General features: G+C 66.3%; 50 protein-coding genes, 1 tRNA gene and 2 pseudogenes (1 of these 53 running past the window's edge). 18 read left to right on the top strand and 35 right to left on the bottom strand.

Translation table 11 applies throughout. The features are described 5' to 3' along the window. Positions 1–217: pseudogene (locus G7B71_RS06110) on the bottom strand (EF-hand domain-containing protein); the annotation flags it as partial. A 125-nt stretch (positions 218–342) separates the two neighbouring features. Beyond that, positions 343–2,484 carry a TonB-dependent receptor gene (locus G7B71_RS06115; protein WP_166038965.1) on the bottom strand — a complete coding sequence of 714 codons (2,142 nt, stop codon included), beginning with the start codon at positions 2,482–2,484 and terminating at the stop codon, positions 343–345. Positions 2,485–2,692: 208 nt separating this feature from the next. Here G7B71_RS06115 and bla point away from each other — a divergent pair, with 208 nt between their 5' ends. Further along, entirely contained in the window at positions 2,693–3,889 is a 1,197-nt protein-coding gene (gene bla, locus G7B71_RS06120; RefSeq protein ID WP_243406126.1) for a class A beta-lactamase, read from the top strand. 145 nt (positions 3,890–4,034) lie between these two features. On the opposite strand, the gene G7B71_RS06125 is transcribed toward bla, so the two are convergent. From G7B71_RS06125 to pcaF, 6 genes are all read right to left on the bottom strand, one after another. Then, positions 4,035–5,111, bottom strand: a complete 1,077-nt coding sequence (locus tag G7B71_RS06125) for a ferredoxin--NADP reductase (protein ID WP_166038967.1) — start codon at positions 5,109–5,111, stop codon at positions 4,035–4,037. 7 nt (positions 5,112–5,118) lie between these two features. Then, a complete protein-coding gene (gene paaD, locus G7B71_RS06130) occupies positions 5,119–5,589 on the bottom strand; it encodes a 1,2-phenylacetyl-CoA epoxidase subunit PaaD (protein ID WP_166038970.1) in 471 nt (156 codons plus the stop codon). Further along, complete coding sequence (paaC, locus tag G7B71_RS06135; protein ID WP_166038972.1) at positions 5,589–6,434, bottom strand: 1,2-phenylacetyl-CoA epoxidase subunit PaaC; 846 nt, start codon at positions 6,432–6,434, stop codon at positions 5,589–5,591. Before paaC ends, paaD begins: the two co-directional genes overlap by 1 nt. Beyond that, positions 6,434–6,718 carry a 1,2-phenylacetyl-CoA epoxidase subunit PaaB gene (paaB, locus tag G7B71_RS06140; protein WP_166038973.1) on the bottom strand — a complete coding sequence of 95 codons (285 nt, stop codon included), beginning with the start codon at positions 6,716–6,718 and terminating at the stop codon, positions 6,434–6,436. Before paaB ends, paaC begins: the two co-directional genes overlap by 1 nt. After that, complete coding sequence (gene paaA / locus G7B71_RS06145) at positions 6,718–7,698, bottom strand: 1,2-phenylacetyl-CoA epoxidase subunit PaaA (RefSeq protein WP_166038975.1); 981 nt, start codon at positions 7,696–7,698, stop codon at positions 6,718–6,720. The genes paaB and paaA overlap by 1 nt, the downstream gene beginning before the upstream one ends. Before the next feature lie 253 nt (positions 7,699–7,951). Further along, positions 7,952–9,154 (bottom strand): 3-oxoadipyl-CoA thiolase, encoded by a 1,203-nt coding sequence (gene pcaF, locus G7B71_RS06150; protein WP_166038977.1) that lies wholly within the window; start codon positions 9,152–9,154, stop codon positions 7,952–7,954. Positions 9,155–9,293: 139 nt separating this feature from the next. Here pcaF and G7B71_RS06155 point away from each other — a divergent pair. Further along, positions 9,294–9,368 (top strand) — tRNA-Val (locus G7B71_RS06155). Positions 9,369–9,579: 211 nt separating this feature from the next. Here the strand turns inward: G7B71_RS06155 and G7B71_RS06160 are convergent. The 8 genes from G7B71_RS06160 to G7B71_RS06200 form a co-directional block, all read right to left on the bottom strand. Then, positions 9,580–10,734, bottom strand: coding sequence for an SAVED domain-containing protein (locus G7B71_RS06160; protein WP_166038979.1), 1,155 nt, complete (start codon positions 10,732–10,734; stop codon positions 9,580–9,582). Positions 10,735–10,747: 13 nt separating this feature from the next. After that, positions 10,748–11,227 carry a Mov34/MPN/PAD-1 family protein gene (locus G7B71_RS06165; protein ID WP_166038981.1) on the bottom strand — a complete coding sequence of 160 codons (480 nt, stop codon included), beginning with the start codon at positions 11,225–11,227 and terminating at the stop codon, positions 10,748–10,750. Then, a complete protein-coding gene (locus tag G7B71_RS06170) occupies positions 11,224–12,639 on the bottom strand; it encodes a ThiF family adenylyltransferase (protein ID WP_243406127.1) in 1,416 nt (471 codons plus the stop codon). Before G7B71_RS06170 ends, G7B71_RS06165 begins: the two co-directional genes overlap by 4 nt. A 314-nt stretch (positions 12,640–12,953) precedes the next feature. Continuing rightward, a complete protein-coding gene (locus G7B71_RS06175; RefSeq protein ID WP_207774725.1) occupies positions 12,954–13,460 on the bottom strand; it encodes a hypothetical protein in 507 nt (168 codons plus the stop codon). A 97-nt stretch (positions 13,461–13,557) separates the two neighbouring features. Then, on the bottom strand, positions 13,558–14,529 hold the full coding sequence (locus G7B71_RS06180; protein WP_243406128.1) for a site-specific integrase: 972 nt from the start codon (positions 14,527–14,529) through the stop codon (positions 13,558–13,560). 232 nt (positions 14,530–14,761) lie between these two features. Then, positions 14,762–15,124, bottom strand: a complete 363-nt coding sequence (locus tag G7B71_RS06190; protein WP_166038990.1) for a hypothetical protein — start codon at positions 15,122–15,124, stop codon at positions 14,762–14,764. 510 nt (positions 15,125–15,634) lie between these two features. Beyond that, complete coding sequence (locus G7B71_RS06195; protein WP_166038992.1) at positions 15,635–18,067, bottom strand: phage/plasmid primase, P4 family; 2,433 nt, start codon at positions 18,065–18,067, stop codon at positions 15,635–15,637. 596 nt (positions 18,068–18,663) lie between these two features. Beyond that, positions 18,664–19,386: a cytochrome b/b6 domain-containing protein gene (locus tag G7B71_RS06200; protein ID WP_166038994.1), complete on the bottom strand. Its 723-nt coding sequence runs from the start codon at positions 19,384–19,386 to the stop codon at positions 18,664–18,666. 107 nt (positions 19,387–19,493) lie between these two features. Between G7B71_RS06200 and G7B71_RS15640 the strand changes: the two are divergent. Beyond that, positions 19,494–20,140, top strand: a pseudogene (locus G7B71_RS15640) (DUF6448 family protein). 19 nt (positions 20,141–20,159) lie between these two features. Here G7B71_RS15640 and G7B71_RS06210 read toward each other — a convergent pair. Continuing rightward, positions 20,160–20,336, bottom strand: a complete 177-nt coding sequence (locus G7B71_RS06210; protein ID WP_166038998.1) for a hypothetical protein — start codon at positions 20,334–20,336, stop codon at positions 20,160–20,162. A 113-nt stretch (positions 20,337–20,449) separates the two neighbouring features. On the opposite strand from G7B71_RS06210, the gene G7B71_RS06215 reads away from it, so the two are divergent. The 5 genes from G7B71_RS06215 to G7B71_RS06235 are packed head-to-tail and all read left to right on the top strand — an operon-like array spanning position 20,450 to position 23,364. Continuing rightward, on the top strand, positions 20,450–20,695 hold the full coding sequence (locus G7B71_RS06215; protein ID WP_166039001.1) for a MoaD/ThiS family protein: 246 nt from the start codon (positions 20,450–20,452) through the stop codon (positions 20,693–20,695). Between the two features lie 5 nt (positions 20,696–20,700). Further along, the gene (locus G7B71_RS06220; RefSeq protein WP_243406129.1) at positions 20,701–21,159 is read left to right on the top strand and encodes a molybdenum cofactor biosynthesis protein MoaE; all 459 of its coding nucleotides are present in this window, start codon (positions 20,701–20,703) and stop codon (positions 21,157–21,159) included. Next, positions 21,159–21,695: a molybdenum cofactor biosynthesis protein B gene (gene moaB, locus G7B71_RS06225; protein WP_166039005.1), complete on the top strand. Its 537-nt coding sequence runs from the start codon at positions 21,159–21,161 to the stop codon at positions 21,693–21,695. The genes G7B71_RS06220 and moaB overlap by 1 nt, the downstream gene beginning before the upstream one ends. After that, a complete protein-coding gene (gene moaC / locus G7B71_RS06230) occupies positions 21,692–22,180 on the top strand; it encodes a cyclic pyranopterin monophosphate synthase MoaC (protein ID WP_166039007.1) in 489 nt (162 codons plus the stop codon). Before moaB ends, moaC begins: the two co-directional genes overlap by 4 nt. Then, positions 22,177–23,364 carry a molybdopterin molybdotransferase MoeA gene (locus G7B71_RS06235; protein ID WP_166039009.1) on the top strand — a complete coding sequence of 396 codons (1,188 nt, stop codon included), beginning with the start codon at positions 22,177–22,179 and terminating at the stop codon, positions 23,362–23,364. The genes moaC and G7B71_RS06235 overlap by 4 nt, the downstream gene beginning before the upstream one ends. On the opposite strand, the gene G7B71_RS06240 is transcribed toward G7B71_RS06235, so the two are convergent. Both G7B71_RS06240 and G7B71_RS06245 read right to left on the bottom strand, forming a co-directional pair. After that, positions 23,305–23,934, bottom strand: a complete 630-nt coding sequence (locus G7B71_RS06240; protein ID WP_166039011.1) for a molybdenum cofactor guanylyltransferase — start codon at positions 23,932–23,934, stop codon at positions 23,305–23,307. The genes G7B71_RS06235 and G7B71_RS06240 overlap by 60 nt on opposite strands. Continuing rightward, a complete protein-coding gene (locus G7B71_RS06245; protein WP_207774726.1) occupies positions 23,931–24,665 on the bottom strand; it encodes a sulfite exporter TauE/SafE family protein in 735 nt (244 codons plus the stop codon). Before G7B71_RS06245 ends, G7B71_RS06240 begins: the two co-directional genes overlap by 4 nt. A gap of 99 nt (positions 24,666–24,764) precedes the next feature. Here G7B71_RS06245 and G7B71_RS06250 point away from each other — a divergent pair, with 99 nt between their 5' ends. Next, complete coding sequence (locus G7B71_RS06250; protein ID WP_243406130.1) at positions 24,765–26,048, top strand: alginate export family protein; 1,284 nt, start codon at positions 24,765–24,767, stop codon at positions 26,046–26,048. Here the strand turns inward: G7B71_RS06250 and G7B71_RS06255 are convergent. Beyond that, complete coding sequence (locus G7B71_RS06255; RefSeq protein ID WP_166039013.1) at positions 26,045–26,719, bottom strand: helix-turn-helix domain-containing protein; 675 nt, start codon at positions 26,717–26,719, stop codon at positions 26,045–26,047. The genes G7B71_RS06250 and G7B71_RS06255 overlap by 4 nt on opposite strands. A 160-nt stretch (positions 26,720–26,879) precedes the next feature. Between G7B71_RS06255 and G7B71_RS06260 the strand changes: the two genes are divergently transcribed. Further along, positions 26,880–27,338, top strand: coding sequence for a hypothetical protein (locus G7B71_RS06260; protein WP_166039014.1), 459 nt, complete (start codon positions 26,880–26,882; stop codon positions 27,336–27,338). Here the strand turns inward: G7B71_RS06260 and G7B71_RS06265 are convergent. The 9 genes from G7B71_RS06265 to moaA all read right to left on the bottom strand — a co-directional run bounded on the left by G7B71_RS06265 (position 27,335) and on the right by moaA (position 39,627). Then, positions 27,335–27,544, bottom strand: a complete 210-nt coding sequence (locus G7B71_RS06265; protein ID WP_166039015.1) for a hypothetical protein — start codon at positions 27,542–27,544, stop codon at positions 27,335–27,337. The genes G7B71_RS06260 and G7B71_RS06265 overlap by 4 nt on opposite strands. Then, positions 27,537–27,872, bottom strand: coding sequence for a hypothetical protein (locus tag G7B71_RS06270; RefSeq protein WP_166039016.1), 336 nt, complete (start codon positions 27,870–27,872; stop codon positions 27,537–27,539). The genes G7B71_RS06265 and G7B71_RS06270 overlap by 8 nt, the downstream gene beginning before the upstream one ends. Next, on the bottom strand, positions 27,872–28,723 hold the full coding sequence (locus G7B71_RS06275) for a peptidylprolyl isomerase (RefSeq protein ID WP_166039017.1): 852 nt from the start codon (positions 28,721–28,723) through the stop codon (positions 27,872–27,874). The genes G7B71_RS06270 and G7B71_RS06275 overlap by 1 nt, the downstream gene beginning before the upstream one ends. Before the next feature lie 56 nt (positions 28,724–28,779). Beyond that, the gene (narI, locus tag G7B71_RS06280; protein WP_166039019.1) at positions 28,780–29,577 is read right to left on the bottom strand and encodes a respiratory nitrate reductase subunit gamma; all 798 of its coding nucleotides are present in this window, start codon (positions 29,575–29,577) and stop codon (positions 28,780–28,782) included. Beyond that, a complete protein-coding gene (narJ, locus tag G7B71_RS06285) occupies positions 29,574–30,269 on the bottom strand; it encodes a nitrate reductase molybdenum cofactor assembly chaperone (protein ID WP_166039021.1) in 696 nt (231 codons plus the stop codon). The genes narI and narJ overlap by 4 nt, the downstream gene beginning before the upstream one ends. Then, entirely contained in the window at positions 30,266–31,795 is a 1,530-nt protein-coding gene (gene narH, locus G7B71_RS06290; RefSeq protein ID WP_166039023.1) for a nitrate reductase subunit beta, read from the bottom strand. The genes narJ and narH overlap by 4 nt, the downstream gene beginning before the upstream one ends. After that, entirely contained in the window at positions 31,792–35,592 is a 3,801-nt protein-coding gene (locus tag G7B71_RS06295; RefSeq protein ID WP_166039025.1) for a nitrate reductase subunit alpha, read from the bottom strand. The genes narH and G7B71_RS06295 overlap by 4 nt, the downstream gene beginning before the upstream one ends. Positions 35,593–35,603: 11 nt before the next feature. Then, positions 35,604–38,339, bottom strand: a complete 2,736-nt coding sequence (locus G7B71_RS06300; RefSeq protein ID WP_166039027.1) for an MFS transporter — start codon at positions 38,337–38,339, stop codon at positions 35,604–35,606. Between the two features lie 274 nt (positions 38,340–38,613). Continuing rightward, positions 38,614–39,627 carry a GTP 3',8-cyclase MoaA gene (gene moaA / locus G7B71_RS06305; RefSeq protein WP_166039029.1) on the bottom strand — a complete coding sequence of 338 codons (1,014 nt, stop codon included), beginning with the start codon at positions 39,625–39,627 and terminating at the stop codon, positions 38,614–38,616. A 111-nt stretch (positions 39,628–39,738) separates the two neighbouring features. On the opposite strand from moaA, the gene hemN reads away from it, so the two are divergent. Both hemN and G7B71_RS06315 read left to right on the top strand, forming a co-directional pair. After that, positions 39,739–41,103 carry an oxygen-independent coproporphyrinogen III oxidase gene (hemN, locus tag G7B71_RS06310; RefSeq protein ID WP_207774727.1) on the top strand — a complete coding sequence of 455 codons (1,365 nt, stop codon included), beginning with the start codon at positions 39,739–39,741 and terminating at the stop codon, positions 41,101–41,103. Positions 41,104–41,109: 6 nt separating this feature from the next. Beyond that, complete coding sequence (locus tag G7B71_RS06315) at positions 41,110–41,844, top strand: cyclic nucleotide-binding domain-containing protein (RefSeq protein ID WP_166039031.1); 735 nt, start codon at positions 41,110–41,112, stop codon at positions 41,842–41,844. Here G7B71_RS06315 and G7B71_RS06320 read toward each other — a convergent pair whose 3' ends face one another. After that, positions 41,845–44,073, bottom strand: a complete 2,229-nt coding sequence (locus G7B71_RS06320; protein ID WP_166039033.1) for an adenosylcobalamin-dependent ribonucleoside-diphosphate reductase — start codon at positions 44,071–44,073, stop codon at positions 41,845–41,847. 140 nt (positions 44,074–44,213) lie between these two features. Between G7B71_RS06320 and G7B71_RS06325 the strand changes: the two genes are divergently transcribed. Then, on the top strand, positions 44,214–44,903 hold the full coding sequence (locus G7B71_RS06325) for an NnrU family protein (protein ID WP_166039035.1): 690 nt from the start codon (positions 44,214–44,216) through the stop codon (positions 44,901–44,903). Here the strand turns inward: G7B71_RS06325 and G7B71_RS06330 are convergent. Then, positions 44,898–46,067, bottom strand: coding sequence for an NnrS family protein (locus G7B71_RS06330; protein ID WP_166039037.1), 1,170 nt, complete (start codon positions 46,065–46,067; stop codon positions 44,898–44,900). The two genes, G7B71_RS06325 and G7B71_RS06330, sit on opposite strands and share 6 nt — an antisense overlap. A 173-nt stretch (positions 46,068–46,240) precedes the next feature. Here G7B71_RS06330 and G7B71_RS06335 point away from each other — a divergent pair, with 173 nt between their 5' ends. Further along, the gene (locus G7B71_RS06335; RefSeq protein ID WP_166039039.1) at positions 46,241–46,726 is read left to right on the top strand and encodes a hypothetical protein; all 486 of its coding nucleotides are present in this window, start codon (positions 46,241–46,243) and stop codon (positions 46,724–46,726) included. A 637-nt stretch (positions 46,727–47,363) separates the two neighbouring features. Here G7B71_RS06335 and G7B71_RS06340 read toward each other — a convergent pair. Further along, a complete protein-coding gene (locus G7B71_RS06340) occupies positions 47,364–47,759 on the bottom strand; it encodes a protease inhibitor I42 family protein (protein ID WP_166039041.1) in 396 nt (131 codons plus the stop codon). Between the two features lie 221 nt (positions 47,760–47,980). On the opposite strand from G7B71_RS06340, the gene G7B71_RS06345 reads away from it, so the two are divergent. Continuing rightward, positions 47,981–48,454, top strand: coding sequence for a hypothetical protein (locus G7B71_RS06345; protein ID WP_166039042.1), 474 nt, complete (start codon positions 47,981–47,983; stop codon positions 48,452–48,454). 145 nt (positions 48,455–48,599) lie between these two features. Here G7B71_RS06345 and G7B71_RS06350 read toward each other — a convergent pair whose 3' ends face one another. Both G7B71_RS06350 and G7B71_RS06355 read right to left on the bottom strand, forming a co-directional pair. Next, positions 48,600–50,588, bottom strand: coding sequence for a BCCT family transporter (locus tag G7B71_RS06350; protein WP_166039044.1), 1,989 nt, complete (start codon positions 50,586–50,588; stop codon positions 48,600–48,602). 158 nt (positions 50,589–50,746) lie between these two features. Continuing rightward, a complete protein-coding gene (locus G7B71_RS06355; protein ID WP_166039046.1) occupies positions 50,747–51,184 on the bottom strand; it encodes a globin domain-containing protein in 438 nt (145 codons plus the stop codon). Between the two features lie 413 nt (positions 51,185–51,597). On the opposite strand from G7B71_RS06355, the gene G7B71_RS06360 reads away from it, so the two are divergent. From G7B71_RS06360 to G7B71_RS06370, 3 genes are read left to right on the top strand one after another with little or no spacing between them, the layout of a single operon-like run. Then, positions 51,598–53,376, top strand: a complete 1,779-nt coding sequence (locus G7B71_RS06360) for an N-acetylglutaminylglutamine amidotransferase (RefSeq protein WP_166039048.1) — start codon at positions 51,598–51,600, stop codon at positions 53,374–53,376. Continuing rightward, on the top strand, positions 53,376–55,139 hold the full coding sequence (gene ngg, locus G7B71_RS06365; RefSeq protein WP_166039050.1) for an N-acetylglutaminylglutamine synthetase: 1,764 nt from the start codon (positions 53,376–53,378) through the stop codon (positions 55,137–55,139). Before G7B71_RS06360 ends, ngg begins: the two co-directional genes overlap by 1 nt. After that, positions 55,126–56,283: an osmoprotectant NAGGN system M42 family peptidase gene (locus G7B71_RS06370; protein ID WP_166039052.1), complete on the top strand. Its 1,158-nt coding sequence runs from the start codon at positions 55,126–55,128 to the stop codon at positions 56,281–56,283. The genes ngg and G7B71_RS06370 overlap by 14 nt, the downstream gene beginning before the upstream one ends. Positions 56,284–56,427: 144 nt before the next feature. Here the strand turns inward: G7B71_RS06370 and G7B71_RS06375 are convergent, their stop codons facing one another. Continuing rightward, positions 56,428–56,810, bottom strand: partial view of a quinone oxidoreductase gene (locus tag G7B71_RS06375; RefSeq protein ID WP_166039054.1) — the 3' portion only. It continues 595 nt past the right edge of the window; 383 of the gene's 978 nt are visible here — the last part of the coding sequence; the start codon falls outside the window, past its right edge — the gene reads right to left on this strand; it ends in the stop codon at positions 56,428–56,430.

Consider the following 56,810-nt stretch of genomic DNA (forward strand, 5'->3'; position numbering starts at 1 on the left):
CCTGGCGAACCTGGCGCGCCTCGTCGGCGGTGACGCGGCCGTCGCGATTGGCGTCGAGGCGGGCGAAGCGCGCATCGGCGCGGGCGAGCGCCTGGTCGCGGGTGACTTCGGCGGCGGGACCGCGCCGCGGCGCGTCCTGGCCGCCTTGGGCAGCCGCGACGCCGGTGGTGGCGAGCAAAGCCGCACCGACCAGCGAAAGGGTGATCGTCTTCTTCATCGTGTCGGAATCCTCTGGCTAGAGCCCGCACTTCCCGTGCGGCACTATGCGCCTTCTGACACTGTCTTGTCGCCGAATTTTCCCTGCACGCGCAAAAGTTTGTCGCAATCTGTCGCAGCGAGGGGTCAGAAGCTGACCCGCACCGTCGCCCTGAGATCGCGGCCGGCGAGCGGCACGAAATCCTTGGTGAAGGAGGCGTGGCGGCGCGCCTCGACGTCGAGGATGTTGTTCGCCGACAGGATCAGGGCGGTCGGGTTCTCGCGCCCGAACGGGCGGATGGTCAGCGACACATTGACCAGTGTGAAGGCCTCGGTCGCTGTCTCGAACGCGGCGATGCGATCCTGCTCGAAGACATGCTCGGCCTCGACCCGGCCCTCGAACATCTCGTTGGCGGCCTCAATCCCGCCGAGAACGCGCAGCGGCGGGATGCGCGGCACCGGGCCGTCGCCGTCGGCGATCGTCGCCTCGACATAGTCGGCGACTCCGTCGACGCTCACCCGCCAGTCGCCGACCCGGGCGACCTGGGCGTTGGCGCCGAACTCGAAGCCCCAATAGGTCGCGTCACGCTGGAAATATTGGAAGACCGGCAGCTCGTCCTGCTCGGCGCCGGTCGCGGCGGCGAAGATGTAATTGTCGAAGCGGTTGTAGAAGAGTGTCCCGTTGATCTGGAACCCCGGCAACGACGCGCGCAGATACAGCTCGCCGCCGACATTGCTCTCGGTCGAGAAGGTCGGGTCGCCGATCTCGAACGCCTGGGTGGCGACGTGGGGGCCGCTCGAGAACAGTTCCTCCGCCGACGGCGCTCGCTCGGCGCGCGACAGGTTGATGCCGGCGCGCACCCGCGGGACGATTTCGTAGGATGCGCCGGCCGCGGCGGAGAAGGAATCGAAGCTGCGGTCGATGCCGAGGGGCGCCGAGGCGACGCCGGCATGCTCGTAGCGCAACGCGCCTTCCAGCTGGACCGGCCCGAATTCGAATTCCTGGAGCGCGAACAGGCCGATCTGGCTGGTCGAGTTGGCCGGCAGGAAAGCCTCCGCGCCGACTGCGTCGAAGTCGCGCACGAAGAACTGGCCGCCGATCACGCCGCGCCAGCCGCCGCGATCCTTCTGGACCAGCTCGGCGCGGCCTTCCATGCCCTGAGTCTCGAACAGGGTGCCGACCTCGTCGCCCTCGAACTCGGTATGCTCGTAATCGGCCGCCGCGAAGCGCACGCGCAGCTGCTCGAAGAAGCCGGCGCCGAGCTTCACCTCGCCGCGCAGGTCGGCACGGATCTGCCTGAGGTCGATGGAGACCGGGGCCTCGCCATGTTCCTCTTCGCCTTCGCCCTCGCCCTCACCGTCGCCTTCGTCATGATGGTGCCCCGCGCCCGGGCGCAGCGGCACGCCGTAGCGGCTGTCGAACAGGCTCAGCGACAGGCCGAGGCTTCCGCCCTCGCGGATCAGCGCGACGCCGACGCCCCCGGTGGTCGTCTCGGTCGCGCTGTTGGGAAGGGTGCCACGAACGCCGGCAAGCGCGCGGGCTTCCGCCGCTTCCTCCAAATGGCCCTCGTCCTCCTCCTCGTCGGCGATCGCCAGCTGCTCCGCGCGCAGTGTCGGCGCCAGCACGAAACCGCCGACATCGAGGTCGTCGGTGCGACGATAGCTGCCGTCGACATGGCCGACCACGCCGCCGCCGAGAGCGAAATCGACGCCGGCGCCGACGCTGCGCTCGTTCGCCGCCGAGCCGTAGCTGGCGAGGCCGTCGATATGGACGATGTCGTCGGGAACGGTGCGCGGGATCCGGCGGTCGAAAATGTTGACCGCGCCGCCGATCGCCTGGCTGCCGAACAGCAGCACCGCCGGGCCGTGAAGCACCTCGATGCGCTCGGCGGTGATCGGATCGATGGTCACGGCATGGTCGGCCGAGGTGTTGGACACGTCGATCGAGCCGATTCCGTCGACCAGCACGCGCACCCGCTCGCCCTGGAAGCCGCGCAGCACCGGCCGCGACGAGCCCGGCGAGAAGCTCGTCGCCGACACGCCAGGAAGCCGCGCCAGCGTATCGCCGAGCTGCGGCCGGATCTCGCGGGCGAGGTCGTTGCCGGTCAGCGCCGAGGTGCCGGCGAGGATGTTGAGGTTGCTGACGAACGGCGCGGTGACGACGACCTCCGCGCCGATCTCCTCATGGACATGGTCGGCCGCCGGGCGTTGATCGTCGGCTGGCGGCGCATCCTGCGCCTGGGCGGGAACGGCAACGAAGGCGGCGGAAAGCAGGAGCAGGGAACGCAAGGGAGGACTCCGGGGTCAGGTTCTGTGCGCGATCTAACTGCGACGTTACAATATAACAAGGGTGAGTTGGCGCCGTACAACAGCTTGTCGCAAGCGATAAACGGCTCGTCCCCTTCACCGTAGAACCCGCTGACAACGGCCATGCTGCGTTTATGATCAGGGGCATAGTTGGTTTGCGTTCGCGTGTGGGCGGGGAGAATGTCGAGTGGTGCGTGGATTGAAGTCGCTTCGGCGGGGCGTTTTCGGAATTGGACTGGCGGGATCGGTCGCGGTGGCGGCGGTCGGGATGCCGGTGATGCATTCGCAGGCGGCGCCCCATGTCCAGGCAGCGACGCTCGCGGTCGCCGCCGGTCAGCAGGCGCGCGCGCAGCAGCGGCCGGCGCCGGCGCGCTCGCAGCGCTCCGTCCAACCGGCCCAGACGCTGAGTCCGGCTCCCGCTCCTTCGACCGCCCAGCTTCCGCTCACCGAGCGCATGGCCCGAAGCGCGCTCGAAGAAAGGGTGCAGGAACTCGGCCACAGTTTCCCCGGCGAGGTCGGCATCGCCGTCCGCGACATCGAGACCGGCTATGTCGCGTCGTGGAACGGCGGCCGCCTGTTCCCGCAGCAGAGCGTCAGCAAATTCTGGGTGTCGCTGACCACGCTCGACGCGGTCGATCGCGGACGTCTCGATCTCGACCGCCGTGTAACCGTGACCCGCGACGACCTCACCCTATTCAGCCAGCCGATCGCGCAGCAGGTCGATGCGGACGGCTACACCACGACTCTGCGCGACCTCATGACCCGCGCGATCACGCGCAGCGACAACACCGCCAACGACTTCCTACTGTGGCAGGCCGGCGGCCCCGAGGCGGTTCGCGCCTTCATCTCCCGCACAGGCATCGAGGGGGTGCGCTTCGGCCCGGGCGAGCGGCTGCTTCAGAGCCAGATCGCCGGCGTACGCTGGACCCAGGCGCTGTCGCGAGGACGCGCCTTCTACACGGCGCGCAACGCGGTGCCGGCGAGCACGCGCCGCCGGCTGTTTGAAGATTATATCGAGGATCCGCAGGACGGGGCATCCCCGCTCGGCTTGACCCAGGGCCTCGCCATGCTCCAGCGCGGCGAGCTCCTCTCGCCCGCCTCGACCCGGCACATGATCTCGACCCTGCGCGCGACCCGCACCGGCCCGAACCGCCTCGCCGGCGGCCTCGCGCCGGGCTGGACGATCGGCCACAAGACCGGCACCGGACAGGTCTTCAACGGCACCCAGGCGGGCTATAACGACATCGGCATCATCACCTCGCCCGACGGGCGCCACTATGCGCTTGCGGTGATGATCGGCCGGGTCAGCGTTCCGCTCGGCGTGCGCATGACGCTGATGAACAACGTCACCCGCGCCGCCATCCAATATCACGACGCGCGGCGGTAAGCCCTAATTCCTCCCCGCGATTTCGCGGGGAGGGGGACCGCCGAAGGCGGTGGAGGGGTTCTTTGCCGCCAGCCTCAAGAACCCCCTCCACCACTCGCCTGCGGCGAGCGGTTCCCCTCCCCGGCAAATGCCGGGGAGGATATGGCTAGGCGTCGTAGTCGACTTCGACGCCTTCGCCCTTGGGCACCGACTGACAGGTCAGCACGTAGCCGGCGGCGATCTCCTCGTCGCTGAGGCCGTAGCGGGCGGCCATCTCGACCTCGCCGTTGAGCACGCGCGCGCGGCAGGTCGCGCACACCCCGGCCTTGCAGGCGAACGGCGCGGGCATTCCGGCGAGGCGGGCGCTGTCGAGGATGTTGCCGGCCTTGGCGTCGAACGGCACGCGGCGGCGTCGGCCGTCGAGCGTCACGGTCATCTGCAGCCCCTCGGCCCGGGCCTGGAGCTGGTGCATCTGCGCCTCGACCGCGGCGTCCGGACGCCCGGCGGTGAAGCGCTCGACGAGGATCCGGTCGGCGGGCACGCCGACTTCCTTCAAGGCCTCCTCGGCGGCGTCCATCATCGGGCCGGGGCCGCAGATGAAGAAGGCGCTGACTTCCTCCGGCTCGATCAGCGAACCGAGGATGAGGTCGCACTTGGTGCGGTCGAGGATGCCGTTGAACAGCTCGATGTCCTCGGCTTCCTCGGCGAGGAAGTGGTGGACCTGGAGACGGTCCATGAAGCGGTTCTTGAGCCGGCTCAGCTCCTCCAGGAAGATCACCGAAGCGCTGTCGCGGTTGCCGTAGAAGAGGGTGAAGCGGCTGTCCGGCTCGGTCAGCAATGCGGTCTTGAGCAGCGACATGACCGGGGTGATGCCCGAACCGCCCGCGAAGCCGGCATAATGGTTGCGCGCGTCCGGCCGGAACTCCCAGGTGAAGGAGCCGTGCGGCGGCATCACCTCCATGTCCTGGCCAGCCTCGAGATTGTCGTTCGCCCAGTTGGAGAAGACGCCCCCGGCGATCCGCTTCACCGTGACCTTGAGCTCGCCGTCCTGTGGCGCGACGCACAGCGAATAATTGCGGCGCACTTCCTCGCCGCCGATGTCGGCCTTCAGCGTCAGATGCTGACCGGGGGCGAAAGCGAAGGTGTCGCGCAGATCGTCCGGGACGGCGAAGCGGATGGACTTGGCCTCCGCGGTCTCGGGCACGACTTCGGCGATGCGGAGGGTATGAAAGCTGACGCTCATCCGGGACTCAATGGCATTTGAACAGGTCGAAGGGCTCCGCGCAGGAGCGGCACCGCCACAAAGCCTTGCACGGGGTCGAGCCGAAACGGCTGATCTCCTCCGTCTCGGCGGAGCCGCATTGCGGGCAATGGACCGCTCGCTCGCCGGGCGCATTGGGCGGCGCGATGCCATAGGCGCGAAGCTTGTCGCGGCCTTCCGGCGTGATCCACTCGGTGGTCCAGGGCGGCGTGAGCGTGGTCTCGATCCGCACGCTGTCGAAACCGGCCGCGTCGAGCGCCTCGCGCACCATCCGCTCGATCACCTGCGTCGCAGGACAGCCGGTATAGGTCGGGGTGAGGACGACGCGATCGTCATGCACCTCGCGCACGATGCCCAGGTCGACGATCGACAGCACTGGGATCTCGGGATCCGGCACATCCTGCAGAACACCCCACAGCGCACCGGTCCGGGACGCGTTGAGAGGCTGGTGAACGCCCATCACCACACCGCGTCGGGATAGGTGCGGGGCAGGAACTGCATGACCGCGATGAGATGGCCGAGATGCTCGCTGTGGTGGCCGCGGCGGCCGCCGAGGATGGGGCGCTGGGGCTTCGGTGCGTCCAGCGTCGCTTCGGCGAGCACCGTCTGGAGGCGCGCGTCGTAGCCGGTGCGGAGCAGGTCGACGTCAGGCCACAGGCCGCGGCCGTTGGCGTCCGCGGCGGCCTCGTCCAGCTCGAACAGCTCGGGGACGAAGCGCCACATCCAGTCGAGGCCGTCGGCCATGCGCGCGCGGCTCTCGTCGGTGCCGTCGCCGAGGCGGATCACCCATTCGGCGGCGAGCTCCTCATGATAGGCGACTTCCTTGACCGCCTTGGCCGCGATCGCAGCGACGCGCTCGTCGGAAGACGCGGCGAGCTGGTCGAACAGGCGCTTCTGCCAGGCCGAGAACAGCAATTGCCGAGCCATCGTCTGGGCGAAGTCGCCATTGGGCTGCTCGACCAGCAGGCAGTTGCGGAAATCGAGGACGTCGCGGTGGAAAGCGAGCGCGTCGCCGTCGCGGCCCCTGCCCTCAATTTCGCCGGCGAGGTTGAGGAAGTGGGTTGCCTGCCCGATCAGGTCGAGAGCGATGTTGGCGAGGCTGAGATCGACCTCGACCGACGGCGCATGGCCGCACCATTCGCCGAGGCGCTGGCCGAGGATCAGGCTGTCGTCGCCGAGGCGAAGAAGCATCTCGAATAGGGTGGCTCGGTGCTCTTCATCGACCGGCGCGTCGAACGCGCCGCCCGGCCGCGTCTTCAGCGCGACTTCCTCGTCCTCGGGTCGGATCGGCGGCAGCGACGGCATCAGATGTGCTTCACGTCGTCGGGGATGTTGTAGAAGGTCGGGTGGCGGTAGATCTTGTCCTCCGCCGGATCGAACATCTGCGCGTCGTCGCGCGGATCGGAGGCGATGATCGAAGCCGAGGGCACGACCCACAGGCTCACCCCCTCCATGCGCCGCGTATAGGTGTCGCGCGCGTGGCGAAGCGCGATCTCGGCGTCGGGCGCGTGCACCGAGCCGACATGGCGGTGCGCCATGCCGCCCTTCGAGCGGACGAACACTTCCCAGAGCGGCCAATCCTTGGACATCAGGCGGCCTCTCGCGCGGCAAGCTTCTCGGCATAAGCGGCGGCGGCCTCGCGGACCCAGGCGCCTTTCTCCCAGGCTTCGCGGCGGGCCTTCATCCGTTCCTTGGCGACGGGCCCCTCGCCCTTCACGACGGCGTAGAATTCCTCCCAGTCGACCTCGCCGAAGTCATAGCCGCCCTTGGCCTCGTTCCACTTCACCTGCGGATCCGGAACGGTGAGGCCGAGCGCGTCGGCCTGCGGCACCGTGATGTCGACGAATTTCTGGCGAAGCTCGTCATTGGTGTCGCGCTTGATCCGCCAGCGCATCGATTGCGCCGTGTTGGGGCTGTTGTCATCGGTCGGGCCGAACATCATCAGGCTCGGCCACCACCAACGGTTGAGGGCGTCCTGCGCCATCCTTTTCTGGTCGGCGGTGCCGGCGCACATCGCCATCATGATCTCGTAGCCCTGGCGCTGGTGGAAGCTCTCTTCCTTGCACACCCGGACCATCGCGCGGGCGTAGGGGCCGTAGGAGGTGCGCTGGAGCGGCACCTGGTTCATGATCGCGGCGCCGTCGACCAGCCAGCCGATCGCCCCGATGTCGGCCCAGGTCAGCGTCGGATAGTTGAAGATGGTGCTGTACTTGGCCTTGCCGGAGTGAAGCGCCTCGATCATCTCCTGGCGGCTCGTTCCGAGCGTCTCGGCAGCGGAGTAGAGATAGAGGCCGTGGCCCGCCTCGTCCTGGACCTTGGCGAGAAGGATCGCCTTGCGTCGAAGCGACGGCGCGCGGCTGATCCAATTGCCCTCCGGAAGCATCCCCACGATCTCGCTATGCGCGTGCTGCGAGATCTGCCGGGTCAGCGTGCGGCGATAGGCCTCGGGCATCCAGTCCTTGGGCTCGATGAACTCGTCCGCGGCGACGCGCGCCTCGAACGCCTCCAGCTTCGCCGGATCCTCGAGATTCTGCACCTGGGCGTTCTTTTGGAGCTCGGTCGTATACATCAAATTCTCCTGGCCGCGGCGCTAGCAGAGCCGCGGTTTCGCAGCAAATAACGCGCGAATCGGTCTGTGGTCGCGGCGGCGATTCGGAAGCCTGCCGGCGGGTGAAACCGACAAACCCGACACATGCCATTCGTTTCGCCCAACACCGTGAACTTCCGCTTTCGGACGTGTGACGAAGCGGCGGCCGGCGGTGCTCATGGAGCGATCATAACCCACAGCGGGGGCTGTAGGAAAATGCATCTCTCGAAGCCGATCACACCCGCTCGATGACCATCGCGATGCCCTGCCCCACGCCGATGCACATGGTGCACAGGGCGTAGCGACCACCGGTGCGCTGGAGCTCCTCGGTCGCGGTGAGCGCGAGGCGGGCGCCCGACATGCCGAGCGGGTGGCCGAGGGCGATGGCGCCGCCATTCGGGTTCACATGGGGCGCGTCGTCGGGAAGGCCGAGGCGGCGCAGCACAGGCAGGGCCTGGGCGGCAAATGCCTCGTTGAGCTCGATGACGTCCATGTCGGCGATGGTGAGGCCGAGGCGCTTCAGCAGCTTCTCCGACGCCGGCGCCGGGCCGATGCCCATGATGCGCGGCGGCACGCCCGCGACTCCCGCGCCCAGGATTCGGGCGCGCGGGGTGAGGCCGTTGCGCTTCGCCGCTTCCTCCGACGCGACGATCAGGGCCGCCGCGCCGTCATTGACGCCCGAGGCATTGCCCGCCGTGACGGTGCCGTCGCCGCGAACGATCGGCTTCAGTTTCGCCAGCTGCTCGACGCTGGTCGCGCGCGGATGCTCGTCCTTGTCGACGACGAGCGGGTCGCCCTTGCGCTGCGGGATCTTCACCGGGACGATCTCCGCAGCGAGCCGGCCGTTGGCCTGCGCCGCCGCGGCCTTGGCCTGGCTGCGCACGGCAAAGGCGTCCTGGTCCTCGCGGGTCACCTGGAACTCCTGGGCGACATTCTCGCCGGTCGACGGCATCGTGTCGTCGCCATAGGCCGACTTCATCTTCGGGTTGACGAATCGCCAGCCGATCGTGGTGTCATACATCTCGGCATTGCGGTCGAAGGCTTGTGAAGCCTTGGCCATGACGAAGGGCGCCCGGCTCATGCTCTCCGAGCCGCCGGCGATCAGCAGGTCGGCCTCGGACCCGCGAACCACCCGCGCCGCCATCGCCACCGCGTCGAGCCCCGAGCCGCACAGGCGGTTCAAGGTCACGCCGCCCGACTTGTCCGGCAGCCCCGCCAGCAGGCCCGCCATGCGCGCGAGATTGCGATTGTCCTCGCCGGCCTGGTTGGCACAGCCGAGAATGACGTCGTCCACCTCGTCCCAGTCGACATTCGAGTTGCGCTCGATCAGCGCCCGGATTGGGATCGCGGCGAGATCGTCGGCGCGGACATGGGCAAGCGCGCCGCCATAGCGGCCGATGGGCGTGCGGATCGCATCGCAGATAAAGGCGTCGGTCATGGGGAGCGCCTTAGCCCCAGGCGGGGCGGAGTTGAACCATGTACGACAACCCACCATTTACCGGTTCGGCGGGCTTGCGCGGCCCGTTCGGCTTCGCTAGGGAGCCGCCTCCGGCCAGCCCCAAAAAGTGGCCGGGTGTGGGCGTGTAGCTCAGTGGTAGAGCACTGTGTTGACATCGCAGGGGTCGCAAGTTCAATCCTTGCCACGCCCACCATTTTCTTCCCAGTTGGATCAGTCACTTAGTGTGAGCAGCGTAGGCTGCTCCACAGTGGTCTCTTGGTTCAGTTGTACCAAGCTCACTAGACAATGCGGCGCGGCAGCCATGCGCCCTCATCTCGGACAGTTTGTTTCCCCCCTGCCCCCCTTCCCCCTAACTTTCTGGGTCTCTGCTAGCGTCGCTGAGACCCAAACCAGTCAGTTAGGGATCAGCTCACTATGCCTGAGCTCGGCGATGCTCCAATTCGAATGGTGGGCACAAACCCGTGCTCGCGGTTCTGATCGTAGATGAGCATCTCGAGATCGGCTTTCGGCATCCAGACGCGACCTGTCTCGACGGCGAGAGAAACCGGCAGGACCGGAAAGAGATGGATCACCGTTCCTTCTCCGTGGCGCGCTTTTATTGCGTCGTATGCCCTGCGTAGCGCGGCGCGGAACGCGGCGAGGTCTTCGGGCTGGCGGACGAGGTCATTGCCCGGTTCGGTGACTACAATGGACCACACGGCGACGCCGGGACCCAGCACCCGCTCTATCCGATCGTCGGTGACTGTCGCGCTCACGGCGAGCTTGAGCACCACAGGCCCCTCCGCGTCGGCTGGCGGGTCCTTCGCGATGAACTCGAGCACGGGCCGATCGCGCTGCCATTTCCACGTCGGCGGCTCCCGATGCCTCTGGTGCACGGTAGTGGGCACGATCTCGTACAGCAGCCGTCCTAACTCGATCAAGAGCGGCTGGGGCGCGAGCGCGAAGACGCTGAGATGTGTTATCTCCTGCCGCTCGATCCTTCCCCCGACGCGCTCCTTAAATAGCTGCTGGAGATTCCTTCGCTGCATCTGCCAATATTCGGGCTCGTCGTCGCGGTAGGTCGAGCCGACCAGTTCGAGGTCTATAGTCTGCCGACTCGCGGGATGCCGATCCGGCGGCATCGCCGAGAATATGGCCTGAGTCGAAACCAAAGCTTCGTTGGCGCCTATTGTCGCTCCGAATCGAAGAACGTGCGACGCCCGCTCCTCGTCTATGCCGGCGTTGGTCTCGACCCGAGTCTCGTGCGCGTCCTTCATTGCGAGCAGCACGGATTCGGGATGCTCGTCTGGCGCGTCCACGTCGATTAGTTTGTGGTGCCTGGCACAGAGGAGCATTAGGTTATCCAAGCTCTTGGCGAGTAGCCGCGAGCGCACCTCGTCCCCACGTGGCCCGCCCGGGGCGTCCGCGACGATGTGGGCAATAAAGCCGTATAGGCCATCCTCCTTGCCCGCGATAAGGTCGCCAACCAGGGATTGGTTGCAGCCCCGGTACTCGCACCTTCCCGCCGCTCGCGCCCACAGGGCCGACTGAACCCTCTGGGGCACGCTGGACTTCGCCATTAACCGACCTCCCTTACGGACTTTCGAACCCTCGCGACGTAACGTCGCCGACCTCGACCCGACAGGGCGGACGGCCCCTCTGGAAAAGTGTCGCGCTCATCAGCAGGCCGTACCATTTGGCGCGCACGACCACGAGAACCGCGAACGGAATGTCCCGCTCGCCGTCCACCAGCCCCTCCATTGACCGCACGTCTTCCAGGCTCGGGATAGGGATGTGGTTGGGGTGCGAGTGCCATTCGCCGAGGTAGTTGAAGCGGCCGTAGTTCGCCCCGGTTCGTGAAAAGAACCCCTCCAACGCCGCGCGGTGATCGTCGACGGATCGTACGAAGTGCGCGGCCCCACCGACCTGACCGTCCACAGTAAATTCGACCAGCCTAAAATGTCCCGGCTTGATCTGCTCCGCCATCAGGACGCCTCCGACCTCGTTCCGGCCTCCGCGCCGGACAGCCCGCCTCAGCTTCCTCCGCAGCGCTTTAGGTATATCCAGTCTCACGAACTCCCGCCCTCCGGCGCCGCGGGAAAGAATTCCCGCACCATCGCGTTCAACTCGTCCGCGATATTCTCGTCGGTGGGCGGCCCCCACTCGCCCTCGGGCTTTAGGTCGATCGGCCACGTCTCGAACGGAGCGCCGAAGATCCAGCCAGGCTTCAGGCCCACCGCGTAGGCAGCCTGAGGGAAAAGCGATTCGTCCCTAGTTAGCGCATCCACGACCAGGCGGGAGACGTGCGCCGCCATCACCGTCACGTCGGCGTCGTCGGCCACGATCAGTGGGACGCCGCCGGGGAGGGACAGGCCGTACTGCTCGGCCGTTCCCGCCGGCGGAAGCACGCCATGTTCGGCGCACCAGGCGAGGATCTGCCGTCGCGCTGCGTGTGGTACCGGCTCGACGCCCGGCCGCAGCCGCGCAACCAGGCCGCCGATGCCACCGGCAAAAACCTCGCCCCAAACCAACGTGCGACGCTCGCTTTTGGCTACCGCCCCGCAAAGGTTGAACACCTGCGGGTCGGCCGTGGCGTCGACAATCACGTCGCAACCGCCGATCGCCACGAGGGCGGCGTCGGTGGCATCTGAGCTCTCCTGTCCACCGAGGTCTAAGCGCCGCTTCTCGACCGCGGCCGACGGCCGGATCTGGCCGATGCGGTCCTCGACGGCGTCGGGCTTACTTAGGCCGACCGAGCGCCAATCTAGGTCGTTGCGTACGACGTTGTCCGCCAACATCAGATCTCCGTCCACCAGGACGAAGCGGCCAACACCGGATCTGGCCAGCGAGGCGGCGACCTTCGAACCCACCGAACCGCAGCCAACGATGGCCACAGAGGCGGCGGAGAGTCGCGCGTATTCCGGCGGTAGCCTCGCCCCCGATGATGGTGGGACGGCCACGGTGCGGTAGTCGAAGACCGTGCGAGTGCCGCTACCCGCCGGAATGCTCAACAGCCGGAACGTCCCGCCACACTCGATCACGAAGGGCATCTCGGCGTCGGATTTATCCACTCGCGCCACGAGGTCTTCGCGCTGGGAAAGTTCAGCGATCGTCCGCAGCAACCCGTAGTCCGGCTTAATCTTGGAAAGGAAGCTGGCGTCAATCCTAACGAACAGGCCCTTGCGCACTCGATAGGTCGGCAGTTCCAACGATGCGTCCCAGCGCACGGCGTCGCCATCCATGACCCTGCGAGGGAACGCCAGCCAGTAGCCGGCTACGAAGTGCTCGACCACCTCAACGTCGAGAACTTGATACTGCGGCAAGGCCATCAACCCCGACTTCGCGGCGCTCGACACGATGAACCGCAGGGTCTGCTTACGGACGCTCTGCCCGATTGTCGTCCGGTGTGCGCTCGCCACCTCGGCGGCCGTGCCAGGTGTTGGCGCCTCGCCCGCGAGCAGGCGATGGGCGCTCTCGATTAGCATCGCTCCAGTGTAGGCCGGTTCCCAATTGTCTGGCCGGTACTCGAGGCATAGCTCGCCAGCGGGGCCATATTGGTGCCCGGACAGCCTAATGCCATCACGCGAGGTGACCTGCGGCGGCATATCTGGAAAGAAGCTGGGGTAGGTCATCGTGAGCGGGACGACTTCTCCCGACCTTTCAATCTCGAAGTCCGCGCAAAGCCGTCCCTCCGGCGTAATCCGCCATGCGACCTCGCGAAGCCACGCGCTCCGCTCCTCCAGCTCCGCAACCCCTAAACGTTCGCTCCGCGCCCTGCTAGGGAGCGACGTCCACCAAATCACGCAAACCCTTCGGGCTTACTGGGCACGCGCGCGGTGCTGCCGAACGACGGCGCCGAGGCTCCCGCCGATACGCTCGTTGCGCCACGCAGCAGGGAGCCCTGTCCCGCGCCCGCTCGCCCCTCGGCGCGCTTCGCCAGCTCTACGCCGATATGTGGCGAGAGCGCCTCCGTGATCAGCCTCGGACTCTCCATGCCGGCGGCCTTGGCGAAGTCCTCTCTGGCCTGCCGCAGCCAGGCAAAGAAAGACCGCTCCCGCTCAGGATATTCGGCCCACTTGTCGGCGAAGTTCTCCATGGGATCGCTGGGGTTGCGGATCACCGCGCGGTTGCGCTGGTCGCGCTCTATGAAGCGCTCCATGTTAGACAAAATCATCAACAGCGCGTCGGCCACATCGGCCTCGCCATTGTAGGCGTGGGCCGCCAGCGTCGTGATGATAATTGAAATCGGACAGCAGTTGACCTCGTCCTCCGCGAACATGATGTCGCGATGCCGCTTGAGGATCATGATCGAGGCCTGCAGCGGCGTGCGGACGCGGTAGTCGGGTATCCAGGACTAGTTGCTAGCAAAGTGACGTAGAAGCTCAGAAGACGCGCGCTAGCAGTCACCAATCCAAAGCGGCCGCTGCGTCCTTCATAAAACTCGGACTGTATCGGGCGTAGGTCTTCTCGGTGACCCGGGTGGACGTGTGGCCCAGGAACTGAGCGATCTTCTGCATCGGCACGTCGGCCTGGGCCATCCACACGCCCGCGGTGTGGCGGAACACGTGCGGTGAGCACGGCACCCCGGCTTTCTGCGCTGCCGTTCTGATTGCCTTCTTCACGCTCTTCACCGGCTTGCCGTCCCACTCGATCACGTAATCCGTCAGCGCTCCGCGCGCGGCCTCCTCCAAGGCGAGGAAGTTCCGCATGTTCATAGGCACCTCCGTTTCCCGCTTGTTGGTCTGGTGGCGCCCAGCTGGGGCGTAGTTGATGGTGCGGTGCTTGAGGTCTACCTGCTCCCACTTCAGGGCCAGGATCGACTTCATCCGCGCGCCGGTGGTGACTGCAAGGATGATGAAGAGACGAATGTGCGGCGTCTTCACGTGCTCGAGTAGACGCTCGAGCTCGTCCTTCGTCAGGTACCGGCTGCGCGGTTTGCTCGATGGCGGCGTCCAGACGTGGGTGTTGCCCCTCCCATAACGGAGGTTGAGGCACGCTCGCAGATACTCGAGTTCAATGCGGATCGTGCTGTTGGCACGGCCCAGCCGTTTGCGCTGCTTAGCGTATTCACGACAGAGATCGTGATCGATCGTCGAGCCGAGCCGCTCGCCGAAGAAAGGCCCGAGTGCCTTCCAGGCGTTCTTCAGCCTCGATAGGTCCGACAGCTCCTTCGAGCGGTCATTGACGTAAGCCGCCCATAGATCAGCCACCCGCTCCGACGCCGGCCGATGAAGATTGCTCCAGATCTCACGCGCACGCGCTTCGGCTAGGCCGCGGTCATTCGTCCCAGTCGAGCGGCGAATGCGGCTTGGGCCGGAGCCATAGGCGAGCGCGAGTTTTCCTCGGTGGGGGACGAGCTTGTAAGGAACTGACATTCGTAACGCTGAACCTCAATTGCAGGGATGCGGATGAGCTTGCCGAGGCGGAAGGCTTTCAGTTGGCCACGATGGTACATCTGGCGCACCTTCTCCGAGCTGCAGCCCCAGCGCTCCGCCAGGGTTTCAGGGGTGTAGGGCTTCTCGCTCACCGACAATTCTCCTCGTTCAAGAGGAGGCGGTAACCGGGGTGCACGCGGCGCCTCAATGGGCGCCGCAATGCATGTCCTGGTTATGATGTCGATTTTGGAGCGGCTTCTTCTCGCCCAGGCGCTTGGGCAAACGGGGACGTGTAGCCAATGATTGTCGCACCCTCGGCGATCAGGTCGCTAAGGTCTTCGACAATCAACCGCTTCTCCTCGGACTCTTGATCGAGCCCGTCGAGCTGCCCCTCCCAGAGGACCTCCAGCTTGTGCATCACCGCCAGGAACGAGGGGGCATTCAGATTGAGTAACGCGTCCTGTTGCGCGGCCACGGCGCGCTCCAGAGCGTCCCGCTCATGAGGCTGGGCCTGTTCCAGACGCTGGTTCAGGTCCAAATAGGCGCCGTACATCTTGTCCCAGGCGGCGCGACGGGTAACGGTGGTCTTAGCCACTCTCATCTCCTCAACAGATGGGTTGGTTAGGGTCGGGTGCGGGTTCCAGCCGCGTCCGACCCGCTCCATCTAGGCGAGCACTGTGGCAAAAGCAATATCCGATAGCAGAAAAAACGAGGCTGAACGCCGAGGACGCGGCCGGCCCCGAACCGGAATTGGGCCATCTATAGGGCTCCGCCTTCATCCCGAGTTGAGCGATGCTGTCGACGACTGGATCGCCGGGCGGCCTGAACCAAAACCTTCCCGACCCGAGGCTATTCGCCAACTTCTTGCACGGGCGTTGGCGCTCAAGTCCTAGATACGTGCTAAGAAGGGACCTCCTAGACCTGAGCAATAATTAAAGAGATCGACATCCTTCGCCACTTGCCGCGACTTGCCGCGGCAAAAGACGTGAAATAGCCCGTATCCAGGTTATCCTCAACTTCAGGTTGGCTCGACAATTTGAGAAAATCTATGATCTAAGCCGTTTCACGCCACAAGGGGCAGGCTCGCGCCTGCCCCGTAAGAGCGTCAAGCAGCCGCACGGATCCGCTCAACCCTGACGACGCCCTGGACGACGTAGTCCCCGATCAGGTCCGGTTCCAAATTCAGATCGAGATCCTCCAACATCTGCCGGAACCGCTCGTAGCTCACCGGCGCGTTTCGCACGTCTCGCATGTGGAACGAGTACAGGTCGTAAAGGTCGCGGCACTTCATCTCGCCGTCTGGAGCCCGGCGCACGTTGTTAGCGTCGTCAAGGAACGCCTGAACCGAGTTGTTGATGCGGCGAACCTGGTTGAGCCGGCGCTCGTGGCAGGCGGGGAGGGTGTAACCGCGCTGGTCGAGCAGACGGCGAAGACCCTCGAGCGCCCATGCGGCGATCGCCTCGCGCTCCTCCGCCACGATGATCTCGGCCAGGTTCTCCATCTTGTCCTCCTCACGCACCGGGTGGTTGAAGTCGAGGATCAGCCAACGGCGGACGAACCCGCGGGTGGAGTCGCGGCTCATCGGCAGGTAGTTCGAGGCGAACCAGTGGGCGCACTTCGGCACGAATACGAAGCCGTCCTTGCCCTTGAACTCGCCGCGGATCGGCGAGCCCTCGACTACCTCCTTGAACACGTTGCCAGTGATCATCCCATTCTCCGGAAGCTCGCCGCAGATGTTGGCGACCTTCCCGACAAGGTCGGTCAGGGTGAACCGCTCGCCCCACTGGTCCGGGCCCAGCTCCGCGGTCGCGTCGGGCGGCAGCATGGCGCGGAGCACCTTCAGGATTTGGGTCTTGCCCGTGCCGGCGCGGCCGAACAGTAGGAATGCCCGCTGGTAGTGGGTGGAAAGCCCGAACAGCGTCGCGGCGAACATCTCCTGGAGCGCGAGCACCCGGTCGTCGAAGTCGTCTTCCCTGCCCCAGCAGTTGGCCAGGAACTCAAGCCAGCGGTTACACCGCGCGGCGTTGTTCTGGTGATATTCGAACGGCAGGGTAAAGGTGGCACCGTACCTCGGATCGTGATCCAGCACGGCCAGATCCTCGCCCACAAACCCATTAGCGAAGTTGATGCCCCTCTTATCGACCTGGGCAAGTGGCTCCTTACACATCCGCCTGAGCACGTCGACAATGGCACGGTAGTCACTGTTACGACGTACAAGGGCGGACGTGGTTACGTTCTCCGCCACGTGCATGTAAATCGCGTCTTCGTCGAGCTTCGCGAAGGAGCTCCCGGTCCACTGCCAGAACTGACCGTGATCGTAGCGGATGGCTGCTGACCTCTGGAGCTCCTCAAGTACCTGAGCGGCTACTGCTCCGTGGTTCTCTGCTTCTCCTTGCTTAAGGCCCTTGCGCGCGTTCGTGAGAATGCGAGCGAGGTCCCGCTTCGCGTACCCCATCTGCTTGCAGTGGCGAACCAAGTGGCTGAAAAGCCCATCCTCATGCGACTCCGGGAAGCGGTCGTCCCGAGCCACGAGCGTCAGCACCTCCTGCACGGCAGTGGCCACCCAGTCATCACAGGCTGGATGCTCGAGGATCCGTTGATCAAACCACTCTCTGGCTCGAGTCAAAGTCCAACGCTGCTCTCGGTTCAGTGCGTCGGCCCTCACAACACTGGGATGCTCGCGCCACTCGTCGGGGAGGTTCGCGTCCCAGCCATTCGGCATGGTCTTGCCCTTCTCCAGGTCCTTGATGAGGAACTCGAGCAGCTTGGCGACGCCCTTCTGGGGGTCCATCGCATCGCCCGTCACCTTGGCGGTGAACGCCTCGACCCAATGGTACATCTGCTGGATCGCGTCCCAGAGGCTGAAGCTGGCGCTGCGGTCGATGCCGAGCACCACGCGCGCCAGGTAGCCGGCGTGACGAACCATCATCACGTCGCGCTCGCCGGACGGGATCACGTCGATCGGCGACGACCGGCCACCGGACCCGAGCTCGAAGCCCTTCTTGCTCAGGACGCCGCGCAGCTTCTCTTCGATGTCCTCACCCAGCTCGGGGATCTGGTCGAGGATCTCCCAGAGGTTCGCATTGGCGGTGTAGGGCCGCTGCGTCTCCGGGTGGATCGAGGGCGGCATCACCATCTGGTTGCCCTGACCCAGGAACTCGCAGATCATCCCGCCATCGGCGCCGCGCAGCTTGAAGTTGCGCTGACCCTCCCAGCGGTAGACCAGGCCCATGCCCTTCTTGCCGACGCGCACCCACGGAGCCGGGCCGCAGGCTTCAATGATCGCCGCGGTGAGGGCCTCGTCCTCGGTGTCGATGTCGATCGCGCACAGGCCCGAAGCCTGGCCGAACGGCAGACCGATGTTGCCGCGGGGGTAGGAGGCCAGCCAGTGCTGCTGCTCGAGCTCGGTCGGCATGCGCGTCCCGAAGATCGACCACTGGTTGATGTCCGGCATCTTGTTCCGCTCGCGCAGCGGGATGACCGGCAGGCCAGCGGCCCAGTAGATGGGCGCGAACGCCTCGAAGATTGCATTATTCACTTGTGAGGTTCTCCTGGTTCGATTGAAACAGGAGCGGCCACATACATACGTGTCGGCGCAGGTCAGCCACTCGCGCGCAACGAGTCCAGGATTAGGGATGCGAAACTGGAGCGTTGGCTATGATCACAGGACCTGGGGCCGGTTATCGACCTCGGGGAGGTTCGAAAAGTTTGGATTTTTCGAGGGCGCGGGTTCTTAAAGCCCCGAGATGAGGGCCAATAAGGGTACGACCCTTTTATGGCCGTTTGCGTTGGGGCGGCTGGAACTCTGCCTCGCATATCGCAAAATAATTTTCTGGATTCCTGGGCTTCAATCGCTGACCCGCGCCGCGTAGGGATACGGCGCAAGCCAACGCATTCGCGCGAAAAGGCGCATCGCCGCCGCTCGTATTATGGCTGATTATGGCCGGCAGCGGACGGTCCGGTCTTGGTAATGTTCGGCTGACTTGCGGACGCTCAGTCAGACCCGAGAGAGTCGGGGAGTTTCGGACGTCGTCCCGATCTAGACGACGATGCATATGGTCGCCCTTCGTCTGCCAGCGGGCGCAATGGCGCTGGTCCAGGCCCTTCTTGGCCGGGGACCATCGGCCCGCCTAGTCAATCCTCGTTGTCGTGGTCCTCGGCGCCCTCGGTGGCGGCGCCGCGCTCGCTCTGGTGCTCGTAGGATTCGGCGCTGCGCAGAGTGAAGGCCCGCGGGTCAAAGCGCGTTACGGCCCACGCCCCTGCTGCGATCGCGAGACCGGCTGCGAGATAGGCGATCGGCCCTGGGGCGCGGGCGTCGCCCGCGGATGGATGCCGGTCGGCTGGCTTCGTCCCGTCGACCATCGCGCGCACGAGATTCTCGCGGGTGAGCAGCGACATCACGACCACCGCGAGTATGTGGATCACGACCAGCGCGAGCAACGACCAGCCGAGCAATTCGTGAACGTCTTCCGCCAGGATAACCCCGGTCCACACGGTTGTCGCGACCATTGCAAGCAACAGGAGAACGCTCAACGCGCCGAGCGCGTTATGCCCCATCGTCGGCTCTGGCCGACCGTGCAGCAGTTCGCGCAGGTGCCCGGCAAGGGCCGAAGGCTTCACGAAGGTCATGAACCGACTGTGCTCGCCACCCACGAACCCCCAGACGAGCCTGAAGGCGACGAGAAGGCCGGCAACCCATCCGGACAGGATATGCCAGTCATTCAGCGCGCTTTCCTCCTCCGCCGAGACGAGCGCGAGCGCGATCGCGGCGACGAGGAGCCAGTGGAACAGGCGCAGCGGCAGGTCCCACACTCGGAGCCTGGCTCGCGCCGGACCGGAAAGGGCATTGCTCGCCATCACAACCTCCCAGCGAATCCCTTGCACATGATCCTGCGCCAGCGAGTGATCTGTATCACTAGGTAACCTTACCGATAAGAGCAGGAGGTCGAAGGGGAACATGCCTGATGCGAAGGAGGCGGACGGTGAGAATCGGACGGTGTGCAGGAGCGGCTGCGCTGGCGCTCGCGTTCGCGACCCCGGCGAGCGCGCATTGCGATGGCCTCGACGGCCCGGTGGTCACGGCGGCGCGACAGGCGCTCGACGCCAACGATCCCAATCGGGTCCTCATCTGGGTCCAGCCCGGTGACGAAGCGGAGACCCGCGCCGCCTTCAATCACGCGGTCGCCGTTCGGCGTCTCGGCCCCGAAGCGCGCGAGCTGGCCAACCGCTTCTTCTTCGAGACTCTCGTGCGCCTGCACCGTGCGGGCGAAGGCGCCCCCTATACCGGGCTTCAGCCTGCAGGACGCGACATCGGCCCAGCATCCGGCTTGCCGACCAGGCATTGGCGACCGGGAGCGACGGTGAGGTGGCCAGCTTCATCGGCGGCCAGGTGGCGCGCAGCATCCACGACCACTTCCAGGATCTTCAGAGTAAGCGCCGCTTCGACCCCTGCGACCTCGCGTCCGGCCGGGCCTATGTCGCCAGCTACGTCTCCTTCATCCACTATGTGGAGGGGCTGGATTCAGCCGCGAGACGCGCGGCGGAGAGCCATTATCCCGACGCGCCCGGCACCCAGGCCGACTCGCACAAAGGCACCCCGGCACTAAGCTAGAAGTGAGCGGTCGGCGGTGTCAGCAGGCGGCGGCGCGCACGCAGCCGACCGTCACGGACTCGCGCAGCCGCGTCATGTGAAGCGCTGACAGCTTGAGATGGGCCTGCATTGCCGCCCAGCCCTCCGCCCGATAGGCGAGATCGAGCTCAAAACGCGCGCGGCGCATATGATAGTCGCGGCTCGATTCGATCGTCATGGTCATCCCTCCTCGGCGCAGCATGGCTCCTCACGAGAAATGTGCGTTGATATGGATCACCGGGACGTCGCCGCCGCGGTCTAGGCCGTGCGGCGAAAGGGAGGCGTGAAGGCGTGGACATCCTGTTCTTCGGCAAGCTCGGCGATCGCATCGGCCGCGAGATCCGCATAGAGCCGCCACCCGGCGGCTGCACGGTGCGCGAACTGCGCGCCTTGCTCGCGTCGCTCTACCCGGCGGCGGAGGCGGACCTGACCAGCCCGTCGCTCCGCGCCTGCGTCGGCGATGAGATCGTCGCCGAGGATTTTCATGTCGGCGCGGGGCGCAGCGTCGAGTTCTTCCCGCCGCTGTCGGGCGGATGATCGGAATGATCGACGCCCGCCTGACCGATCTGCCGCTCGACCCGGCCGTCGAGATGTCGCGCTTCATGGGGAAGCTCGGCGAGGAAGGCGCCGTGGTCAGCTTCGCCGGGGTCGCGCGGCCGCGGACCCGGGACGGCGCTGAGGTCGAGCGGATTTTCCTCGACCATCATCCCCGCCTCACCCAGCGTTCGATCGACGAGATCGCCCGGGCGGCGACCCAGCGCTTCGCGGTCAGCGCGATCACCGCGACGCACCGCTTCGGGGCGGTGCTCCCCGGCGAAACCATCGTGTTCGTCGCGGCAGCTTCGATTCACCGCCGCGCCGCGTTCGAGGCCGCCGACTATGTGATGGACCGGCTGAAGACCGAGGCTGTGTTCTGGAAGAGGGAGGACTCGGTTGACGGCTCGCGCTGGATTGAGCCAACCGATGCCGACCGCGCCGGACGGGCGCGCTGGAGCGAATGATGCCCGGCATCGACGAGAGCCTGACATTCTACCCGCTGCGCATCGCCGTTCTCACCGTGTCCGACACGCGCGACGAGGAAACCGACAAATCCGGGCGGCTGCTGGTCGATCGCTTGACGGCCGCTGGCCACCAGCTTGCCGGCAAGGCGATCGTCAGGGACGATGTGGAGGCGATCCAGGCGCAGGTCCGGACCTGGGTGGCGGACGAAAGCGTCGATCTCGTCATCTCCACCGGCGGCACCGGCTTCACGCCTCGCGACGTGACTCCCGAGGCGGTGCGGCCGCTGTTCCGGCGCGAAATGGACGGCTTCTCGGTCGTGTTCCACCAGGCGAGCCTCGGCACGGTGGGCGTATCGACGCTTCAGTCGCGCGCCTGTGCCGGCCAGATCGACGACACGTTCATCTTCTGCCTGCCCGGCTCGACCGGCGCCTGCCGCGATGGCTGGGATCTCGTCCTCTCGCTCGAGCTCGACAGCCGCTACCGGCCCTGCTCGCTGGCGGGGCAGGTGCCGCGCCTCAGGCATCTGTGCGCATGAGCCGGCTCACCCATATCCGCGACGACGGCCGCGCCGCGATGGTCGACGTGTCCGACAAGGCGCCGACCCACCGGGTCGCGACCGCCGAAGGCAGGCTGCGCTGCGTCGCCGAGACCCTGGTCAGGGTGCGCGCCGGCGAGACTCCGAAGGGCTCCGTGATCCAGACCGCGGAGCTGGCCGGCATCATGGCCGCCAAGCGCACCGCCGACCTCATTCCGCTGTGCCATCCGCTGCCGCTCAGCAAGGCCGCCGTGGTGATCGGGATCGACGAGGCTCTCCCCGGCTTCCATGTCGCCGCCGAGGTGCGGACGCTTGGAGTCACGGGGGTCGAGATGGAGGCGCTGACCGCGGTTTCGGTCGCTTGCCTGACCCTGTTCGACATGCTGAAGGCGGTCGACCGGACGATGTCGATCGAGGGCATCCGCGTCACCGCGAAGACCGGCGGCAAGTCCGGCGACTGGCACGAAGGCGGCGGCGCGGCGTGATCCCGTTCGACGAAGCGCTCGAGCGCGTCCTCGCCATTGCCAAGCCGCTCGGCGCCGAGGAGGTGCCGCTGGCCGAAGCGCATGGCCGGGTTCTCGCCGCGCCGATCACCGCACTGGTGTCGGCGCCTCCGGCCGACGTGTCGGCGATGGACGGCTATGCGGTCCGCGAGGGCGACCTCGCCGCCCTCCCCGCGACATTGCCCATCGCCGGCGAATCGTTCGCCGGGCGCGGTCATCACGGCGGGATCGAGCCGGGAACCTGCGTGCGCATCTTCACCGGTGCTCCGGTCCCGCCCGGCGCTGACCGGGTGATCGTTCAGGAAGTGGTGCGCCGCGAGGGCGATACCGCCGTCTTCGAGGCGGCGCTCTCTCCCGCCCGCCATATCCGCGCCGCCGGCTCCGACTTCCGCGCCGGCGACGTCCTTCTGGACAGCGGGACATTGCTCGGCCCGCGCCAGCTGGTCGCGGCGGCGGCGGCGGATCTCGACCGGCTCACGGTGGCGCGCCGGCCAAAGGTGATGGTGCTGAGCACCGGCGACGAGCTCGCCGAGCCAGGCACCGCGAGTCATCGTGCGCAGGCCATTCCCGAAAGCGTCTCGTTCGGAGTCGCGGCCATGGCCGAGGCATGGGGCGCGAGCTTCATGGGCAGCGTCACGCTCGCCGACCGTCTCGAGGACATGGTTCGCGCGGCCGGGCTGGCGCTTCGCGACGCCGACCTCGTGGTGGTGACCGGCGGCGCCTCCGTCGGCGAGAAGGACTTCGCCAAGCCGATGTTCGCCGAGCAGGGCCTGGAGCTGGTCTTCTCGAAAGTCGCGATCAAGCCGGGCAAGCCGGTGTGGCTCGGTCACGCGCGCGGGCGGCTCGTCCTCGGCCTGCCGGGCAATCCGACGTCGGCGATGGTCACCGCGCGACTTTTCCTCGCGCCGCTCGTCGCCGGGCTGGTCGGCCGCGATCCGCGCGCCGCGCTGCGCTGGCGCAGCCTCCAGCTTGCGGACGGCCTGCCGCCGACCGGCGACCGCGAGACCTTCGCCCGGGGAATCATCGAGGGCGAGACGGTGCGGGTGCTGTCGAACCAGGATTCGAGCGCGCAGAAGACACTGGCCGATTGCGATATGCTGGTTCGACTAGTGCCCGGGAGGGCCGCGGTCGAAGCCGGAGGCCGGGTCGACGTCCTCGACTTCTGAGGCCAGGCGCCGCTCAGCCTCGGCGAGGTCCTCGGGACGGTTGAGGTTGAAGAAGCGGCGCGAGTCCCAGTCGACTGCGGCATAACCCGCCAACTCAGCGAAACCGATCAGCGAGCGGCGGCCCGAAGCGACATAGTCGGGTAGCAGGTCGAGCGTTTCGGTGCGCCACATCGCGCAGGTCGGGTGGAGGTCGGGCGCGCTGCGAGCCAGCGCGACGCCGTTCGTGCCGATCGCCGCCTCGAGCGCGGCCGCGAGGTCTCCCGGCACGAACGGCGCGTCGCACGGGATCGTCAGAACCATCTCCCGCCCCGCTTCGCGCGCCGCCGTGAGGGCTGAGCGCAATCCCGCGAGCGGCCCTTCGATGGCCGGGTCGTCGAGCAGCACGGGCACGTCCACGCCCTCGATCTGCCTTCGGTCGCGCAAAGCGACCCGCACGTCGTCGGACCAGGCGCGGGCCTTGCGCAGCGCCCGGTCGACGAGGCGCTCGCCGTGGAGCATGCGCAGCGGCTTGGCGCCGCCCATGCGCTGCCCCTCACCGCCGGCGAGGATCACGACCAGAGGCGCGGTCATGTCAGCAGAAGCTTGAAGCCGGCGATGACGAGGACGAGGCCAAGGGCCTGGAGCAGGCGGTGGCGCGGCAGGCGCGAGACGCCGCCCCAGATGCCGAGCAGGGCCCCGACCGCCACCGCGCCGACGAAGATCGGAAGCTCGGCCGGGAGCGCCTGAACGCCGGCATAATTGCCGGCGAGGCCCGCGGCCGAGTTGAAGAAGATGAAGGCCGCGGCGACTCCCGACGTCTTGCGCGGCTCTTCCCAGCCGAACAGGATGATGAGTGGGCTCAAGAAGATGCCGCCGCCGGTGCCGGTGAGGCCGGCGAGAAAGCCGAGACCTGCTCCGGCCGGAAGGCTGACGGCGAGCGACGGCGGCTCGCGCGTTCGGGCGGCGAGACGCTCCGGCTGCCAGAACAGTCGGACCGCCGCGGCGATCAGCACGATACCGACGAGCGGCCGGTACAGCTCGGAGGGGAGCTGGATCAGGCCGCCGACAAAGGCGGCCGGGACCGCGGTGATCGCGAATGCGGCGAGGAGGCGGAAATTGGTCTGGCCCTGGCGCGCGAAGCTGAGCGCTGCGAGCCCCGCAACGACGAGGTTCAGCGCCAGCGCGGTCGGCCGCATCGTCTCCGGGGCGACCGAGAACAGCGCCATGATGGCGAGATAGGCCGACGCCCCGCCATGGCCGACCGACGAGTAGAGGGCCGCGGCAATGGCCATCATCATAGCGATCGCCGCTACGCTGGTCACATCCATCGCCTGCCCTTCGCGCGGTCACCGCGGCCGGCAATTGATGCACATCATCTGCCGTCCCCCGCCTTGGGCTAATCGAGCCATGGGCCGCTGTCGATGCCCGCGAAGAGGATCGAGATGATCGCCTGCCGCAACCTGACCCGTCCCGCCGGTCGGGCCGCGATCGCCGCCTTGCTGCTCGCAGGCCCTACCGGAACCGCCCTGGCCCAGGAGAGCCATGGGCCGGACCGGATCACCGTCACTCCGATCGTCGATGCTCGGCTCCGCTTCGAGACGGTGGACCAGCCGGTGCTCAGCGCCGACGCGCTGACCCTGCGCGTGCGCGGCGGTGTCGAGGCGCGGCTCGGCGACTTCTCGCTGCTCGCCGAAGCCGAGGCGACGATCGCTCCGGTCGACGATTACAACGCCTTCCCGTTCGCGGTTCCGGGAAGCGACCAGTCGCGGCCGGCGCACGCGTTGATCGCAGATCCGCAGAATGCCGAGATCAACCGGCTCCAGCTGCACTATCGCTTCCGCGACGGCGCGGTGACGGTCGGGCGCCAGCGCATCAACCTCGACGACCAGCGCTGGGTCGGATCGGTCGGGTGGCGGCAGAACGTGCAGACGTTCGACGCGGTGCGCGGCGAGGCGCGGCTGGGGCCGATCTCGGCCGACCTCACCTACGCGATCAGCCAGCGCACTATCTTCGGCGAGGATGCGGGACCGCGGACGGAGGTGGACGGCGACTTCGTCTTCGCCGGCCTGTCGGCGCGGCAAGGCGTGGTGCAGGGCAAGCTGTTCGCCTACCTGATCGACTTCGACGAGAGCTTCGCGCTGGCCAACAGCAGCCAGACCTATGGCGGCTTCGTCACCGCAGCCGTTCCGATCGGCGGCGACGCGCGGCTCAACCTTCGGGCGAGCTACGCCCGCCAGTCGGATTATGGCCGCAACCCCTTCGACTTTGCCGCCGATTATTGGGCCCTCGAGGCCGGCACCAGCCTTGCGGGGTTCACCCTCGCTGCGGGGTTCGAGCAGCTCGGCAGCGACAATGGCCGGGCTGTGCAGACGCCGATGGCGACGCTGCACAGGTTCAACGGCTGGGCGGACATGTTCCTGACCACGCCGCCTAATGGCCTCAACGATTACTATGTCTCGGTCGGCCGGACGTTCGAGGGCGTGCGGCTTCTGCCGGGGCTCAACGCGAACCTGGCTTTCCACCAATTCGACAGCGCCGTCGGCGGGATCGATTACGGCCGCGAGTGGGACGCGTCGGTGGGGTTCCGCGCGGGGCCGTTCGGGGTGCTGCTCAAGTTCGCGGACTATGACGCGCAGGGTTTCGGCGTCGACACGCGCAAGGTCTGGCTCCAGCTCGAATGGAGCCTCGCCCCGCCGCGGCGCTAGGCGTCGCTATAGCCTTCGGCCATGTCCTCGAGGCCGGCGCGGTCGAGGACCTCGACGCGGTTCTGCGCCTCCAGGCGGATCAGGCGCCGGTCGCGAAGCTCGGACAGCATCCGGCTCACCGTCTCCTTGGTGAGGCCGAGATAGTCGGCGATGTCGAGCCGGCTCATCGGAAGGTCGAACCGGGTCTCGCTTCGCCCGCTCGCCCGTTCGGCGCGGCGAATGAGGTTGAGGAAGAAGGTCGCGACCCGCTCGGCCGCCGTCTTGCGCCCGAGCAGGACCATCTGCTGCTGGGCCGCGGCGAGCTCGTGCGCGGCCATCCGGTAAAGCTCGCGCTCGACGCTGGGATTTGCGGCGACGAAGCGGTCGAACGCCTCGCGCGAGAACCACCACAGCTCCGACGGCATCAGCGCCTCGATGGTGAAGGCATATTCGTCGTCGGCGGTGATCCCGAGGAAGTCGCCGGGGAACATGAACCCGGTGACCTGGCGCCGTCCGTCGCCGAGCAGAGTGTAGATCTTGAGCGCGCCCAGCGTCAGCATGAACACCCGTTTCGCGGGGTCGCCTTCGTGGAAGACCGGCTGCTCGGCCTGAAGCCGCTGCATCGTGCCCAGCCGGCGCATGTCGGCGAGAGTCTTCGGCTCGAGGCTTCGGCAGATGGTGATCGGCCGCACCGGACAATCCTCGCAGGGATGCCCCTGCGGCAAGCTCGTCAGTGCACCGGTCGGCGTATAGGACAAGGTCACCTCGGCGGATGCAGGAATGATTTGGCTCAACCTGCAAATAGCCGATTGAGCCTAGGCTTCAAGCTGACGGAATTCGCGAGGCGAGCCCATGCCAGACTTGAGCTTATCCCGCCTGGACGAGGGCCAGCTGGCACTCGCCTATCCCCTCATCCGCGCGGCCGCACGGGTCAGCCTGGAACGGTGGAAGACGTTCGCCCGGCAGCTAATCGCCAGCGGAGGGGGAATCCTGGCGGTCGGAGCGGACGACGGCTGCCTCCACGGCGTCGCATCATTCCGCGAGGTCGGCAGCCTTCGCTTCGAGCGAAGCCTCCAGGTCGACATCCTCGTCGCGTTCGAGCTGAGCCGAATGGCGCCGGTGCGGCGGGCCTTGTGCGCCGGGCTCGAGGGCATCGCGCGCGAGATGGGGTGCCGGAGCATCATCTTCACGACTGCCGCGCGCAATGCGGAGCCCGCGTCCGCAGGCCGTTTGAGCTGGGAGGAGCTCGGCCTCAAGATGGAGACGGTGAGCTTCGTCCGGCACGTGCAGCCGGAAGCGGCCGCGCCCTAGAGGATGAAATAGACCGCCAGCGCCACGCCGACGACGGTGACGACCAGCCACACGATCGGCCAGCCCTCGCCCTCGCCTTCCTTCGCGGACGCGGTGTCGACGGGCGGGGGCGTGGTATGTGTGGTGTCGTAGACGGTCTCGGTGGTGCTTTTCAGCGCAGGGTTGAGCGGCGCGTCCTCCGGCCTGTCGTTGGATATGTCAGCCATGAGCCGCTCCTTCATGCTCTGGATGGGAATGAGAGTGGGCGGCGCAGCCCTTGGCGGTCAAGCGCCAGTGGACCATCGCGAGCAGGCACACGGTGCCGGGATCGGGCGCGTCGCGCATCGACGAGGTGAGAGTCGCCCAATCCTCCTCCGAAGCGAAGCGGGTGAAGTCGGCGACCGCGATGCGCGCATAGGATGCCGGCGTGACGTCGAGATCGGTGGCGGCCCCGGCGACGCGATCGGCGAGCGCGGGATCGCATTCGGCAAGCCAGGCGTGGAAGGCGCCGGCCGAGCGTTTCGCCGCGGCGATGAGGTCGCCGAGCATCGCCATCAGGCAGCGGCTCCCTCGATGAGCACGCCCTCAACCTGGCCGCGCCGGGCGAGGTCGGCGATGTAGCGCGCGGCCTCCACCGACCAGCTGCGCGCCTCGAGCATATCGGCGATCCGCTCCCGGACAGCCTCGAACGGAAGGATCTGGCCCTCGATCCGCCGCTGCAGGCGCAACACATGCCAGCCGAAGCGTGAGCGGACCGGCTCGTGCCCGGTTTCCCCGTCAGCGAGCGCCTCGATCCCGGCCTGGACCGAGGCGACGAGCTCGCCGCGGCGGATCTGGCCGAGCGAGCCGTCCTGCTGAGCGGAGGCGCAGCCCGAAAAGGCGCGGGCGGCGGCGGCGAAGGCGGTGTCATTATCGCCGACCTTGGCGGCTATGTCGCGCGCACGCGCCTCGGCCGAGGCCCAGGCCGCCTCGTCCTCGCCTTCCGGCTCGATCAGGATGTGCGCCGCGTCGAACAAATCGGGTGTCCTGAACCGCTCGACATTCGCGTCATAGTAACGGCGGCACTCGGTTTCGCCGGCATTGGCGGGCTGGACTTCCTCCTCGAGCAGCATGCGCACGAGCGCGTCGTCCTCCGCCTCGGCGCGGCCGGCCTCGTCCGTCTCCGGATCCGGCTCCAACCCGAGTCGGCGCGCTTCCTGGAGCAGCAGCTCGCGCACCGCCAACGCCCGCGCCGCCTCGATCCAGGCCGTCTCCGCGTCGGGCGCGGGGTGGTGCTGGATTTCCTGAGCGATCGCCTCGGGGTCGATCTCGACTCCGTTGACGATCACGTCGCCGAAGCTCGGCGGCGGCGGGAGCAGCGGCTCGGGGCCGCCGCTGCAGCCGTGGCTTTCGCAGGCGCTGGGCATGGACGGCGCCGGCCGCTGGGCCGGATCTCCGAGATTTATGACATCGAGACGCCGGCTCATGCCCCTGCCTGCCCTTCCTCGACATATTGGCGCATCACCGTGTCGCCGCCATAGCTCGGCGCTCCGCCAGCAGGGCCGCGGGTCGGCGACATCTCGCCCTTGCGCCGCGCACGGCGCCCCCGGACGATCTGGTAGCCGGGGCGTATCAGGAACCAGATCGGCGCGCTCCAGATGTGAACGAGGCGGGTGAACGGCGTGATGAGAAACAGCGTCAGGCCGAGGATGATGTGCAGCTTGTAGACCAAGGCGACCTCGGCAATGGCCGCGGGCGCGCCGGGATCGAGGGTCAGGATGCCGTTCGCCCAGTTCATGAAGCGGACCATTTCGCTCCCGTCGAGATGCTCGATCGTCCACCAGGTGGTGAGGATACCGAGCACGAGCTGAAGCCAGATCAGCACGAGGACGAGGATGTCACCGAACGACGAGCTGCGCCGGATTCGCGAATCGAACAGCCGGCGGTGGAGCAGCAACGAGCAGCCGACGAAGGCCGCAACCCCGGCAATGCCGCCGACGACCAGTGCCGCGGTCTGCTTGAAGCCGTGACCGATTCCCAACGCGTCGAAAACGTTGATCGGCGTCAACAGGCCGACGAAATGACCGGCCAGCAGGACCAGGATGCCCATGTGGAACAGGTTCGAGCCGATCATCATCTGCTTGCGGCGCAGGAACTGGCTCGACTGAGAGCGCCAGCTATATTGGTTGGCGTCGAAGCGCAGAATGCTCCCGACGACGAGGACCGTGACGGCGAGATACGGATACCAGCCGAACGCCAGCTGATTGATGAAGTCGTTCACTGTCCCGCCTCCCTTGCGACTGGCCGGTTGGATGCCCGGATCTTGGCGACCACGCCGGTCGGGCCGCCCATCTCATGCGCCGAGCCGGCGCTGAAGGAGACCGGCGCCTCCTCCCATTCGTCGTCGATCGGCGCGTCCACCGCGGGGGTGTTTCCGTCGACCTGAGCGACCGCCTCGGCATCCAGCCGAACACCGGCAAGGGCGACGAGGCCGTGGAAGATGGCGGCATAGTCGGAGCCGCGCTTGTCGAGCCGCTCGGCGAGCGCGGCATAGACATGGGCCGGCTGCCCCAGCGTCTCCCGCGCCTCCGCGACGGGGAGGCAAGACACATATTCGAGGAACACCGGCACAAAGTCCGGAAGCTCGCTCGCTTCAAGGAAGAAGCCGCTCTGTATATATTGCTGGCCAAGGTCGATCATCGCCTGGCCGCGCTCGCGGCTGTCGCCGTGGACATGCTCGAACAGGTGCAACGACAGCGAGCGGGAGCGGTCGAACAGCTCGCTATAGGTGGACTGCTGGTCGAGCAGTTCCTCCGTCGCAAGCCGGTCGAGCAGGGGCTGTAGTCGGCGAAGATCCGCGCGCGGCAACGCGCCCTCCGAGCGAATGGCGTCCGCGACTTCGGACGCGTGCGCCTGGAGGTCGGCGGAAGGATAGCCGAGCAAGGCGGCGAAGGCTCTCAGGGTCAGCCTCATGTCGGGATGTCCATATAAGGTTTGCGGGGTGTCTTCTTGGCGCCCCCTCCGAACAGATTGACCTTGTTCGAACCGAGCGTGTTCTCGCGGAAGCCGAAGCCGGACGACCCGCGTAGGACGTAAGCGTCCTCTTCCAACTCGCGCCGAGCGGTCGGGATGACGTAACGGTCCTCGTAGGCGGCGAGCGCCATGATCCGATACATCTCCTCGATCGTGTTGCGGGTGAGGCCGACCCGTTCGGGGATCGACTCGTCTATTCGCCCCTCGACGCTCTTGGCGCGCATATAGGACCGCATCGCGAGCATCCGTTCGAGCGCGTATGCGATCGGCTCTTCGTCGCCGGCGGTGAGCAAATTGGCGAGGTAGCGCAGCGGGATGCGCAGAGAACGCACGTCCGGCATGCCGTCCTGGGCCGAGATCTTGCCAGCCTCCGCAGCGGATTGGATCGGCGACAGCGGCGGCACGTACCAGACCATCGGCAGAGTGCGATATTCGGGGTGGAGCGGGAAGGCGATCTTCCACTCGACCGCCATCTTGTAGACCGGCGAGCGGATCGCGGCCTCAAGCCACTGGTCGGGGATCCCCTCCGCCCGAGCCGCTTCCTGGACGGCGATGTCGTTCGGGTCGAGAAACACGCCTAGTTGGGCCGGGTAGAGGTCCTTCGGGTCCTCCACGGACGCCGCGGCCTCGACCCGGTCGGCGTCGTAGAGGACGACGCCGAGGTAGCGAATCCGCCCGACGCAGGTCTCGGAGCATACCGTCGGCTGCCCGGTCTCGATCCGCGGATAGCAGAAGATGCACTTCTCGGATTTGCCGGTGGACCAGTTGTAGTAGATTTTTTTGTACGGGCAGCCCGACACGCACATCCGCCAGCCGCGGCACTTCTCCTGGTCGATGAGGACGATGCCGTCTTCCGCGCGCTTGTAGATCGCGCCCGACGGACAGGAGGCGAGGCAGGCCGGGTTGAGACAGTGCTCGCACAGCCTCGGCAGGTACATCATGAACGTCTTTTCGAACTGGCCGTAAATCTCCTTCTGGACACCGTCGAAATTGTAATCCGCGGAGCGCTTGGAGAACTCTCCGCCGAGCATGTCCTCCCAATTGCCCGACCATTCGATCTTGTTGAGCAGCTCGCCGGTCACCAGCGAGCGCGGCCGAGCGGTCGGCTGCGCCTGGAGCTCGGGCGCCGACTGGAGCCACTCATATTCGAACGTGTAGGGCTCGTAGAAATCGTCGATCTCAGGAAGGTGCGGGTTGGCGAAGATCTTCGACAGGATGCGCCACTTCGAACCCTGCCGGGGAACGATCTTGCCGTTCTTCTTGCGGACCCAGCCGCCCTTCCACCTTTCCTGGTTCTCCCAGTCCTTGGGATAGCCGATGCCGGGCTTGGTCTCGACGTTGTTGAACCAGGCGTATTCGACGCCTTCGCGGTTGGTCCACACGTTCTTGCAGGTGATCGAGCAGGTGTGGCAGCCGATGCACTTGTCGAGGTTGAGGACCATCGCGATCTGAGCACGGACCTTCATTCTGTGGCCTCCCTGGAGGCGGTTCGGCCGCCCTTCATTCCGGTTCCCCAGTCGGCGGTGCCGCCGGTGACGTTGGCGCTGTCGTCCGCCGCCTTGTCGAACCAGTTAACCTCGCTCATCTTGCGAACGATCACGAACTCGTCGCGATTGGCGCCCACGGTCCCATAATAATTGAAGCCGTAGGCAAGGTGGGCGTAGCCGCCGATCATGTGGGTCGGCTTCATGTTGATGCGCGTCACCGAATTGTGGATTCCGCCGCGCTGGCCGGTGATCTGCGACCCCACCGTGTTCACCAGTTTTTCCTGCGCGTGGTACATGATCGCCGAGCCCGGCATGATCCGCTGAGACACGATCGAGCGGGCGGTCAGCGCGCCGTTGACGTTGAACACCTCGATCCAGTCATTGTCCTCGATCCCCGCGGCGCGGGCGTCGTCCTCGCTGAGCCACACCGTCGGCCCGCCGCGGTTGAGGCTAAGCATGATGAGGTTCTCGGTATAGGTCGAGTGTATGCCCCATTTCTGGTGAGGCGTGAGGATGTTGAGCATGATCTCCTTGTTGCCGTTGGGGATCTTGCCGAGCACCTGAAGCACCGTCTTGGTGTCGATCGGAGGGCGCCAGGTGACGAAGCCCTCCCCGAACGCCCGCATCCAGTGATGGTCCTGGTAGAGCGACTGGCGCCCCGACAGCGTCCGCCACGGGATCAGCTCGTGGACGTTGGTGTAGCCCGCATTGTAGCAGACATGTTCGCTCTCCAGCCCCGACCAGGTTGGCGACGAGATGATCTTGCGCGGCTGGGCTGCGACGTCGCGGAAGCGGATCTTCTCCTCCTCCTTCCCCTCGGCGAGATGGTGGTGGTCACGTCCGGTGATCGCGCCGAGCGCGGCCCAGGCCTTGACCGCGACCTCGCCGTTGGTCTCCGGCGCCAGCATCAGGATGGTCTCGCACGCGTCGATGTCGCTGTCGATCTTGGGCCGTCCCGCGGTCGGCCCGTCGAGGACCCGGCCATTGAGGTCGCCGAGCAGCTCGACCTCTTTCTTGGTGTCCCAGCCGATCCCCTTGCCGCCATTGCCGAGCTTCTCGAGCAGCGGGCCCATCGAGGTGAACCGGACGTAGGTTTCCGGATAATTGCGCTCGACGAGCTGAACGTTTGGCGCCGTCTTGCCGGGGATCGGATCGCATTCGCCCTTCATCCAGTCCTTCGGCTCGTAGGGCTGCGCAAGCTCCGCCGGTGTGTCGTGGAGGATCGGCGTGGTCACGAGGTCATGCTCGATCCCGAGCACCTCGGGCGCAACGTCCGAGAATTTCTTCGCGATGGCGCGGAAGATGTTCCAGTCGCTCTTCGACTCCCACGCCGGGTCCACCGCCGCCGACAGCGGGTGGATGAACGGGTGCATGTCGGACGTGTTGAGGTCGTGCTTCTCGTACCAGGTCGCGGTCGGTAGCACGATGTCCGAATAGATGCTGGTGGTCGACATCCGGAAGTCGATGTTGACCATCAGGTCGAGTTTTCCGACCGGCGCCTCGTCGTGCCACACGACATCCTGCGGCCGCTCGAGCCCCGCCGACTCCTCGTCGGTTCCGATCACGCCGTGGAGCGATCCGACCAGGTGCTTGAGGAAATATTCGTGGCCCTTGCCGCTCGCGCCAAGCACGTTCGAGCGCCAGAAGAACATGTTGCGCGGCCAGTTTTTCGGGTTGTCGGGATCGATGCTCGCGGGTTTGAGATCGCCCGCCTTGAGCGCGTCCGCGACGACGCTGGCCGGATCGGCGCCCGACGCGTGGATGCGATTGCCCCATTCGATCGGATTGGCGTCGAATTGCGGCGCCGACGGCAGCCAGCCCATCCGCTCGGCCTTGACGTTATAGTCGATCATGCTGCCGGACCAGTCGCCCTCGGGAGCCACCGGCGACAGGATCTCGGATACCTTGAGCGACTCATACCGCCACTGATCGGTGTGGGCGTAGAAGAAGCTGGTGCCGTTCATCTGCCGTGCCGGACGGGTCCAGTCCGACCCGAAGGCGAGCGGCAGCCAGCCGGTCTGCGGACGTAATTTCTCCTGGCCGACATAATGCGACCAGCCGCCCCCGGACTGGCCGATGCAGCCGCACATCACGAGCAACGCGATGATCCCGCGATAGCTCATGTCCATGTGGTACCAATGGTTCAGCCCCGCCCCGAGGATGACCATCGAGCGGCCCTTGGTCTTCTCGGCGGTGTCGGCGAACTCGCGGGCGACCTGGATGATGGCCTGGCGCGGAACGCCGGTCACCTTCTCCGCCCAGGCCGGGGTGAAGGGCAGGTCCTCGTCATAGGACTTGGCGACATTCTCTCCACCGAAGCCGCGGTCGACGCCGTAATTGGCGCAGAACAGGTCGAACACGGTGGCGACGTAGCCGCTGGTGCCATCGGCAAGGTCGAGCCGCTTCAACGGCACGTTGCGCATCAGCACCTCGTCATGCCCGGTGGCGACGAAATCGTGGGGCGCGGTGCCCCCGAAATAAGGGAATGCGACCGGCTCGATCGAGTCCGAATGATCCTTGAGCGTGGTGCGCAGCCTGACGTCGCGGCCCTGCCCGTCCTTCTCCTCGAGGTTCCACTTGCCCTTGTCGCCCCAGCGGAAGCCGGCCGAACCGAGCGGCGCGACGAGGTCGCCCGAATGCTCGTCATAGGCGACCGTCTTCCAGTCGGGATTGCTGCCCTCGCCGAGGCCATCGGCGAGGTCCGCCGCACGGAGCAGGCGGTCAGGGACGAGCCGGCCGTCGCGCTCGACGACTTTCACGAGCAGCGGGAAATCGGAATATTTGCGGGTATATTCCGCGAAATATTCGGCCTGCCGGTCGACGTGGAACTCCTTGAGGACGACATGGCCGAGCGCCATCGCAAGCGCGGCGTCCGTCCCCTGCTTGGGATGGAGCCACATGTCGGAGAATTTGGCGGCTTCGTTGAAATCCGGCGCGATGACGACGCTCTTGGCGCCGCGGTAGCGGACCTCCGAATAGAAATGCGCGTCGGGTGCACGGGTCATCGGGATGTTGGAGCCCCACACGAGCAGGAAGCCGGCGTTGTACCAGTCGGCGCTCTCGGGAACGTCGGTCTGCTCGCCCCAGGTTTGCGGGGATGACGGCGGCAGGTCGCAATACCAGTCGTAAAAGCTGAGCAGATTGCCGCCGATCAGCGACAGATAGCGGCTTCCGGCGGCGTAGGAGATCATCGACATGGCCGGGATCGGCGAGAAGCCGGCGATCCGGTCAGGGCCATATTTCTTGATCGTGTAGGCGTTGGCGGCGGCGATGATCTCGGTGACCTCGTCCCAGCCGACGCGGACGAAGCCGCCGCGGCCGCGCTTCGAGACCCAGTCGCGGCGCTTGTCGAGATCCTCGACGATCGCCTGCCACGCCGCCACCGGCGCCATCGTCTTGCGCGCCTCGCGCCAGTGACGGACCAGGCGAGCGCGGACGAGCGGATATTTGATGCGGGTGCCGGAATAGAGATACCAGCTGTAGGACGCGCCGCGCGGGCAGCCGCGCGGCTCGTGATTGGGCAGGTCGGGCCGTGTGCGCGGATAGTCGGTCTGCTGGGTCTCCCAGGTGACGATGCCGCCCTTGACGTAGATCTTCCACGAGCAGGAGCCGGTGCAGTTCACGCCGTGGGTCGAGCGCACGATCTTATCGGCGGCCCAGCGCTTGCGGTACGCGTCCTCCCACTCGCGGCTCTCGTCGGTGAGGATTCCGTGCCCGTCGGAAAACTTCTCCCGCTGCCTGCGGAAATAAGTGAGGCGGTCGAGGAAATGACTCATCCTTGGCTCCTTCAGGCAGGCAGGGCCGTCGCGGTGGAAGCCGCGGGCCGACGTTCGATGTTCCGGAGGATGCCGCGCGGGCCGCTATAGACGGCCCAGGTCAGCGCGGCGCAGCTGATGTAGAAGAGAAGGAAGCCCCACAGCGCCATGTCGGCGGTGCCGGTGATCTCAATCGATGAGCCATAGGCCTTGGGGATGTAGAACGCCCCGTAGGCGGCGATCGCCGAGGTGAAGCCGATCACCGCCGCCGACTCCCGTTCCGCCTGCATCCGGCGCTTGTCTTCGGGCATGTTCGGCTCCGCACGGTCGACCGCCTGGCGCATGATTCCGGGCACCATCTGGAAGGTGGAAGCATTGCCGATTCCGCTGACGAAGAAGAGCAGCAGCACCATCGCGAAGAAGCCCCAGAAGCTGCCGGCCTGGAGGAACCAGATCATCCCGGCGATTGCGGCGATCTGGGCCACAAACACCCAGAAGGTGACCCGAGCGCCGCCGAGGCGGTCGGAGATCCAGCCGGTGCCGGCCCGCGACAGAGCGCCGAGCAGCGGGCCGATAAAGGCGTAGCGAAGCGCGTTCTCCTCCGGGAAGACGAGGTTCACGAGCAGCGGGAAGCCGGCGGACATGCCGATGAAGGTCCCGAACGTGCCGGTGTAGAGCCAGCACATGATCCAGGTGTGAGCCCGCCCGAAGATCGTCGACTGGTCGGCGAACGAGGCCTTGGCCGACAGGATGTCGTTCATTCCGAACCAGGCGGCGAGCGTGCCGACGATGATCAGCGGAACCCACACGAAGCCGGCATTCTGCATCCAGACCTGAGCGCCGTCGGCGGCGGTCTGCGCCTGGCCGCCGAGAGCGCCGAACAGGCTCATGGTCACCACGACCGGGACGAGGAACTGCATCACGCTGACGCCGAGATTGCCGAGCCCGGCGTTGATCGCGAGCGCGTTGCCCTTCTCCGACTTGGGGAAGAAGTAGCTGATGTTCGCCATGGACGAGGCGAAATTTCCACCGCCGAAGCCGCACAGCAAAGCGAGCACCAGGAAGATGAGGTACGGCGTGTCGGGGTTCTGCACAGCATAGCCGATGCCGAAGGCCGGGATGAGCAGACTCGCGGTCGAGAGGGTCGTCCACAGCCGACCGCCGAAGACCGGCACCAGGAACGCGTAGAAGATGCGCAGGGTCGCCCCCGACAGACCCGGCAGCGCCGCCAGCCAGAACAATTGGTCGGTGGTGAACTCGAAGCCGATCGCCGGCAACCGAGCGACGACGACGCTCCACACCATCCACACCGCGAAGGACAGCAACAGGCAGTAGGTCGACACCCACAGGTTGCGGCGGGCGACGGCGCGGCCGCCGGATTTCCAGAAATCGGGCTCCTCGGGCCGCCAGTCGGCAATCGGCCCCGCTCGGCGGGGGCGCATCTCGATCCCGGGTTCGCCGAAGCCCTGCATCTCCGGCAGCTCAGGCACTTGGCCGGCCGTGCCCTTGCGCTCGGCGCTCCGCTCCATGTGGCGGACGGCCACGTGCATCCAGGTAAGGGCGATGCCGACGAGGACGAAGAGCAAAACGAAGGTGCTGGTCCACACGCCGGTGAGGTCGAGCAGCGCACCGAAAGTGAGCGGCAGGACGAACCCGCCTAGACCCCCGATCATTCCGACGAGACCGCCGACCGCGCCGACATGGTTCGGGTAATAGACCGGTATGTGCTTGAATACCGCGGCCTTGCCGAGGCTCATGAAGAAGCCGAGCACGAAGATCGTCACCAGGAAGGGAACGAGCCCCATTTCCGTGCGGAAGGTGATCGGCCCGCGCACGCCCTCGATGATGTAGGTGGTCGGCGGGTAAGACAGCATGAAGGTGCACAGCACCGAGACGCCGAAGGTGACGTACATGACCGAGCGGGCGCCGTAGCGGTCGGACAGCGTGCCGCCGTAGATCCGGAAGATGCTGGCCGGCACCGAGTAGAAGGCGGCGAGCATGCCGGCGGTCTTCACGTCGAGCCCGTAGACCCCGATCAGGTAGCGCGGCAGCCACAGGGCGAGCGCGACGAAGGCGCCGAATACGAAGAAATAATAGAGGGCGAAGCGCCACACCTGGATATTCTTGAGGACGGTGAGCTGGCTGCGCAGGCTCTCGGCCTTCGCGCCCGACTGGCGGCGCGCGACCTGGTCAGGATCCTCCCGGGTCAGCGCCAGGAAGATCACCGCCATGACGATGAGCGCCCCCGCCCATACCTGAGCGACCGCCTGCCATCCCGCCGCGACCATCACGAACGGCGCAACGAACTTGGTCACCGCCGAGCCGACATTGCCGGCGCCGAAAATGCCGAGCGCGGTGCCCTGGCGGCTCTTCGGATAGAATTTGGAGACGTAGGTGACGCCGACCGAGAAGGCGCCGCCGGCGATGCCTACGCCAAGCGCGGCGACGAGCAGCTCGAGATAACTGTCGGCGAACGAGGTGAGGAAGGTCGCGATGGCGGCGAGCACCATCACCGCGGCGAACACCTTGCGGCCGCCCAATTGGTCCGCCCAGATGCCGAGCAGCACCCGACTCAGCGATCCGGTGAGGATCGGGGTTCCGACGAGCAGTCCGAATTCCGTCTCGGAGAGGCCGAGCTCGTCCTTCACGCCGAGGCCGATGATCGAGAAGATCGTCCACACCGCGAAGCAGACGGTGAAGGCGACGGTGCTGGTCCACAGCACCTGGTTCGCGCCGGCGGCGGGCGTATCGGTTACGGCAGCGGACATGAGTGGCTTCCCCCGAACATTCCGATGGCGTGGCTCTGGCAGGCCGGCACGCCAGCGCCGTTGATCGAGATCATTTCGCGGCGTCCGCTTGTCAGCGGCTCAGAAACGATCTGAGCCCCGGCCCCGGTGGGAAGGGGGCGGGGGCTCAGAAGCCTCGCGAGAGGCTCGGGGCGCGTGTGAGCGGGGGAGAAGGGTCGTCCCTGGACACGCCACGCCAGGATAGGCTCCGTCGCACGACGTGCAGTGACATGGATCAAATCGCCCCCCCGCACCATCAGCCGCCGGTCACGCTCATATGCCGGGGCACTGCCGGAGCGGCCGCTGGCGCGATGTGGAAGTCGTGGCGTCGCGGCTTGCCGGCGAGCAGGCGGTCGAGCAGCTCGGCGACCGCCGCCTCACCGCCCTCGCGCAGCGCGTGCCTGAGCTCGACCTTCTGGTCGTGGCCGAGGCAGCCATAGACCGTGCCGGTCGCAGCGACCCGGATGCGGTTGCAACCGTCACAGAAATTGTGGGTGAGCGGCGTGATCAAGCCGAGCCGGGCGCCGATCCCCTCGACGTCATAATAGCGCGCGGGCCCGCCGGTCCGCCGAACCGAGGGAACGAGCGTGAGGCGCTCCTCGAGCCTCCGCCTGACGCGGTCCAGCGGGAGATAATGGCTGGTGCGGTCCTCCTCGACCTCGCCCAGGGGCATCGTCTCGATAAGGGTGAGGTCGAGGCCTTCGCCGGCGCACCACAGCAGCATCTCCTCGATCTCGTCCTCGTTGAGGCCGGCGAGCGCCACCATGTTGATCTTGACCTGGAGGCCCGCGGCCCGCGCCGCGGCGATCCCGCGAAGCACCTGGCCGACGTCGCCGCCGCGGGTAATGTGGGCGAAGCGCTCGGGCCGGCGGCTGTCGAGGCTGACATTGATGCGCCGGACGCCGGCCGCATGGAGCCCTTCGGCGAAGCGCACGAGCTGGGTGCCGTTGGTGGTGAGCGTGAGCTCGTCGAGGCCGTCGCCGACGCGCTTGCCGATCCAGCCGACGAGATCGAGGATGCCGCGACGAACCAGCGGCTCGCCGCCGGTCAGCCGGATCCGGCGGACGCCGCGGGCGATGAAGATGTCGGCGAGCTGGGCGACTTCCTCGAGCGTCAGGATGTGGCGCTTAGGAAGGAATTGCATGTGCTCGGCCATGCAATAGCGGCAGCGAAGGTCGCAGCGGTCAGTGACCGAAATCCGCACGTAGCTGATGTTCCGGCCGAAGCTATCGATCAGTGCCGAGTGTGCGCCCACGCCCCCCGTACTCATCAAACTGAACCTTTGGCTGACCTGGACTTCGATCCGGGTACCGCCTGGTTCCGCCTGCCCCTTTGATCTGAATCAACGGGACTGCCAGTGGGCAGGTTAGCCAACCGAGTCATGTCCATGCAAGCCATCAGCCCGGATTGCCTGGCCCGCTATGGCGGCGCCGCAGTACCGCGCTACACCAGCTATCCCACCGCCCCGCACTTCAGCGCCGCGGTGGGCGAGGCGGACTATCGGGGCTGGCTGGCACAGGCGGACCCGGCGAGCGCCCTCTCGGTCTATGTCCACGTCCCGTTCTGCCGGTCGATGTGCTGGTATTGCGGCTGCCACACCTCGGTGACCGGCCGGGCGGACCCGGTCGCGCGCTACATGGCGGCGATGATGCGGGAGGTCGGCCTCGTCGCGGCGCAGCTCCCCGGACGGTTCGCGATCCAGCATCTCCATTTCGGCGGGGGCACACCGACGCAGATGGGGCCGGAACCGTTGGAGCGGTTCATGGCGGTGCTGAGCAACCGCTTCGATCTTGCCGCCGGCGCCGAGATCGCGATCGAGATCGACCCGCGCACCCTCACCGCCGAGATGATCGCGATGCTCGGCAAGCAGGGCGTCACCCGCGCCAGCCTCGGCGTCCAGAGCTTCGACCCGCTCGTCCAGCAGGCGATCAACCGGGTCCAGACGTTCGAGGAAACCGAGTCCGCGGTCGCCGGGCTTCGGCGGCACGGGGTCGGGGCGATCAATTTCGACCTAATCTACGGCCTCCCCCACCAAAGCGTCGCCTCCTGCATCGACACGGTCGAGCGCGCCGTGACGCTGCGCCCGGACCGCCTGTCGGTGTTCGGCTACGCCCATGTTCCCTCGTTCAAGCGGCACCAGCGCAAGATCGGAGGGGCGGCGCTTCCCGGCGTTGCGGAGCGGTGGGCCCAGTTCGGAGCGATCGCCGACGCTCTCGTCGCGGCCGGCTACGTCCAGGTGGGGCTCGATCATTTCGCGCTACCGGGCGACGCGCTCACCGAGGCAGCGGCGGTGGGCAAACTCGCGCGCAATTTCCAGGGCTATACGACCGACGCTGCGCCGACCCTGATCGGCCTCGGCGCCTCGGCGATCGGGCAGATGCCGCAGGGCTATGTCCAGAACGCCGTCGTCATCTCGGAGTATCAGGCGCGCATCGCGGACGACCGCCTGCCTGTCGCGCGCGGCTATTCGTTGAGCCGCGAGGACCGGCTGCGCGGGCGGATCATCGCTCGGCTGATGTGCGACTATGAGGTCGACGTCGCCGAAGTCTGCGCGCGGTTCGGCGAGGATCCGGACATCGTCTATCCGACCGACAAGCTGGCGCGGATGGAAGAGGACGGGCTGGTCGAGCGCGCCCGCTACGCCGTCCGGGTGCTGCCCGCGGCGCGGCCGCTGGTGCGCTCGGTCGCCGCGGCCTTCGACGCGCACCTTGCCGCGAGCGCGGGACTCCATGCCCGCGCGGTCTAGCCGGCCGTGACCGACGAGCGCGGCCTTCGCCTCGCGGCGCTGCCGCGCGACCATCCCTGCGGGCGGTGCGAAGTCCGGCTCGACACGTTCTGCGGCGCCCTCAAGGCGAAGGAACTGGCCGAGTTCAAGGCGCTCGGGTCAACCGCCCGCGCCGAGCCCGGCCAATGCCTGTTCCACGAAGGCGATACGGCCGAACTGGTGTTCAACGTCACCCGCGGCACCCTGAAGCTCTACCGGTTGCTGCCGGACGGGCGGAGGCAGATCGCCAGCTTCATCCAGCCCGGCGATTTCCTCGGCCTCACCGTGGAGGAGGTCCACGCCTATACCGCCGAGGCGCTTGAGCCGGTCGATTACTGCCGTTTCCCGCGCGAGCGATTCGACCGCTTCGCGGACGAGCACCCCGAGATCGGCCGCGAGCTCTACGCCATGGCCGCGCACGAGCTTGCCGCCGCCCGCGAGCAGATCGTCCTGCTCGGCCGCAAGACCGCGATCGAGCGGGTGGCGAGCTTCCTTCTCGCCCGCTTCGACCGGGTCCGCGCCCGCAACCCGGACTGGGAGATCGTGCGGCTGCCGATGACCCGAACCGACATCGCCGACCATCTCGGCCTCACCAAGGAAACGGTGAGCCGCGCCTTCACGTCGCTGCGCCGACGCGGCCTGATCGCGCTCATCCCCGACGCACGGGTCGAGCTGCTTCGCCGCGAACCGCTGGAGCATCTCGCCGCCGGCGAGCGCGGCTGATCAGCCGCACTTTGAGAAGCCGCACTCCAGGCAGTTGCTGCACCCTTCCATCTTGATCATGCCCGCAACGCCGCATTGCGGGCAGCTCGGCCCCGGCCGCGCGGCGGCCACCGTATCTGCCTCTTCGATCACCGGGAGGAGCGGCTCGGCCTGGCCGAGGTGACGCTCGATGACCCCGCCAATGGCGGCGAGCAGCGAGGGCACATATTTGCGCTGCATCCAGGTGCCGCCCCGCGGGTCGAACACCGCCTTCAGCTCCTCCGCGACGAACGACACGTCGCCGCCGCGGCGGAACACCGCCGAGATCATCCGGGTGAGCCCGAGCGTCCAGGCATAATGCTCCATGTTCTTGGAGTTGATGAAGATCTCGAACGGGCGCCGGCCGCTCGGCGTGTCGATGTCGTTGATGGTGACATAGACGGCGTGCGGGCTGTCGGGCCATTTGAGCTTGTAGGTCGTGCCCTCCAGCGCCTCGGCGCGCGGCGCCAGCACCGGCTCCGCCATCGGCGCCGGCTCGGCCAGGGCCGGCGTCTTGTCCTCGACGGACAGGACCGATCCGGTGACCGCATTCGGGCGGTAGGTGGTGAGGCCCTTGCAGCCGAGCGCATAGCCCTCGACGTAGATGTCGGCGAAATCCTCGAAGCCGATATCCTCGGGGCAATTGACCGTCTTGGAGATCGAGCTGTCGACCAGCTCCTGCGCAGCTGCCTGCATCGCCAGGTGATCGGCGGGCTTCAGCGTCTGGGCGCTGACGAACAGCCCCTCGGGCGGCGGCGCGTCGCCCTTGACGCTCCGCCACACGCGAAGCGCATAGTCCTCGACCTTCTCCTCGCGCGTGGAGTCGTCGGGCTGGCGGATCTTGCGCGTGTAGGAATAAGCGAAGACCGGCTCGATTCCGGACGAAACGTTGCCGGCGAGAAGCGAGGTCGTGCCGGTCGGCGCGATCGAGGTGAGGCAGCCGTTCCTGAGCCCGTGCTCGGCGATCAGAGCGCGGGTCTCATCGTCGAGGCCCGCCAAGTTCGGCCGATCGAGCATCGCCGCGTCGTAGAGCGGGAACGGCCCCTTCTCGGCCGCGAGCCGGGCCGAGGCGCGATAGGCTTCGCGCTTGATGATCTCCAGCCAGCGGCGGGTGAGCTCGACCGCCGCCGGGCTGCCATAGGCCGCGCCGCAGAACAGGAGCGCGTCGGCGAGGCCGGTGATGCCGAGGCCGATCCGGCGCTTGGCCTTCGCCTCCGCCTCCTGTTGCGGCAGCGGGTAGCGCGAGATGTCGATCACGTTGTCGAGCATCCGGACCGCGGTCTGGGTGATCTCGGCGAGCGCCGCCTCGTCCACCTCGGCATCCAGCTCGAACGGCCGCTCGACCAGGCTGGCGAGGTTGATCGAACCGAGCAGGCAGGCGCCATAGGGCGGAAGCATCTGCTCTCCGCACGGATTGCTCGCGCTGATCTCTTCGCAATAGCCGAGATTGTTCGCCTCGTTGACGCGGTCGACGAAGATCACGCCCGGCTCGGCGCTGTCATAAGTGGCGCGCATCAGCTTGTGCCACAGGTCGCGCGCCCGGACGGTGCGATAGGTCTCGCCGCCGAACACCAGCGGCCACTCCGCGTCCGCCGCGAGCGCGGCCATGAAGGCGTCGGTCACCAGCACCGAGATATTGAAGTTGCGGAAGCGGTTGGGGTCGCGCTTGGATTCGATGAACGCCTCGATGTCGGGATGGTCGATGCGCAGGCAGCCCATCATCGCGCCGCGGCGCTGGCCGGCCGAATGGACGGTGCGGCACATCGCGTCCCAGCAATCCATGAAGGACAAGGGCCCCGACGCCTCGGCGCCGACCCCGAGCACGGCGCTGCCGTTGGGACGGATGGTCGAGAAATCCATGCCGACCCCGCCGCCCTGCTGCATCGTCACCGCTGCCTCGCGCAGATGGGCGAAGATGCCCTCCAGGCTGTCGGGGATCGTGCCCATGACGAAGCAATTAAACAAAGTGACCGCGCGGCCGGTCCCGGCGCCGGCGATGATCCGCCCCGCAGGGATGAAGCGGAAGTCGCGGATGGAATCGAAGAAGCGCGCCCGCCATGCATCACGCGCCTCCTCGGGCTCGGCCTCGGCTACCGCCCGAGCGACGCGAGCGGCGGTCGCGGTGAAATCCTGGTCCGCCTCGCCCTCGCGCGGAACGTAGCGGTATTTGGCGGTCCAGATTTCCTCAGCGATCGAGACGTCGAAACCCATACCGTCCTCCCAACATATTGTGGTGATTGGGATGGCATTCCTCAATATGCGGTGGATTGATCCATCGCATTGCGAAACGAAAGAAGGTGCCGACATCCCTCGGTTTGCCGCCCCCGGCACCGCTGGATAGAAACCCGCCCATGCTCGAGTTCCTGCTCGCCCTCGCCGTCTTTCTCGCGGCGCATGTCATTCCCGCCCGCACGGGGCTTCGTGCCGCGCTCGTGGCGCGAGTCGGCGAGCGCGCCTATCTTGTCGGCTATTCGCTGCTCTCGCTGGCGCTTCTCGCCTGGCTGATCCACGCCGCGATCAGCGCGCCGGTGGTGCCGCTATGGCCTGTCTCCCTCGCCCATTATTGGATTGCCCTGGTGCTGATGCTGCCGGCATCGATGCTGATGGTCGGCGGCGCGGCGAGCCCCAACCCGTTGTCGGTGAGCTTCGGTTCGGCGGGCTACGATCCCGCCGCTCCCGGCCTCGTCGGGGTGACCCGCCACCCCTTGCTGTGGGGCTTCGCGTTGTGGGCGCTGGCGCATGTCCTGCCCAATGGCGAGCTCGTGCCGCTGATCATGTTCGGCGGGTTCGGGATTGTCGCGCTGTCGGGAATGTTGATCGTAGACCGCCGCAAGCGCCGGCAGTTGGGAGCCGAGTGGGACCGGCTCTCGGCTCCGACCTCGGCATTACCCTTCGCAGCCTGCTTCCGCGATCCGGTTGCCCGACGCTGGCGTCCTGGCGCGGGAGCCATGACCGTTGCCGGCGGGACCGCGCTGTACCTGCTTCTTCTGTGGCTCCACCCTCGGGTCATCGGGCCGGACCCCGCCACGTTGCTGCTATAAGCCGTTGTCGGCGCGGGGCGCGAAGAGGATCGGGCCGTAGGCGAACAGGAAAATCAGGAACGCGCCCCCCCAGGCTACAGCCGAGACCTCCATACCTAGCGTGTAGTCGATCAGCCCGAGCGGCGCAGTAACCCGGAGCACGGCCCCGATCGTGACGAGGAAATAGAGGACCACCGTCGCCGGGCTGGCGCGCAGGTCGCGGCCGGTATGGCCGAGCGTTGCGCGGGTCATGACGGCGAGGATCATCGTGGCCATCGCGCCGGCGGTGAGCGCGTGGATCGCGGCCGAGCGCGGCACCGCCGTCCCGAGGATCGCAGCCCCAAGCAGAACCAGTCCGACCGGCACCCAGAGGTAGCCGACATGGAGGATGAAGACGAGCGGATCTGCGACCGCCTTGAGCCCATTCCAGCGCGCCAGGCGCAGCGCCTGCAGCAGGCCGGCGGCGAGGAGAAACATGCCCACCACCGGTCGATCCGGGAGCGCTACCCATGCCAGGAGCGCGGCCGAGGTGACTGCGATCGTCGCCATGTCGAAGCTACCCGGCTGGCCGGGCAGGCCCTGCTTCACCCCTCGCTTGGCCAGCCAGTTGCGCGTGAAGGACGGGATGATCCGGCCGCCGATCAGGGAGATCATCACCACGACCAGAGCCAGCCCCGCCCGCCAGCCGAGGCCCTCGTCGGCCACCACCCCGGCCGCGGCCGCATGGTCGAGCGCGTTGGCGAGGCCGAACAGCATCACAAGGCCGACGATCGGCACGTTTCGATTCTTGGCCGCGAGAACCTCGCGCGCACCCATTAGCGCGAGCACGAGATAGAAACCTACGTCCAGTGCAGCCGCGGGGCCGTGGCCGACTTCCCCCGAGAAGAGGACCGCCACGCGCGCGAGACCCCACAAGGCGAATAGCGACGCGAGCGGCGCGCCGGCGATCGGGAGCCGTCCGGTCCAGTTGGGAATGGCGGTGAGGAGAAAGCCGGCAATCACCGCTCCGACGAATCCGAACAGCATTTCGTGGCGGTGCCAGGTCAATGGCTCGAGCGCGCTCGGCAGTGCCGTGACTCCCGCGAGTGCCAAGAGCCACAAAGTCAGAGCGACGACCGCCCATATGGCGCCTCCGAAGAAGAACGGCCTGAAGCCGCCTCTCAGAAAGGCCGGCGCGGCCGCCATCCTTGACCGCCTCAGCGCCAGCATTCGTTCTCCACGCGTCTCCACGATCATGCTCCTCGAGATAATGGGGACCGGTCGCACCCCTTTCCCCGCCGGCAATTGATCTGGCTCACTTCTGCGCGGCTCTGGCCCTCTACAGGGGGGACCTCAATCTTTGTGTGAAGGAGCGGGAAATGCGTCACGAACGCGCACTGGACAAAGCCAGCTATGAGAAGGTGGACGCACCTCACTTGTGGACCGGCGGTCCGCAAGTCGCCACGCTGCCGATCGCTGAATTCGCCGAGCATGGAGCAGTGGCACAGGCGCCGACTCCGTCTGCTCCAGAAGTGCCCGCCGCAGTCGGTGGAATGATCGCTATCGCTTATGCGGGGCTAATCGGGGCATTCGCGGTTGCGACCGTAGGCTCAGCCGAATCGCTATTCGCGGTTGTCATCGCCGCCTTGTTCGTGGTTGCCTTCTTTACCGTTCCGCGCATCTTCCTCGCGGTCGAGCCGAAGGCACAGAAGCGCTCGAGCTTCGACCGGTTCATGATCGACGGCATCCAGACCCTGACCGGTCACAATTCCGGCCCCGCCGCGCTGATCCAGATGCTGATCGTGCCGGTTCTCCTGACCTTCGCCGCCCTGGCCATGGGAATTGCTGCGGCGATCTACCTTTGAGCCACAAGGGTAGCGCTGCTTAGCGGCGGGGAGAGAGGATAAGGAGCCGAGCGAGTTGATAAGCTTCGGGTCGCACGGGATTCTGTAATATTCCTATCGCGCGGGCCCGGCTGCCGAGGAGCAGGGCTATGTCTCGTAAGGGGCTGCCGGACGGGCAGAGCAATAGGATGGGGATCATCCCAGCGGCATGGCCTCGAGCGAGGCTGACTTGGCTCACCGGGCCGACTGTGGAACCCCCAGGGTCGAGCGCGGGGCCTGAAAGCGATCCAGCCGCCCGCCGTCCGCTTTCCGGAAATCCGGACAAAGCCTCGGATTTCTGATTAGGGCGCGAAGCAGACATCTCCGCGACCGTCTCCGACCCACAGGGTTCGCTTGGGTCAAAGCGTACCAGATTCCCAACTGACAAACCCGGCCACGATGGGAACGTTGGTCAAATCGCGCTTCCGCTTGGCCAAAAAACGGCAGATTTGCGCGGGTGCGCTTTGTTGACATCGCAGGGGTCGCAAGTTCAATCCTTGCCACGCCCACCATTTTCTCTTTTGAAATCAGCGCCGTGACGGCGTAGATGCCGCGGCGACCACGGCGCTGCCGCTGCGGCAGGAGCGAGCGGCCGCGTGTCCTCGCTTGCGAACTCGAGTTATTCGGTAATCACCTGATACTCGATTTCACGCTGACGCTCACCCCTGTAGTCGAGCGCCAGGCGGATCGTCCCGCTGCCCGCTGACGTGCCCACGAAACGGAAGATCTTCTCGGTGTCGGAGCCCTCGGTCCGCTCCTCCTCTTCGCCGTAGAGAAATCCTTCCGAACGAAGGTTCGCGGGGACGTCGAGGACGGTCCACACATTTCCGATCGACGGATTGTCACTAACCCGAATTCCGATCCACTGGCCCGTCCGGATCCTGGCTGGCCGGTCGGTATCCTCGGGACCCAAGAGGCGCTCATACGCTTGCCCAGGTTGCTCGGACGGTTCGCTCGCAGCACCACAGGCCGAGTTCAGGAGTGCCATCGGGAGCAGCAGAAACGCGCGCATCATCGCAACCTGCCACGCTCATTTCGCCGGTCAAGCCAGCGGTGCCGTCAAAAAATCAAGGCGCGGCGGCTGACCTCATCCACAAGGTTGCGCGTGTCCGCCCTGCCGCTAGCTTGCTGGCGATGAGCGGACGAGTAGCGAGGGATCGGAAAAGCGAACGCAACGGCCTCGTTGTTTCACTCCTCATTTTCTCGTTGCCGGCGCTTCTCGCATCGCTCCTCGCAATGGTCATTCTGGGCAATGTCATGGCGCCACTGGTTCAGACGGGCGCCGATCCCCTAGTGCTCGGCGGCTGCGCAGGGACGGCAGTGGCGAGCGCGCTCGCACTGGCTGCCATCCTTCGGGAGCGACCGGGTCTGAAGCTCGCCCTCGTCTTGTTCACCATTGCGGCTGGGGCCGGCTTCACCGGCGGCATCGTCTTGGCCTGGATCGGCAATGCCGCCCTCGCGAGTGGGCCGCCCGAACGACGGATCATCCGGATCCTGGCAGCCGAATCTCGCTACGCCGGCCGTGGCCCTCCGCGTCATGTGGTTGTTGTGCCGAACTGGACTCGTCAACGCGCGACGGTGGAGCTGGAAGTGGGCCATGAACTCAGCCGTTATGCTAGCGGTGGCTGCATCGAGGTGGTGCTTCGTCCCGGCAGCTTCGGGGCGCCGCGCCTGGCGGATCACAGGCCGGTATCCTGTCCTTCGAGCTGATCTCCCGCGCCGCCCGCGAACGTCTGCTTTCGCGCCTGTCGAATGACGCTGATAGACGAACGGGAGCGTAAAGAGGGGCAAATGATATTGCGGTGGGCGTGAAGGTGGCGCGGGCTGATCAGCGGCCCTGACAGCGCGCGCACCGTCATTCCATCCGCCGCGCGTGGCGGAAGCGCGCATAGCGATTCAGCAGGTCGTTGATCAGCTGGTCGATGCTGTAGTCGGTCACGTCGCGCGATTGATCGCTGTCGGGAGACGATGCCACCGCGCGATAATGCAACCGTTCCGAGCCATGTGTCTTCCGGGATTCGGCGAAGGCGAAGCTCGGCGCGCGGAAGCCACGGGCGCGGATCGTATAATGGAAGGCTCCGCGCTCGGCGTGGGGCACGACGAGGGCGAGATGGTCCTCCTGCTGCGCGACGGTGGGGGAAAGGCCCCGCTCGCGCATTTGAGCGGCCACCGCGTCCAGCGCCTCGCGCGCGGTACCCGCGAGAAAAACCGCGACCGAGTCCCGGTCATGATAATGAAGGATGTTGGCGAGCCGGTGCTGCCACCCGATCTCCCCGTCGGGCTTCCCGTCGTCCACGGTCGACAGGTCGGTCGGGGTTCCTTTCCCCTCCATCTGCAATGCGCGAAGCAAGCCATAGCAGATGAAGACCATCACCACGGTGAAAGGAAGTGCGCTGGCGATCGCGGCCGTCTGAAGCGCTTCGAGGCCTCCGGCAACCAGCAATACCGCGGCCACGACACCCGCGCTGACTGCCCAGAAGACGCGCTGCCAGACCGGAGGATTGGGCGCATCCCCGGAAGTGATCGTGTCGATCACCAGAGCGCCCGAATCCGCCGAGGTCACGAAGAAGGTGATGACAAGCAGGGTCGCAAGTCCCGATGCGACGACCGAAAACGGCAACTGCTCCAACGTCTCGAACAACGCCACGGGCATGTCGTTGACCGCAGTCGTCGCGAGGTCCGCCGCACCACTCAAGTCCATCTGGATCGCGGTGTTCCCGAACACGGTCATCCATAGGAAGGTGAAGAGCGACGGGACCAGCAGAACGCCGACGACAAACTCGCGGATCGTGCGGCCTCGGGAAATGCGGGCGATGAACATGCCGACGAAAGGCGACCAGGAGATCCACCAGCCCCAGTAGAAGAGCGTCCAGTCGCCAAACCAAGCGTTAGGCTCATAAGCATACATTCGGAACGTCCGCTGCACCACGCTGCCCAGATAGGCACCGATATTCTGCACGTAGGCCTGCATCAGGAACACGGTGGAGCCGGTGACGAGCACAAAGACGAGGAGGGACACTGCCAGGACGATGTTGAGTTCGGACAGGCGCTTGATGCCCTTATCGAGCCCGGCCACCGCAGAAAGGGTTGCCATGCCGGTGATGACCGCGATCAGCACGATCTGGATAAACACGTTGGTCGGCAGGCCGAAGAGGTGGGCGAAACCGGCATTGACCTGGAGCACGCCGAAGCCGAGCGAGGTCGCCACGCCGAACATCGTGCCGATCACTGCGAAGATGTCGATCGCATGACCGATCGGGCCATGAATGCGCTTGCCGATCAGCGGATAGAGCGAGGAGCGGATGGTCAGCGGAAGGCCGCGTCTGAACGCGAAATAGGCGAGCGCCAGCCCGACGACGATGTAGATTGCCCAGGCGTGCAGACCCCAGTGGAAGAAGGTGAGCACCATCGCCTGTCGCGCCGACTCGATCGTTCGGCCTTCGCCGACCGGCGGCAGGGCATAATGCTGGATCGGCTCGGCCACGCCGAAGAACAGCAGGCCGATGCCCATCCCGGCACTGAACAGCATCGCGAACCAGGAGAGGTAGCTAAATTCCGGCTCGGATTCGTCTGGCCCCAGCTTAACGTCGCCGTAGCGGCTCATCATCAGGAAGAGCACGAAGAGCAGGAAGCCCGCGACGGCAAGGACATAGAACCAGCCGAGGTCGACGATGATGGTGGCCTGCACGGCGGCGGATAGCCGACCGGCCTCCCCGGCGAAAAGGGAACCGAACAGGACGAAGGCGAGGATCAACGCGGCCGATATGAAGAACACCGGCGGGCTCACCTGGATTCGCTGGCTGCGTTGCGGCGGCATCTCAGTCGTCGGCGGAGGCTCGGTCATGAGACCCTTTTCGGGTGCAACGTGGTGATGCGTGAATACAGGGCAACGAGGATAATCGCCGGGAGTTGCCGAGGCGCTACGGAACGATGCTCAGTCCTCGCAAATGCTCATCTGGACCGGCAATAATCGACCGGCCGACAAGTCGCTAGGCTACATCCTTACCGCCGCACCGGATGAGGCATGAGCTGTTCGATTCTGATCCCCATCAGATGGAGGAGGAAGAGGTAAGACTCATACCAGGCGTTGACCATCTTCGGGGACAGGCGCGTGCCGAGCACCTTTCGAAGGACCGGCGCCAGCGCGTTACCGAAGCGGGCGTAATGTCGCCCTTCGATGTCGAGCCGCCGGTGCTTGGACGCCGCCCGGTGAAGGTCCCGCGGCCTACCGAATGCCGCGAGATCGCCAGCGCACTCGATCAATAGACCGAGCAACGTCACTGCGGTCACGTCGCCTTGGCCGAATGGCTCTTCCGGCGTCTCCTGCGCGACAAGCCGATCCTGAAGCTCCAGCAATATCTGATGCCGGTTGCGTTCGATGACCGGCATGGATTGGGCGAGCCGGATGCGGATATCCTCCGCAATGACGGCCGTCGTCATGGCAAATCCCCTTCATCTCCATTCGGAGATGTCTGTTCAGCCTTTCGTGAAGGAGCGCTCTGGCGGCGCCCCGTGACCCCTCTAGCGAGGTCGATCCGATCCGCCCGCGCGAAGCGCGGGCCAAAATTCGGGATAGCGTGAGCCCCCCCGGAGCCTAGCTCCGAGGGCCGCCTATGAACCAGCTATCGGCCTCGTGAAGCCGCAGTCTCTCAAATGCTCGAAACAGCTGCATGCAGGAAAAGCTAATCAATGGAGGCGCAGGTCGCAACCCCCACGGCAAAATTCCAGTCAACGATCCGAAAAGCTGTGGATTCCACGAGATAAGGGTTGCGCATCGAGATTGGGCCGCTATGCTACGCGACTTCCCCAGTCATGATACTTTTTTATTATTATACTATCAGCAGTGCTGCGTCATGTGCGGCATAGCTGGCGAAATCCGTTTCGACGGCACGATGGCCGACTCCACTGCTGTTGCCAGAATGATGCGCAGCCAGGAGCGGCGCGGCCCGGATGCGTGCGGTCAGCTGATGCGCGGGCGGGTCGGATTGGGCCATCAGCGGCTCAGGATCATCGATCTGTCCGTCCGCTCTGAGCAACCGATGAGCGATCCCGAACTCGGGCTCAGCCTGGTCTTCAACGGCTGCATCTACAATTATGCGGCGCTTCGCGAGGAACTCGAGGGGCTCGGCTATCGCTTCTTCTCCGGCGGCGATACCGAGGTCATCCTCAAGGGATGGCATGCTTGGGGGCCGGCCTGCGTCGAGCGGTTCAAGGGCATGTTCGCCTTCGCCCTTCACGAGCGGGACAGCGGCCGAGTCGCGCTTGTCCGGGACCGTTTCGGAATCAAGCCGCTTTATTATTCGCAGGTCGGCACCCGACTGCGGTTCGCCTCGACACTGCCGGGCATCGTCGCAGCGGGCGACGTCGACACCGCGATCGACGCCGAAGCCCTCCAGTTCTACATGAGCTGGCACGCCGTCGTCCCACCGCCCTGGACCATCCTCAAGGGGATCCGCAAGCTGCCCCCCGCAACCGTCCGAGTCTACGAGGAGGACGGCCGCTTCAGCGACACATGCTACTGGGATCCGCCCTATGACCGGTCCGCCGACGAGCGCCCCCGCGCCGCCGGCGAGTGGCGCGAGATGCTTCACGCCGCGCTGCGCGTCGCCGTTGAGCGGCGGATGGTCGCGGACGTGCCGGTGGGCGTGCTGCTTTCGGGCGGAGTCGATTCCAGCCTGATCGTCGGACTGCTCGCCGAGATGGGGCAGCAGGGGCTATCCACCTTTTCGATCGGATTCGAGGACGCGCACGGCGAAAAGGGCGACGAGTTCACTTACTCCGACCTGATCGCGCGTCATTACGGGACTCACCACCACAAGCTCGCCATCCCCTCGGCCGATCTGCTCGACGCCCTGCCCGGCACGGTTGCGGCGATGGCCGAGCCGATGGTCAGTTATGACAATGTCGGCTTTTACCTGCTCTCGCGCGAGGTTTCGAACCACATCAAGGTTGTTCAGTCGGGACAAGGAGCTGACGAGGTGTTCGGCGGCTATCACTGGTACCCGCCGATGGCGGGCGCCAACGATCCGGTTGCGGCTTATTCCCGGGCTTTCTTCGATCGGGATGCCGAAACGCTGAGCCGCCAGCTGGGGCCGGCCTGGCGCAACGGCGGTACGCTTCCGCGCGACTTTGTCGCGCAGCATTTCGCTCGCCCCGGCGCTTCCGACCCGATCGACAAGGCGCTGCGGATCGATTCCACAGTGATGCTCGTCGACGATCCGGTGAAGCGCGTCGACAACATGACAATGGCCTGGGGGCTCGAGGCGCGAGTGCCCTTCCTCGACCATGATCTGGCCGAGCTGGCGGCGCGCATCCCGCCCGACCTGAAGCTCGCCGGCGAAGGCAAGGGCATCCTGAAGGACGTGGCGCGCGACGTGATTCCCGCTGCGGTGGTCGACCGGCCGAAAGGCTATTTCCCGGTGCCGGCCCTGAAATATCTCGAGGGTCCCTATCTGACGCTGGTACGGGATGCGCTGGCCTCGCAGGCGGCCAGGGAACGCGGGCTATTCGCACCCGATTATCTCGAGCGGCTTCTCGCCGACCCGACCGGCCACATCACTCCGCTACGCGGATCTGAGCTCTGGCAGGTCGGCCTGCTGGAGCTGTGGCTTCAGCAACAGGGGGTCGGCTGATGACGCGGCGGCAGCCCCGGCGCCCCGCGCGGCGACGCCAGCATGCCGGTCCGATGCCGACGGGCGCGGCCAAATCGGCAAACGCCTACCGCCGCAATGCCATTGTCCAGTGCGGGTGGGGGCGCATTCTTTTCGCCCACACCTTTGATGACGTCGAAGAGCTCGTTTCCGAGATTCGCGCTGAGGGCGCCGAGCAACGCGACATCGCGATGTACGTCGCAGAGCCGCACGTTTTGATCGCCAACGCGCCGGCCGAGCTGTTCCTCGACCCGTCGCACACCTATCGGCTGAACCTGACCACCTATCGGCCGGCTCGTCGGCGGCCCGCCGGGTTCTTTGTCCGGCGCATGATCCCGAGCGCCGATATCGACTCGGTGAACCGGCTTTACGCACTCCGCCACATGGTGCCGGTGCGGCCGGACTTCTTCGAGCAGGGCAGCGGCCGCCTGCTCAGCTATTTCGTCGCCGAGGATCTGGAGACCGGCGAGGTGATCGGAACAGTGACCGGAGTCGACCATGCGATGGCATTCGACGATCCCGACCGGGGCGCCTCGCTGTGGACGCTCGCCGTCGACCCGCAGGCCCGGCACGCGGCCGTTGGCGAGTCGCTCGTCCGAACGCTCGCCGAGCATTACGCCACCCGCGGCGCATGCTACCTCGACCTGTCGGTGATGCACGATAACGAAGGCGCCATCGCGCTGTATGAGAAGCTCGGCTTCCACCGGCTTGCCTTCTTCACGATCAAGCGCCGCAACATCATAAATGAGCGGCTTTTCGCAGGTCACGACCCCGCGAAGGACATGAACCCCTACGCGCGGATCATCATCGATGAGGCGCGCCGGCGCGGCGTCGGCATCGAGGTGATCGACTCGGCAGGCGGCCTGTTCCGGCTGCACTCCGGCGGAACGACGGTTCGCTGCCGCGAAAGCCTTAGCGAACTCACGACGGCGGTCGCCTTGTCGATCTGCGATGACAAGGCGATGACGCGCCGGATCGTCGCCGAGGCCGGAATTGTCGTTCCGGATGAGGTGGACGCCGACGACATGGACGGGGTCCGGACGTTACTCGACAAGCACGGGTCCCTCGTGGTCAAGCCAGCCCGCGGCGAGCAGGGCCGCGGCGTGGCAGTCGACCTCGACAGTCTCGCCGGCGTGGAGGCTGCGATCGCCGCCGCCCGCGGCCACAACGACCGGGTTCTCGTCGAGAGCTATCACCGGGGCGACGATCTTCGGCTGATCGTGATCGGCTATCAGCTTGTCGCGGCCGCGATCCGGCGGCCCGCCGAAGTCGTCGGCAACGGTGTCGACACCGTTCGGGAGCTGATCGACCGGCAGAGCCGCCGTCGAGCCGCGGCGACCGGCGGCGAATCGCGCATCCCGATCGACCCCGAGACCGAGCGCTGCGTCCGCAAAGCGGGCTTCGGGCTAGACGACGTGCCCGACAAGGACATCGCCTTCCCGGTCCGTAAAGCCGCCAATCTGCACACCGGGGGCACGATCCACGACGTCACGGAGATCGTCCATCCGCACCTCGGCGAGGCGGCGATCCGGGTGGCACGCGCGATCGGGATACCAGTCGTCGGGGTGGACTTCATCGTCCGCGATCCGACCGAGCCGGATTATGTGTTCATCGAGGCAAATGAGCGACCCGGGCTCGCCAATCATGAGCCGCAGCCGACGGCAGAGCGCTTCATCGATCTGCTGTTCCCGCTGACCATGCCCTCTGCCAACCGTGAGCAATGGAGCGCAGATGCCGCTGCCTGAAATCGACACCGAGTATCTGATCGCGCAGCTGGAGCGCCTGCTCTCCATCCCGAGCCCGACCGGCTATACCGATCCGATCGTCCGCCACGTGTCGCGCGAGTTGGAGCGGATCGGAATCGATTATTCCGTGACTCGCCGAGGCGCCATTCTCGCCCTCTACAAGGGCCGCGAGAGCGAGGGTGCCCGAGCCATCGTCGCCCATCTCGACACGCTCGGAGCCACGGTGAAGATGATCAAGGACAATGGCCGGCTCGAGCTCGTGCCGATCGGAACCTGGTCGGCCCGTTCGGCCGAGACCACCCGCTGTACCATCTTCACCGAGGGCGGCTCATTTCGAGGCACCATTCTCCCGCTGAAGGCGTCCGGCCATACCTTCAACGAGGAGGTCGACAGCCAGCCGGTCGGATGGCCGTTCGTCGAGGTGCGGATCGACGCCGATTGCCGGGATCGCGGGGCGGTCGAGGCGCTTGGAATCAATATCGGCGACCATGTCGCGATCGATCCGGGCACCGAGCTGCTCGACAATGGCTATGTCGTCTCGCGGCATCTGGACGACAAGGCCGGATGCGCAGTGGCGTTGGCGTCGCTCAAGGCACTCGTCGACAACGACATCGAGACTCCCGTCGACATCCATTTCGTCTTCACCATCACCGAGGAAGTGGGGTCGGGCGCGTCGGCGGTGCTGCTCGACAATGTCGTCGCGATGGTGTCGATCGACAACGGGACCACTGCGCCGGGCCAGAACAGCTCAGAATTTGGGGTCACGGTCGCGATGGCCGACCAGGTCGGCCCGTTCGACTATCACTTGACCCGCAAGCTCATCCACCTCTGTCAGGACGAGGGCATCCCGCATCAGCGCGACGTGTTCCGCTACTACCGCTCGGACAGCGCCTCCGCACTTGCCGGTGGTGCAGACGTAAGGACCGCGCTTATCACCTTCGGAATCGATGCCAGCCACGGCTACGAGCGGATCCATTCCAGTGCTCTCAAGCACCTCGCTGAGCTTGTCGTCCTTTATGTCGCCAGCGACGTCGAGATCCGACGCGACGTCGAGGAGTTGGCCGACCTGTCAGGCTTTACCGATCAGCCGACCGCACCGGCGCCGAACAATGAAAGTGATTTAGGGGCCGAGGCGCCGCGTTGACGGCGCTAAAGCAACTGCCGCACGAGATCGTCCTTGCCCGGGCAGTGATTGGCCCAAGAATGACAGATTTGCGCGGGTTGCCTGCGTTGACATCGCAGGGGTGGCAAGTTCAATCTTTGCCACGCCCCCCATTTTTCCAGCTTTCTACGGGATGAGCAGCGTCGAACCGGTGGTTCGGCGTGCTTCCAGATCCTCATGCGCCCGGCGCACCTCTTCCAGCGCGTAACGCTGGCCGACCGTCACCTTGAGCGTGCCGCCGCGCAGCATCTCGAATAGCCGCGCCGCGCCCGCCTGGCGTTCCTCGGGCGTGACATAGTAATCGAACAGTGTCGGCCGGGTCGCAAACAGCGAGCCCTTGCGGGCGAGGATGGCGAAATCGACGTCGCCGACCGCACCGCTGGCATTGCCGAAGCTGATGACGAGGCCGCGCCTGGCGGTGGAGTCGAGCGAGGTCGCGAAGGTCGCCTTGCCGACGCCGTCGAATGTCACCCGCACGCCCTCGCCGTTGGTCAGATCCCGCACTCGGG

Origin of the sequence: Sphingosinicella sp. YJ22, assembly GCF_011320075.1 — a bacterium.
GTDB lineage: Bacteria > Pseudomonadota > Alphaproteobacteria > Sphingomonadales > Sphingomonadaceae > Allosphingosinicella.

Coding starts and splice junctions, on each gene's coding strand:
- narJ (WP_166039021.1), bottom strand. CDS start 30,269: ATGAGGCTGACCCTGAGAGCCTTCGCCGCCTTGCTCGGCTATCCTTCC.
- G7B71_RS06125 (WP_166038967.1), bottom strand. CDS start 5,111: ATGAGCGTCAGCTTTCATACCCTCCGCATCGCCGAAGTCGTGCCCGAG.
- G7B71_RS06160 (WP_166038979.1), bottom strand. CDS start 10,734: ATGGCGAAGTCCAGCGTGCCCCAGAGGGTTCAGTCGGCCCTGTGGGCG.
- paaD (WP_166038970.1), bottom strand. CDS start 5,589: ATGGGCGTTCACCAGCCTCTCAACGCGTCCCGGACCGGTGCGCTGTGG.
- G7B71_RS06335 (WP_166039039.1), top strand. CDS start 46,241: ATGCGTCACGAACGCGCACTGGACAAAGCCAGCTATGAGAAGGTGGAC.
- pcaF (WP_166038977.1), bottom strand. CDS start 9,154: ATGACCGACGCCTTTATCTGCGATGCGATCCGCACGCCCATCGGCCGC.
- G7B71_RS06170 (WP_243406127.1), bottom strand. CDS start 12,639: ATGCTAATCGAGAGCGCCCATCGCCTGCTCGCGGGCGAGGCGCCAACA.
- moaB (WP_166039005.1), top strand. CDS start 21,159: ATGCCCGGCATCGACGAGAGCCTGACATTCTACCCGCTGCGCATCGCC.
- moaA (WP_166039029.1), bottom strand. CDS start 39,627: ATGAGTACGGGGGGCGTGGGCGCACACTCGGCACTGATCGATAGCTTC.
- G7B71_RS06360 (WP_166039048.1), top strand. CDS start 51,598: ATGTGCGGCATAGCTGGCGAAATCCGTTTCGACGGCACGATGGCCGAC.
- G7B71_RS06320 (WP_166039033.1), bottom strand. CDS start 44,073: ATGGGTTTCGACGTCTCGATCGCTGAGGAAATCTGGACCGCCAAATAC.
- G7B71_RS06355 (WP_166039046.1), bottom strand. CDS start 51,184: ATGACGACGGCCGTCATTGCGGAGGATATCCGCATCCGGCTCGCCCAA.
- G7B71_RS06210 (WP_166038998.1), bottom strand. CDS start 20,336: ATGACGATCGAATCGAGCCGCGACTATCATATGCGCCGCGCGCGTTTT.
- paaB (WP_166038973.1), bottom strand. CDS start 6,718: ATGTCCAAGGATTGGCCGCTCTGGGAAGTGTTCGTCCGCTCGAAGGGC.
- G7B71_RS06300 (WP_166039027.1), bottom strand. CDS start 38,339: ATGTCCGCTGCCGTAACCGATACGCCCGCCGCCGGCGCGAACCAGGTG.
- G7B71_RS06325 (WP_166039035.1), top strand. CDS start 44,214: ATGCTCGAGTTCCTGCTCGCCCTCGCCGTCTTTCTCGCGGCGCATGTC.
- G7B71_RS06295 (WP_166039025.1), bottom strand. CDS start 35,592: ATGAGTCATTTCCTCGACCGCCTCACTTATTTCCGCAGGCAGCGGGAG.
- G7B71_RS06180 (WP_243406128.1), bottom strand. CDS start 14,529: ATGTCAGTTCCTTACAAGCTCGTCCCCCACCGAGGAAAACTCGCGCTC.
- narH (WP_166039023.1), bottom strand. CDS start 31,795: ATGAAGGTCCGTGCTCAGATCGCGATGGTCCTCAACCTCGACAAGTGC.
- G7B71_RS06275 (WP_166039017.1), bottom strand. CDS start 28,723: ATGCCCAGCGCCTGCGAAAGCCACGGCTGCAGCGGCGGCCCCGAGCCG.
- paaC (WP_166038972.1), bottom strand. CDS start 6,434: ATGCCGTCGCTGCCGCCGATCCGACCCGAGGACGAGGAAGTCGCGCTG.
- G7B71_RS06350 (WP_166039044.1), bottom strand. CDS start 50,588: ATGACCGAGCCTCCGCCGACGACTGAGATGCCGCCGCAACGCAGCCAG.
- paaA (WP_166038975.1), bottom strand. CDS start 7,698: ATGTATACGACCGAGCTCCAAAAGAACGCCCAGGTGCAGAATCTCGAG.
- G7B71_RS06175 (WP_207774725.1), bottom strand. CDS start 13,460: ATGATCCTCAAGCGGCATCGCGACATCATGTTCGCGGAGGACGAGGTC.
- G7B71_RS06265 (WP_166039015.1), bottom strand. CDS start 27,544: ATGGCTGACATATCCAACGACAGGCCGGAGGACGCGCCGCTCAACCCT.
- G7B71_RS06260 (WP_166039014.1), top strand. CDS start 26,880: ATGCCAGACTTGAGCTTATCCCGCCTGGACGAGGGCCAGCTGGCACTC.
- hemN (WP_207774727.1), top strand. CDS start 39,739: ATGTCCATGCAAGCCATCAGCCCGGATTGCCTGGCCCGCTATGGCGGC.
- G7B71_RS06270 (WP_166039016.1), bottom strand. CDS start 27,872: ATGGCGATGCTCGGCGACCTCATCGCCGCGGCGAAACGCTCGGCCGGC.
- G7B71_RS06220 (WP_243406129.1), top strand. CDS start 20,701: ATGATCGACGCCCGCCTGACCGATCTGCCGCTCGACCCGGCCGTCGAG.
- moaC (WP_166039007.1), top strand. CDS start 21,692: ATGAGCCGGCTCACCCATATCCGCGACGACGGCCGCGCCGCGATGGTC.
- G7B71_RS06340 (WP_166039041.1), bottom strand. CDS start 47,759: ATGATGCGCGCGTTTCTGCTGCTCCCGATGGCACTCCTGAACTCGGCC.
- ngg (WP_166039050.1), top strand. CDS start 53,376: ATGACGCGGCGGCAGCCCCGGCGCCCCGCGCGGCGACGCCAGCATGCC.
- G7B71_RS06330 (WP_166039037.1), bottom strand. CDS start 46,067: ATGGCGGCCGCGCCGGCCTTTCTGAGAGGCGGCTTCAGGCCGTTCTTC.
- G7B71_RS06345 (WP_166039042.1), top strand. CDS start 47,981: ATGGTCATTCTGGGCAATGTCATGGCGCCACTGGTTCAGACGGGCGCC.
- G7B71_RS06370 (WP_166039052.1), top strand. CDS start 55,126: ATGCCGCTGCCTGAAATCGACACCGAGTATCTGATCGCGCAGCTGGAG.
- G7B71_RS06200 (WP_166038994.1), bottom strand. CDS start 19,386: ATGGCGAGCAATGCCCTTTCCGGTCCGGCGCGAGCCAGGCTCCGAGTG.
- G7B71_RS06250 (WP_243406130.1), top strand. CDS start 24,765: ATGCCCGCGAAGAGGATCGAGATGATCGCCTGCCGCAACCTGACCCGT.
- G7B71_RS06240 (WP_166039011.1), bottom strand. CDS start 23,934: ATGACCGCGCCTCTGGTCGTGATCCTCGCCGGCGGTGAGGGGCAGCGC.